Below are 41,079 nucleotides of genomic sequence, written 5' to 3' on the forward strand. Positions count from 1 at the left end.
CCGTTCGCCACTCGCCACCAAAAGAGCAAGCTCTTTCGTGCTGCCGTTCGACTTGCATGTGTAAAGCATGCCGCCAGCGTTCAATCTGAGCCAGGATCAAACTCTTATGTTCAATCTCTAACTTTTTAACTTCTGGTCTGCTTCAAAGAAACTAACAAAGCGTAGATAATCTACATCTTGTCTGTTTTTGTCGCAGTGTGAGGCCCAAGGCACTCACACTTATCGGTAATCTGTTTGTTAAAGAGCAAGACCGAAATTATAAACCACCAAAATTTTATCTGTCAAGACTAAAAGCAACCAATCCGTTTACTCAAAATCCCAACCGTGGTACAATCTACAGTCAGTTTTATTCACCGCCTCAACAGCGAAGAACCGAACTATACACAACCCAAACAAAACCCGTCAACCCCTAAAACAAAAAATCCCCCAGAAAAAATTGCACCCGTCTGTTTTACAACAGAATTTTTTATAACCAAAAATAGACAAAACAGTACATATCCAACAGCAAACGCTACAAAAGCATTCAATCTTCTTAATTTCACAAACTCCCGAAATAATCAAATAATCGCGCGACACCAACTAGTAAACTTTATTCGCATGATACAAGCTTGCCTACGCCGCTTTACTGCATTGCGTTTATTTTTTTATTTTTTAATGTGCATCTCGATAGAACGCATCTAAACAAACTTAACAGATGAATTGTTTTCAGACGGCCCAACTCGTATAAGCCTTTGCTACAATAGCAGAATGATATGTTTCTTAAGTAAGGCCTGTGTAATGAGCAAACCCGTTTCCCCGATGATGCAGCAATATCTCGGTATAAAAGCCGACCATCAAGACAAATTGGTTTTTTACCGTATGGGTGACTTCTACGAACTTTTTTTTGATGATGCGGTAGAAGCAGCCAAACTTTTAGATATTACGCTGACCACCCGCGGGCAAATAGACGGCGAGCCAATCAAGATGGCGGGCGTTCCTTACCATGCAGCAGAACAATACCTTGCCCGCTTGGTGAAGCTTGGCAAAAGCGTTGCCATTTGCGAGCAAGTAGGCGAAGTAGGTGCGACCAAAGGGCCGGTAGAACGCAAAGTAGTACGTATTGTTACCCCCGGCACACTTACCGACAGTGCTTTATTAGAAGACAAAGAAACCAACCGTATCGTGGCGGTTTGCGCCGACAAAAAACAAATCGGCCTAGCTTGGGCTTCCTTACAAAGCGGAGAATTCAAGGCTAAATTGACTACCGCCGATAAACTACCCGACGAACTGGCTCGTTTATCGGCGGCAGAAATTCTATTGGCCGATCAAAAATCCTCCCCCTCTATTGTTGCCGACAACATTACCCGCCTCCACGCCTGGCAGTTTGCTGCCGACAGTGGTGCCGAATTGTTACAACGCTATTTCGGCAGCCAAGATTTACGCGGCTTCGGCCTGAGTCTAACCGAACATCCCGCAGCCATCGGCGCGGCAGGTGCCCTGCTGAACTATATCCAGCTCACCCAAAGCCATTTGCCCCAACATCTGGACACTTTATCACTGGAAACCGATAGCGAATATATCGGTATGGATGCCGCAACCCGCCGCAATCTGGAAATCACCCAAACACTCAGCGGGCATAAAGCACCGACTTTATTTTCGGCCTTAGACAACTGCGCCACCCATATGGGCAGCCGACTGCTGGCTTTATGGCTACACCATCCGCTGCGAAACCGCGCTCATATCCGAGCCCGCCAAGAAGCGGTTGCCGAATTACAAAATCATTATGAAAACCTGCAAGGCCGTCTGAAAAATCTGGCCGATATCGAACGGATCGCCGCCCGTATTGCTGTCGGCAATGCCCGGCCACGCGATTTAGCAGCCCTGCGCGACAGCCTGTTTATTCTGGCCAACGATATTTCACTGCCGAAAAACTCCTCAAACCTGCTTCATACGCTGCAAGAGGTTTTTCCCGCTGCTTTGCCTGTGGCCGAACACCTCAAAGCCGCGATTTTGCCGGAGCCTTCGGTATGGCTGCGCGACGGCGGGGCTATTAACCACGGCTATCATGCCGAACTAGACGAATTGCGGCATATCCAAAACCATGGAGACGAATTTTTACTGGCACTCGAAGCCCGGGAACGCGAGCGCACAGGACTTTCCACTTTAAAAGTCGAATTTAACCGTGTACACGGCTTTTATATCGAGCTATCGAAAGTGCAAGCGGAACAAGCACCCGCCGACTACCAACGCCGCCAGACCCTGAAAAACGCCGAACGCTTCATCACGCCCGAGCTGAAAACTTTCGAAGACAAAGTTCTGGCCGCCCAAGACAACGCGCTGGCGCTGGAAAAACAACTGTTCGAAAGCTTATTGAAAGAACTGCAAGGCCATCTGCAAATCCTGCAAACCGCCGCCAAAGCCGCCGCTACCCTAGATGTGTTGGCTACTTTCGCACACCATGCCGCCACCCGCGGCTACACCGCCCCCAAATTTGCAGATTACCCCGTTATCGAAATCGAAGAAGGGCGGCATCCCGTTGTCGAGCAACAGGTACACCATTTCACCGCCAACCATACCGCACTCGACCACCGCCACCGCCTGATGCTGCTTACCGGCCCCAATATGGGCGGTAAATCTACCTATATGCGGCAAGTAGCACTAATTACCCTGTTGGCGCACACAGGCAGTTTTGTTCCCGCACGCTCGGCAAAACTCGGCCCTATCGACCAAATTTTCACCCGCATCGGCGCTAGTGACGACTTAGCGGGCAACCGCTCCACCTTTATGGTTGAAATGAGCGAAACCGCTTACATCCTCCATCATGCCACCGAGCAATCTTTAGTGTTGATGGACGAAGTGGGCCGCGGCACCTCCACCTTCGACGGCTTGGCACTGGCTCATGCGATTGCCGAGCATCTCGTGCAGAAAAACAAATCATTCAGCCTATTTGCCACCCATTATTTCGAGCTGACGCGCCTGCCTGAAGCCTACCCTGCCGCCATCAATATGCATTTGGCCGCACTTGAAGAAGGGCAAGACATCGTTTTCCTACACCATATCGAACCCGGCCCGGCCAGCAAAAGCTACGGTATTGCCGTTGCCAAACTCGCCGGCCTACCCGCACGCGCCTTAAAAGCCGCCCAAAAGCACTTGGACGAACTGGAAAGCCAAGCCGCCGCCCATCAAAAACAAATGGATATTTTCAACGCATGGCCGTCTGAAGACACTGAAGAAATTCCACCAACAGCGGCAACACCCATACCGGCAGAAAATGAAGCCCTACTTGCCGCGCTGGCAGAAATACAACCCGACGATTTATCACCGCGCGAAGCCTTAGCCGCCCTCTACCGCCTGAAAAGCCTTTCTGCCAACCACAGCGATTAAACTGTAACCCGCAAAAGCCGCCTTTGATCAGGCGGCTTTTTATTTGCCGATACTATATAGTTTCCCAACTTAAGGCCGTCTGAAGCCTGGTGGCAAAACAACCTAATCCGATATATTTAAACCCATATACCGCATAATCCGCTTAATATCTTTCGTTCATAACAATACTCAAACCAAAACCGCGCGGTTTACCCTAAAGCTTTTTCAGACGGCCTACCACAATGAAAATAATCGGTGCATCACAACCATACTATGCCGTCTGAAAAACCGGATACACACTGTTCTAAAATTTACCCAAATACACAAACTCAAACCGATAAAAATCCCCTATAATTTCAGGTTTCACAACCCATTCATGTTTATAGCACGGCAAAGCATTGCGCCAAACGAGCGAGACGCAACTGCCTGCTGTAAACCGTTTGAACACATACTGCTACGAAAGAAATATTTGTGGATAAACTGAAAATTACCGCCAACGGCCCCTTAAACGGCGAAATCACCGTTTCCGGTGCGAAAAACGCCGCCCTACCTCTGATGTGTGCCGGATTGCTGACTGCCGGCACCCTGCGCCTGAAAAACGTACCCATGCTGCGTGACGTCAAAACCACCCAACAACTGCTGCAAGGCATGGGCGCGCGCGTGCTGACCGACAATGTGCAAGAATTCGAGATCAACGGCGGCACCGTCAACAACACCGTTGCCCCTTACGAATTGGTGAAAACCATGCGCGCTTCTATTTTGGTATTGGGCCCCACACTGGCGCGTTTCGGCGAAGCCCAAGTGAGCCTGCCTGGCGGCTGCGCCATCGGTTCGCGCCCGGTTGACCAGCACCTGAAAGGCTTGGAAGCCATGGGCGCCGAAATCGTTATCGAACACGGCTACGTTAAAGCCAAAGGCCGTCTGAAAGGCGCGCGCGTGGTGATGGATATGGTTACCGTGGGCGGTACCGAAAATCTGCTGATGGCCGCCACCTTGGCCGAAGGCACCACCGTCTTGGAAAACTGCGCCATCGAGCCTGAAGTTATCGATCTGGCCGAGTGCTTGGTAAAAATGGGCGCGAAAATCACCGGTATCGGCACATCGATTATGACCATCGAAGGCGTGAAAGAACTGCACGGCTGCGAACACAGCGTCGTACCCGACCGCATCGAGGCCGGCACTTTCCTATGCGCCGTTGCCATGACCGGCGGCAAAGTGGTTTTGCGCAATGCCGCCCCCAAAACCATGGAAGTGGTGTTAGACAAACTGGTAGAAGCTGGCGCCGTCATCGAAGCAGGCGACGATTGGATCTCTATCGATATGCAAAGCCGCCCCAAAGCCGTCGATATCCGCACCATGCCCCACCCCGGTTTCCCCACCGATATGCAGGCACAGTTTATGGCGATGAACGCCGTAGCCGAAGGCAGCAGCAAAGTGGTGGAAACCATTTTTGAAAACCGCTTTATGCACGTACCCGAATTAAACCGCATGGGTGCCGATATCGCCGCCGAAGGCAATACTGCCATCGTGAAAGGCGTACAACGCCTCTCCGGTGCCACCGTCATGGCCACCGATCTACGTGCCTCCGCCAGTCTGGTAATCGCCGGGTTGGTAGCTGATGGTGAAACTATTGTCGAACGCATCTACCACCTTGACCGCGGTTACGAACATATTGAAGAGAAGCTAAGTAAAGTTGGGGCGAAAATTGAGAGGGTTTCTTGATTTGGTTTTGAGTGATTGATATTTGTAATATTAAAGATGCCGTCTGAAAGTTGAGTTTTCAGACGGCATTTAAAGTTGCATGTACATGGTATACGATTACGCTTTACTTAAAGCATAACTACCCGTATCTACATGAGCTACACAACTTTCAGAAATAGCACAGCAAGATTCACACATTAGGTTAGGATGAAATCCCAACGAATCCGCAAAGTATTAGGAAATTTTGGGATTAACGATCCAACCTATGTTTGTTCATTTAATTTCATCATCATGTTGTAATGGGCAAGTTGCTGTGTTTCTTCAAAAATTTTCTTAAATACATCTAAAAACTTCTGAATAGTGTCATCATCCATAGAGAAATATTGCCCATCATCAAGGATATGAGAACCTGCATTTGCCCAGTATAGTAACATTTCACATAATCGCTGTTCTTGAACGTTGGAAAATTTTTGTGGTAACTCATCTAATGCGATACCACCCCACATATGAAAATAATTTTCTAAAATTCTCCGCAGAGTATTCGGTAAATTGTGATTAGATAAATCCTGTTTCCTGACTTCTGACCATAGAAGTTCATACGATGTATTTATAGGATTTTCACTATATGCTTCTATATTTGAAATCATATTACTCTTACGAACAATCCAAAATTTCTTTTTCCATGGCTGGTAAGCTCGCTGCCTTTTATGAGCAGGAATATTCTTCTTAAACGTAATTTCTTTATAAAAATAAACGTTATGGGTTAAAACAAAAAACTGCTTAATATATCCACTTCCATTTTCTGCTTGAATTAGTAAATCCCTAATTAGGGTACTAACAATAAATAAAATATCACTATCTAAGCTAGAAATAGGGTCATCAAGTACTACTATTCGATCAGCTGTAATACCATTACCATCTGTATCGCCTTTTAGAAGATGATAAAAATACAGAAAAGTAATAAAAGTTTTTTCACCTTCACTTAAATTTTTTGCTATTTCCCCATTACTACGAATTAACTGGTACCCTTTTTGATTATCAGAAATTTTTAGGCTAAACCCATTAAAACCAAAATTTCTAAGCATTGAATTAATTTCATCAACTGTTGGTTGAATGCTGATTAGCTGGGTCGCTAGATCTTTAATCTCCTTTTCTTTTTTACTCTTTTCATTTTCTTTTTCACTAATTTTTTTACTTAAGTTAAGAATTCCAACATCTAATCCTGAATTTTTTTTATGGTAATCCTCAATAACTATTTTAACTTCTTGTATGATAAAAAGCCAAATTTGGCTATTTAATTGTTTCTTTTCACTTTCTGAGTTTGTAACGATTTTATTATAACTTTTAATTTTTTGGTTAGATTCAGCAATGAATGCATTAATACGATCAACTATATCAGCAATGTGGTTAAGCTCTATAATTCTACCTGGTTCATTAATTTTTTCATTAATAAGTAAAACATTTTTTGATAATTTTTCTGACAATCTTGCTTGTTCTAACTTTAACTTTTCTATTTCTAAAAAACTTGATTCAGACTGAATTAATCTTTCTAATGTATTATTTAGATTTTTAATTTCAATTTCATACCTCACCTTTAAATCATTTATAACCTGAGTATCCCTTAAAAAATTCTCATCAAAATAAATTTCAAATTGATTTTTTAAATTTTCTTGAATTTTCTGCTGACAAAATGGACAAAAACCATTACTTAATTCTAAAAAATCAATTCCTTTTCGAATCCAATCACTATTGTCTAATTTGTTAATTAATTCAGAAATATTAACATCACTACTACCAATTATTTTCTTTTTCAGAATATAGTTGTTAGCGCAATCAATTAAAATTTGAGCATTAATAGGATAGAGTTCATCTTCTTTCTTTAAATCAGATTGAAATAAAGTAAAATATTGCTTTTTCAAATAATCTAGTTTAGGTACGTCATTATTACTTTTATGCTGTTCATACTCATGTAATACTTTATTTTTTAATTTTTCTTTACTATTCATCAATCCAGTAAAAATTTCTTTAAAGCAATCTCCATATTTAGTCTTTAACTTCCATATAGTATTTTTAAATTCTTCCTCTAATTCATTTTTTTCACTTTCTTTTTTAACTTTTGATTTTTTATCACTATCTATATTTCCTTGAATTTCCTGGCATTTTTGCTTAGCTTCACTTATCTTCTTTTCTGCATCTACTTGGTTTTCTCCAAGAGTAAAAATTCCTTTTAATTCAGCAGATTGATTAAAGTTAAAATTTCTATCTATAAAATCTTGGTTATATACCATGGTTTGCAAAGGGTTTCCATTTTTCCAAACTAATGAGCAGTTTGGAAATTGTGTAACATCTGAAATAACTTTACTAATAGTAGTTTTTCCACTTCCATTTGCACCATAGAAAAAATTGACTTGAGCTAGATCTTCAATAGTAGTTAATTGATAAGTCGCAGTATTTTTTAAAGTGATAGATTGCAGCATTGTTTCATCCCCTGAAGCAACAGTTGTAAATTCAATTTTTCTAACTCTTAGAAGATTTTATTTTAAATGTCCCCACTCCTTCAACAACCGCTTCACCGACACTGGATACGGTGTTTTTAACTCCTGCGCAAACAGCGACACCCGCAATTCTTCAATCTGCCATTTGAACATCATCAGGCCGTCTGAAACGGGTTGGCCTTGTTTGATCAACATATCCGTTTTTTCCTGCCACATCTGTTCCAATTCCTGAATTTCGGCTTCGCGCGCTTGGTCACGGGCGGGGTTGGCACCGTATTTTTCCATACGCAAGGTCATGGCTTTAAGGTAGACGGGCAGGCGCGGCCATTGGCTCCAGGGTGTGCGTTGGGCGAAACCGGCAGACAGCAGGGTTTGTATGCGTTGGAGCAGCAGCGGGGTGAGCGGGTGTTTGCCCAATTTACCGTTCAGTTCGGCGTAGGCGGCGGCGGTTTCTTGCAGGTAGCGGCTCACAGCTTCTTTGACGGCGGGCAGTCGGCTGCGCGCGCGTTTGATTTGTTCTTTAAAGGCTTTTTCGCTGCGCGGCGGTTCGTCTTCGCCGATAAAGGCGCGGTCGCAGATGGCGGCGGTGAGGTCGTCGCGCAAGGTGTCGGCGGGAATGTGCTTGAGCAGCATGGCGGCTTGGGTGAAGCCGGTAATGCCTTTGTTGAGGTCTTTCATGTGCTCTTTGAGCTGAAGCTGCATCAGGGCAATCACGCCGTGGCGGTGTGCTTGGGCGGCAGCTTCGGCGGTGTCGAACAGGCGTAGGGCGATGTTGCCGTTTTTCTCTTTCTGTAAGCCGAGATAGCCGGTGAGCTGCTGCTTGCCGCGGGCGAATTTGATGGTTTCGGGTAGGGTGCCGATGTCCCATTGCGTTACGTTGTCGCGCTCGAATTCTTGGGTATTGTCGCGGAAGGTAACGGCGGCGGCTTGTCCCAGCTCTTGTTGCAGTTTGGCCAGGTTGCGCCCACCAGCCAACTCTTGCCCGCCGTCGTCAATCACGCGCAGGTTGAAGTAGCAATGCTCTGGTAGCGGGAAATCGCGCCATTGGTCTTGGTCGATGTGTTCGAGCAGGCGCATGTCGCCGGCGGTTTTGACGATAAAGTGTGCCAGTTGGGGAATAATCGGCTCTTGGCGGTTGGGGTTGCTTTCCAGGAATCGGGTAATGAAATCGGGCACGGGCACGCAAATACGGCGGATTTGTTTGGGCAGGGCTTTAATCAGCAATTGCAATTTTTCACGCAACATACCGGGCACCAGCCATTCGAGGGCGGGTGCATGGATGCGGTTGAGTACGGTCAGCGGCAGGCTGAGGGTCACGCCGTCGAGCGGGTGGTTCGGCTCAAAGCGGTAGCTGAGTTTGAATTTGCCGTCTGCCGTTTGCCAATAGTGCGGGAATTGCTCTTCGGTAATATGGGCGGCGGCATGCTGCATCAGATCTTCGCGGGTGAGGAACAGCAGGCGCGGGTGATCGCGTTCGGCGGTTTGCAACCAGCTTTGGAAAGTGCGGATGTCGGCCAGAGGATAGATTTTCAGACGGCCTTTATTGGCCGCTGCTGCCGCTTCATCAGCTTTGCTATCCAAACGATGATTTGCAACATTTTCAGACGGCCCGGTATTAGTTGTGCCGTAAAACTGCCCGCTTTCATCTTTGTACACGCTTTCAGGCAGCCTTTGGTGATAAAAATCAAACAAGGCTTCTTCATCCACCAATACGTCTTGTTTGCGTGATTTATTTTCCAAATCAATGATTTCGGCAATCAGTTTCTGATTGTGGCGGAAAAACGCGTTTTTCAAATCGCATTCTTGTGCCACCAATGCGCCGCGGATAAAGATTTCACGCGCCTCGTCGGGAGCGACTTTGCCGTAGGCAATGGGGCGGCGCGGCAGTACGGTCAGGCCGTAGAGGGTAACACGCTCGCTGGCAACGACTTCGCCGCGCTTCTGTTCCCAATGCGGTTCAAAATAATGGTAGCGCACCAAATGCGGCGCTTCCTGCTCGATCCATTCGGGCTGGATGGCGGCAACATCGCGGGCGTAGAGGCGGGTGGTTTCGGTCAGCTCCGCCGCCATCACCCATTTGGGCTTGGACTTGAACAGGGCTGAGGCGGGAAACAGATGGAAACGGCTGCCGCGCGCGCCGGTGTAGTCGTGGCCGTCGGGCGACTTCATGCCGACGTTGGCGATCAGGCCCGTCAGCAAGGCGCGGTGGATTTGTTCGTAGCTTGCTTCTTTGGCGGAGCGGATTTGGGCGCGGTGCTGTTTTTTATCTAATTGTTTTTGTTTCAGTTTGGCTGATAAATCTTGATCGCCTTGATTTTCAGACGGCCTTAATTGCTCTTGCACGGGAGGCTGCCTGAACGCCTGTTCTTTAGACACCAGCCCCATTTCCACGGCGATATCGACCAACTGTTTGTGCAGCTCGCGCCATTCGCGCATGCGCAGATGCGAGAGGAAATATTGACGACACCATTGCACCAATTGCTTATTCGACAAACCTTTATCACGCTCGCGCTGGAAGCTGTCCCAAATGTTCAGGTAGGTCAGAAAATCGGACTGCTTGTCGGTAAAGCGTTCATGCGCTTTTTGGGCTGCTTCGCGTGCCTCAAGTGGTCGTTCGCGCGGATCTTGAATCGACAGGACGGACGCAATCACCAGTATTTCCGCCATACAATCGTGTTTTTTCGCCGCCAACAGAATACGGGCGATTTTCGGATCAATGGGCAGCCGCGCCATTTGCTCGCCGAGCTTGGTGAGGCGGTAGCGGGGGTAGGCTGAACGGGATTGTGGGTAGGCTGAAAGAGGTTTGTCTTTTGTTGGATTTTGTCGGGCATCAATGCCTGATCGACATGTTTGATTTTTAGTATTTTGCATAGCGTTTAGGCCAAGTATTTACACCCTACGTGGTCTCAATTTATATTCTTTGCAGGTTATATGCTACCTTATTGTGTATAACATATTCCACTTTACTGTCTCGGATATTCAAGCTGATCGCATTACCTGTAATCAAGCGGTCTAAATATAAAGATTCTTAGTGTACATACTATCTGTGGTTTGGGATATGGGAAAGCAACCAATTGTTTTCAGAATTTTTTTCAGAGACTAGAGCACGAAAGCAAAAAGCAGTCCGTAACTTAACTTTGTAAGGAGCAGACTGCTTTTTTTAACTTGGTTCGGGCTGTATTTTAGGATAGCCAAACTATTTTCTCTCTAATCTTTCCAATAAATCCTGAGGGGCAACATATTCCAAAGCATTTCCTGATTTGAACGGCACTAGAAATCTATGTTCCCCCAGCTTGCTTAAATCACTGCGTGCAGTATTCAAAGAGACACCATATTGATTTGCAATTTCTTGTGCGGTAAAGATTTTTCCGCTTTCTTCCATCGCTTTTTGCAGGATACCAATTTGCCGCTGGTTCAACTTTCCTATCTTTTCGGTATATTTGGCAATTGCTGCTTTGAATTCCTGCTGGTGTTTCTGTTTGTCGGAAATGTAGTTCTCCAAATCTGAGATAGCCCGTTTGATAATGTCACATTGGTAATAGATGAAATAGGTTAAATCCAAATCATCGGTTTCTGCATACAGATAGGACTTGGCGTATTGGGCAGGAGCATTTTTCAGCAAGCGGCTGATGGATATATATTCAAACAACCAGTAGCCTTTTTTGAGCATAAACCAATAAAACAAAGCCCGCGCTGTCCGTCCGTTACCGTCGCCGAATGGGTGGATGTAGCCGATAAGGAAATGCAGGATAATGGCTTGAACAACCGGATGGATAAATGGATTTTCTGCGCCGTCATAAGTATTGTTGGCAAACGTGCATACTGCTTCCATCAGTGTATGGACCTGCTCGTGCGGCGGCGGTTGGTACAGGCTGTTACCGTCGGCATCGGCAATAAAGATTTCGTTGTCCCTCCTGAATTGCCCAGGTTCTACATGATTTTCAATAGCGTTGCTGGTGGCAATACGGTGCAAATCTAAAATTATTTCAACACTCAACGGCGTATTTTTCAAGTTCACCGCTTTTTTCATCAAGTGATAGTTGTTTACTATCATGATTTCGTCTTTGGTTTTAGGTTTACGCTGCGATTTAAGCATGTCCTTGGCTACTTTGCGCGTGGTAGCCGCACCTTCTAATTGGGCAGATGTAATCGCTTCTTCCATAATCAGAGACTTAAGTAGGAACCTGTTTTGCTCGCTTCTGCTGAAACCGCTTAGATTGGACGTGCTGATATTGCTACCACAGCTTTTATCAATCAGATGAAGTTGAGCCTGTAAGGAGTCGGGAATACAGAACCAAAACTGGTGCTCAAACGGAAAACCAATTGGTTTTTGGATTTTTCTGCGACTTTCCTTTACAGCATGCCACTTCATCCGTGTATCCTCCGTGTGAATCCTGCGAAATTTGTCCCAGTGCAGGTATCTTCCTTTTTCATCGGTAACGGAAAATTCGGAATAATCTTTGATTTCAGCAAGAAAATCGGAAATGTCTATATTAGGATTATTTGCTGCTGGCTTCAGCAGCTCGAAAGTTTGTGCCATTTTTTCAGTAAAATGCTGCACATATTCCTGTTGCAACAGAGCAAATTCCGGGGGGCTGGAAATTTTCATATATATACCAAAGTTACGCAATTTTTCATAATTGAACCATTTTAGTTGATTTTTAGAGAAGTGCAAGGTATTCAAATCAAGTTTGAAAGAAGTTGAAGTATCACCTTCACAGATTAGCTGTAAAGATCGCCTGAAAAATAAAAAAGCAATCTGAAACTCCACACGAAAGGTACGGGCTACTTTTATTTGGTTTCAATTAAGGTTACATTTTCAAACTATTATTATCTGCGACCGTTTATGAAACTACTACTTTCAGACGGCCTCCTCTACTGCCCCCAATTCCAACAACACCTGAAACCCGTCATTGATATAACGCTGGTCGGGTGCTTCGAGAAACGGAAACGCAGATACGTCACCCAAATTCAGCGAAGCCATACGCAAAATTACCGCTGCCAGATTGCTACGGACAATTTCGGGATCGGTAAAAGCTGGGCGGTTATTGAAATCTTCTTCGCTGTATAAACGGATGCACACACCGGCCGACACACGGCCGCAACGGCCTGAACGTTGGCGGGCGGCGGCTTGGGAGATTTTTTCTACATGCAGTTGCTCCACTTTCGCCCGTGCCGAATAGCGTTTCACCCGCGCTAGACCGGTATCGATCACATATTTGATACCCGGCACAGTGAGCGAGGTTTCGGCTACGTTGGTCGCCAGTACGATGCGCCGTTTACTCCCCGAAGGATGAAAAATTTTATGCTGCTCGGCGTTCGATAAGCGTGCAAACAGCGGCAGGATTTCATCGTCGCGGCGCAGTGGCGATTTACGCAGGGCTTCGGCGGCTTCGCGGATTTCGCGCTCGCCCGGCAAAAATACCAAAATATCGCCATGCCCCAGCCGCGCCAATTCGTCGGCGGCATCAACGATGGCATCGGTCAGCTCGATTTCCGCTTCGTCTTCGTCTTGTGCGTGCAGCGGGCGGTAGAGAATATCCACGGGGAAGGTGCGCCCGCTCACTTCCAGCACGGGCGCGTTGTTGAAATGTTTGGAAAAGCGTTCGGCATCAATGGTGGCGGAGGTGATGATGACTTTCAAATCGGGGCGGCGCGGCAGCAGTTGTTTCAGGTAGCCCAGCAAGAAATCGATGTTTAGGCTGCGTTCGTGCGCTTCGTCGATGATGATGGTGTCGTAAGCGGTGAGGTAGCGGTCGGTTTGGGTTTCGGCCAACAAAATACCGTCCGTCATCAGCTTTACATAAGCGTCGCGCGAGGTGTTGTCGTTAAAACGTACTTTATAGCCCACGGTTTGGCAGATGGGGTTCCCCAATTCTTCGGCAATCCGCTCCGCCACCGAACGCGCTGCCAAACGGCGCGGTTGGGTATGGCCGATCAGCCCCGCGGTGCCTCGGCCTATTTCCAAACAGATTTTTGGCAGCTGGGTGGTTTTGCCTGAGCCGGTTTCACCGCAAATAATGGTGACTTGGTTGGCTTCAATCGCTGCACGTATTTCATCTCGTTTTTCATGTACGGGCAAGGTGCCGTCGTATTGCGGCTGCGGTAATTTTTCCAACCGCTGCAAATAGGATTGGTGTGATTTTTGGTATTTTTGCTGTACTTTTTCCAAGCCGCCGAAGCGTTGGGGATGTTTGAAGGCCGATTGGAGAAAATGGCGGTCTTTAGCCAAAACACGGGTAAGATCTTGAGACATATGTGAAAAAATTATCGCTGTAAAACGTTTGTTGGATACCGGATTATATAGCAAATACAATTGTTTTTTGATGTAAAGCGGTATAAGCAAAAGGGGCACAATTCAATAAAATTTATTTGTGTTCGAAGATACGCGGTATTTTCAGACGGCCTCAAGCACATTAAATTTCAGAATTTGAAAAATACAGATATAAATATAGCTGGTAGAGAATCAATTTCTCTATAATGCCGTCTGATGAGAATATCGGGATATATTCCCTACATTACTAGTGATCATGCCGCCTGAACATGATATTCAAGCGGCATTTTTTCAACATAATGACAGTTTTCAGACGGCCCAATCCCTTTGCCAAAAATTTCTGCTGCCGCCCCATTTCATATCTAACGTAGCAGTTCATCAGTGATACGCTGCAAAAAAGCGACCCGTTCGGGTAAAACTTCGCCGCGCTCGGCAGCATTTTTCAGTGCGCAGTCAGGTTCGGCACGGTGGGTACAGTTATGAAAACGGCATTTTCCGGCCAAATGGCGTAAGTCGGGGAAATAGGAAATTAGATCCGTGGCTTCGAGGTGATGTAGGCCAAATTCTTGTAAGCCGGGAGAATCGATTAAGCAGGTTTCGCTGTCGATATCATAAAGCTGGGCATGTGTAGTGGTATGTCGCCCTGAATCGAGTGCAGCGGAAATTTCCCCAACGCGCGCGCGCTCGTTACCCAATAATGCATTGGTAAGCGTGGATTTACCCATGCCGCTTTGACCAAGAAAAATATTGGTATGCCCCGACAGAATAGGCTTGAGTATATCGGCATTGTTTAAAGCGCTGACTTCCACTACTTGGTAGCCCAAAGTTTCATAGAATTCAAGCTTGCGGCGCCATTGGGCCGTTTCGGGCAAATCGGCTTTATTCAATACGATAACCGGGCGGATATCGGCCGCTTCGGCGGCCAGCAAAGCACGTTGCAACAGCATTTCACTAGGGCTGGGAACTGCGGCCAATACAATCAGCAGCTGGGTTACATTGGCGGCAATAAGCTTGGTTTTCCAGCTGTCTTGGCGGTAGAGCAGGCTTTGACGCGGTAGGTAGTCTTCGATGACAACCTGTTCGGCATTTACCACAGTAATATGCACTTTATCACCGCAGGCGAAGTCAACACGCTTTTTTCGGGTAGTGGCATCAAATGTTTGGCCGGAAGCCGTGCGCACAATGTAGCGGCGGCCGTAGCTGGCGATAATTTGGGCAGTTTCAGTCATAAAATCCATCAATCGGAAAAACAGGCAGCATATCGGATATGCCGGGTAGAAATAGGGATTTTACAAGAAAGAATAATGTTATAGGTGAAAAGCTGTAATGAAGTCTTTTAAACAACCTATACAACAAAATATTTGAAATTTGCTCAGAAAAATAAGTAGCCGGCGTAATCTGTAAAAAATGATGCCGTCTGAAATTAATGTTTTCAGACGGCATCATTTTTTACATTAGGATATCAATCAAATTGCCTGAATCCATCTATGGAAATTTTTACTTTACTATTCAGTTAATTAGAAACCTATAGATTTTTTAGCTATGCCGGATTAACTCTACGCATCTTAATCGGTACATGTTTTTTTATCCGATAGACAAAATAGCAAAGCTAAAATAACACTTCATTATTTTGTATCGCCCAATGATTTAAACCTCGATATCTTCCCAGCCGAAAGCCTGCTGCAATTTACGCCAATTCTCATCCACCGGGGCATCAACCGCTACGGTTTGGTTATTGAGCGGGCTTTGCCAAACAAGCGAGCGGGCATGCAGCATCAAACGGTTAACACCTGTGTATGCGTTTACGGCACGGTTTTGGGCATTGTCGCCATATGTGGTATCGCCTACTATAGGATGGAAAATGTGCTTGAGATGGCGGCGCAACTGATGTTTTCGCCCGGTATGTGGTGTTAAAACCAACCAAGAATAGCGGGCAGTCGAATAACGTGGCGAAGCAGAAAAAGGCTGCTCTGTATCAGCCAGCACACGCCAATCTGTTACTGCAGGTTGCGCCGGTTTACCGGTATCTGCCAAAGCATCAGCTATTTTATCCAATGGCTCTTTCAAAGCATAATCGATTCGACCATTGCCAACCATTTTACCGCGGACCACCGCCCAATAAGTTTTTTGCACGGTTTTGTTTTCAAATTGCGTAGCCAGCAAATTTGCCGAAGTGCTATCAAGGGCAAACAGTAAAACGCCCGATGTAGGGCGATCAAGCCTATGTACGGGGTAAACATGCCTACCGATTTGGTCACGCAAGGTTTGCATGACAAAGCGGGTTTCATGACGGTCGAGCCAACTACGGTGCACCAGCATACCTGCCGGTTTATTAACCGCAATGCAACTTTCATCTTGATAAAGTATATCGAGCATAGCTCTTCTCCAATTAGCCCGCCCACCGTAAATAAGGCCGTCTGAAAACAGCAGATAAAAAAATGCCCTTGTATACAAGGGCCTTAAGATTCATATACTTCCCGAAACTAGAGAAGGTTTTATGAAAAGTTGCTGCGGTTATTATAAGTGCAGCCTATCGGAAAGCCAACATTTCTCCGGCAACCGCGCCGTTACTGTAGGCTTTGCGCTACAATTACACCGTTTTTTATTGAAAATGCGATACTTTATGATGAATGCCGAATCAGTTTATAAAATATTCTTGCTTTTCTTTGTTTTCTCAACTGCTTTACAGCTGTATCTTTCCGTCCGCCAAAGCCGTGCCGTATTACGCCATCGTTCAGAAGTGCCGCACGATTTCATTGAAACAGTTACCCTTGCAGAGCATCAAGTAGCCGCTGATTACACTTTGGCCAAACAACGCTTGGCACGTTATCGTATTCTTTATGACTCAATTCTATTGATGATATTCACCCTCGGCGGTGGCCTCAATACTTTAGCGGCCATCTCTGCAAAACTTTCAGACGGCCCCATCACACAAGGTGTATGGCTGATTACCTTGTTTGTTTTGATCAGCACAATATTAAGCTTACCCTTTGATGCTTATGCAACTTTCAAACTAGAAGGCCGCTTCGGCTTTAACCGTAGCACACCCGCCACATTTTTTATCGACCGCATCAAAGGGCTATTACTCGGTGCAATCATCGGCATACCCCTGCTATATGCTGCTATTTATCTGATGGGGGTGACCGGTAATTCATGGTGGTTATGGGTATGGCTGCTATGGTTGGGTTTTTCACTGTTTTTATTATGGGCATATCCAAAGTGGATTGCACCTTTATTCAATAAATTCGAACCTCTACCCGAAGGCCCTTTAAAAGCACAAATAGAAAGCCTTTTAGACCGTACCGGCTTTCAAAGTAACGGTATTTTCGTTATGGATGGTAGCCGGCGTTCAGGTCACGGCAATGCTTATTTCACCGGATTGGGAACAAACAAACGTATTGTATTTTTTGATACCTTACTCAAAGATATGCAACCCGAAGAGATTGAAGCCGTATTGGCACATGAGTTAGGCCATTTCAAGCACCACCACATTATCCGGCAAATGATTGTCAACTTTGTATTAGCTTTAGGTGTATTGTTTATACTCGGCCAACTAATGCCCCATGTGGCTTTTTATCAAGGATTAGGCGTATCCTACCCCAGCCATGCAATGGGTCTTTTACTCTTTATGCTCATATTGCCGGTGTTCACTTTTCCATTTTCACCACTTTCAAGCCTTATATCACGAAAAAACGAATTTCAAGCCGACCGTTTTGCCGCCGAAGCTTCATCTGCACATCATCTGATTCAAGCCCTCACCAAACTGTATCGAAGCAATGCTTCCAGTTTGGTATCTGATAAATGGTATGAACGCTTTTATGCCTCTCATCCGAGTGCGAGCGAGCGTATTTCCGCTTTAAAAAGAGTATCTGAATAATTTCAAATATTAAAAAAAGCGCTACGGATATTCCGTGCGCTTTTTACTTTGGCCAAGAGCAAAAACTACCCTCAAAATAGAAAAAGGTCTATAAACCTTACCTATCATAAATTTAATTTGAATTTGTATCTATAAATTATAACTTTTTATGAAACAGGTACTTAAATCAAATTTAAAGCATTCAATAAAAATAACAAAGGCCAAGCAATTTTCAGCTTAGCCTTTTAAGCTGGTGGGTCGTGAAGGATTCGAACCTTCGACCAACGGATTAAAAGTCCGCTGCTCTACCAGCTGAGCTAACGACCCTAAGGAAATTAATTTTATTGCATATAATATAATCTTGTCAAGAAATTTATAAAAACTTTCCTTATTTTTATAATTGAAAACGCCAGATAATTTTTCACTGATAAGACAACTATATGCTATGATTTTAAAGCGAACAGATTTTTCTTAAGCAAGCCTTGATTCAATCACTGCTGTTAAAAAAACTGCCGCTGACTTATGACTATATTTTAAGGATAACCCAAATGAAAAAATTTTTGACTGCCGCATTTATGGTTGCTGCTTTGGCGGCCTGCTCGCACGAAGCCAAACAAGAAACCAAAGAAGCTGCGCAAGCAGTTGCTTCTGACGTTAAAGAAGCCCAAGAAAATGCTGCTTCTGCTGTTGGTGCCGCTACTGAAGCCGCAAAAGAAGCCGGAGTTCAAGCTGCCGATGCAACCAAAGATGCAGCAGCTGATGCAGTAGCTGCCGCGAAAGAAGCTGCTGAAAAAGCTAAAGAAGTAACTAAATAAATTTAGTTTTTAGCAAAAAAGCGCCGCCCAAATATAGGCGGCTTTTAATTTTTATTCTTACTCTCGGAATAGCTGAAACCCTTCTTTAAAAATTTCTTAAACTGTATCAACACTACTTAAAACTTCTAACCACTCACAATAATAAAAAATTATCGATTCATTTCGCTTTCAATTGCACGAATATTAGCTTCTCGGTCAAGTATTTGCTGTTTCAGTTGCTGTACACGGGCTGTTGCACCTTTACGTTTTGCTACATTTAACTGAGCCTGAGCCCTAATTAAAGCTGCTTTTTCGTTGCGAACTTCACTTTGTAAAATTTGTTTTCGGCTTAATTGAGGTTTTGGAGATGGAGCTGCAATAATTGGTGCAGACTGCCTTACTGGACGGCCATTTCGTGTAGTAGCCTGAGTTTTTTGGCCGCGTAGTTTTACATTAACTTTCGGATTTGCCGCTTCTGCTGTGTTGGTTATCGTGGTATCACGTGTAGAAGGAATAATTTTAATATCATTATAGCTACCGAATTGCTCGGACTCCCAAATTTTACCAATGGGATCTGCTACGGGCTCTGATGCTGCATTTGCTTGAACCCCTAAGTGATCACTTATGCCATCCATTTGAGAAACAGTACAACTATTATTTAACTTTTCGGTACTAAAAACAGCTTTTTCATCCAAACGGCAAATATAAGTTGCTGAAAAAACCGGGGTACATAATCCCAATAAAATACTAGTTGTAATCCATCTGTGAAAATAAAATTTCATATAATTTTAAACGAATATAATTTGCTCAGATTATAACGGTGACTGATGTTAATTTGGGTTTGAATGGTTAAACGGTGTTCTAGAACAGAAAAAATGACAATATATACAGCATTTGTATTATTCAATTCCCAACCCGCTGAGCAAATTTGCCATTGCTTCGGGCCAATCACTATCCCAAGGAGCATATATAAAATATGTTTGTCCAAGATATTCAAATTTAAGCCGCCAAGCATGCAAAAATAACCGCTTGGAGGACGCTCCTCCATATAATGTATCACCTAAAATAGGGCTACCCAAGCTTTTCATAGCTACCCTGAGCTGATGGGTTTTACCTGTTTTAGGATACAATACAAATAAACGCAAACCAGGGGAAACGGATCTACTACAAAAATGAGTAACTGCAGGATTATAATGACTGCGTATTAATTTCCACGTACTGCGGCGGGATTTTTCCATATCCCCCTTTACCCAGCCCTGCTTTTTAATAGGTTTTCCAGTACTAAGCGCTAAGTATGTTTTTTGTATATGCCTAAGCGCAAATTGTTCTGCCAATAACGAAGCAGCCTTTTTATTAAGTGCCAACAATAATACGCCACTGGTTGTTTTGTCCAAACGGTGTACCAACCAAATACGAGGGACCCCTATCTGCGCTGCCAATCTTGTGGTCAACCCAACCTCAGTATCTTCACTTTGATGAACAGCAATACCAATTGGTTTATTAATCGCAATAAAATCAGTATGCCTATATAAAACTTCAAACTCCATTTCAGACAACCATAATACTATAGACCAAGCGACCAAGCATTATCACTCGGCATACACAATTCTTCGCTACTACAATCTAGATGATTAAAAATATAAGAAACAATTTCATCTTCATTATCTAAAATTTTCAACAGTTTCAAATCCTGCGGTGAAATCAAGCCTCTACCCAATAGTTGCTCTTCAATCCAGGCCATCATTCCTTGCCAAAATGATTTACCTACTAAAATAATCGGGCGATTAGGAATTTTACCGGTTTGAACCAAAGTAAGACTTTCAAACAATTCATCCAATGTTCCAAAACCGCCGGGCATTACCACATAGGCTATGGCATGTTTCACAAACATGACTTTACGTGGGAAAAAATGTTGAAATTTAATTGATAGGTCTTGATACGGGTTACCATGCTGTTCGTGTGGTAATACAATGTTCAAGCCGACAGCTGCACTTTTTCCGGCAAATGCACCTTTGTTTGCAGCCTCCATGATACCCGGCCCACCGCCTGAAATTACCGAAAAACCAGCATCCGAAAGCTTTCTTGCTAAAGTCTCCGTAAATAAATAATCAGGATGTTCGGGTTTGATACGGGCACTACCGTAAATACTTACTGCCGGTTGAATTGCTCGAAGCTCTTCACCTGCTTCGACAAATTCGGAAATAATCTTTAAAACATGATAAGACTCCCGCGCTTGTACCTCACGGCGAATTTCTTCCGGCAATTTTGGATTAGGTAGTTTTTGATTCAAACTCATGCAGATTATCTCCGTTATACAACAATTTTAATTACTGCTTATTGTAACGGAGAACCTCTCTAGCGAAATAAAATTTTTACAACTGATATAAATTTCTAAATATTTGATTCAATGAGATTGAAAGTAATAATGCCGTCTGAAACTTTAGAATAGTATCAAGAAAAGCTCATTTTTCTATCCGTATAATGGAAATATATTATTTCGCCTTTTTTAATTATGCTTATTGGTATTTCCATCAGATATAGTTTTAATATCTATCATTCTTGTATGTTCCCAAGCTTCAATACAGGCTTGATAATAAGCGAGAGGCACTCTAACAGTAAGCCGGCAATCCAATTGCAAGTCTTGCATGATAATATTGGCCTGATACTGTTTACCAATACGGATTGCTTCATTCAAATATGCGTAATCACATCTTAGCCATACTGTTTTTTCAATATTTTTTTCAATAATTGCACCTACTGACAAAGCCTCTGCAGTAGCGGTTTTATAAGCATGTATTAACCCGGGTACGCCTAACAATGTGCCACCAAAATAGCGAACCACAACCACTAAAATATCTGTTAGACCCGCCGAATCAATTTGGCCCAAAATAGGGCGGCCTGCACTGCCGGAAGGTTCACCATCATCATTGGCTCGAAACTGCATGCCATCAGTTCCAATACGCCAAGCAAAACACCAATGACGGGCTTTATGGTGCTCTTGTTTCAATAGCTCAATATAAGCTTTTACTTCATCAGCACTCTGAATCGGATAAGCAAATGCAATAAAACGGCTACCCTTATCTTTAAATTCAGCTTTTACCGGAGCAGCTAAAGTACGGTAAGTTGTTACTTCCATCTCTGTATCCTAAATAATTTATCCACTGTTTCCACTTAATAAATATGGATTAAATTTCAAATTAAAAACTAATTTAAAATCTAAAAATTATGGCATAACCAAATGCTAACAATATGATTATTATTTATTTTAGATCAATCATACTCATATATTTACTAGGGTGAATACCTTAGATTATAGTTATGCCTTAGGCTTAATAATAATTATCTACAAACTTATCCACAGAATTATTGCAATATTTTTATTATTTTTAAGATAAACTAACCAGTGTTTCACGTGAAACAAATCATAATTTACCTAATTTATGGTCTATACTGATGTGTAATTAGGTTTTTATATTTGTTTTTAGCAATACTAAGCAATATCTAATAATAATCCGCCTTACCGATTATTTATAACCGATAAGGCGGATAAGACTTAAATATTGAATAAACTAATGTTCGGAAAAATTATACCAAAGCAGGTAATTTATAAATATATCCGAATTATGATTGCTGTTTTAAAGCCGTTGTTAATTGAGGTACTGCTTCAAAAAGATCTGCTACTAATCCATAATCGGCCACATTAAAAATTGGTGCATCCGGATCTTTATTGATAGCAACAATAACTTTACTATCCTGCATACCGGCAATATGTTGGATAGCACCTGAAATACCAACAGCAATATATAACTCCGGCGCAACTACTTTACCGGTTTGGCCAACTTGATAATCATTTGGTGCATATTCCGCATCAACAGCAGCACGTGAAGCACCTATAGCAGCACCTAAAACATCAGCTAAAGGTTCTAATATGGCCTTGAATTGCTCGGCACTTCCTAATGCACGCCCCCCGGAAACAATTACCTTTGCTTGGGTAAGCTCAGGGCGATCAAACTTTGTCAATTCGCGCTTAACAAAACGGCTCAGATTTTGTGCGGGCGTAACTTCAACTACTTCTACAACAGCTGAACCGCCATTAGCAACCACCGCTTCAAATGCGGTAGCACGGATAGTCAAAACTTGCTTAGATTGATTACTTCTTACCGTTTTAAATACATTACCTGCATAAATCGGGCGAATAAATGTCTGACTATCAATAATCTCGGTTAAATCAGAAATCTGCTGTACATCTAATAAAGCAGCTACGCGGGGCATTAAGTTTTTACCAAATGCGCTGGCAGCTGTTGCAATATGGCTGTAATTTTCAGCCAAACGCACAACCAAAGGTGCCAATTCCTCAGCCAAACCTTCAGCATAATGCACCGCATCAGCCAATAATACTTTATTTACCCCTTGAATATTTTTTGCTTGATCAGCTACTGCCGCAATATGGTTACCTGCAACTAATATATCAACCAAACCTAATTTGGTAGCAGCACCAACAGCATGCAAAGTAGAAGGATTTAATTGTCGGCCATCATGTTCGGCAATAATCAATACACTCATTTCGCTCTCCATTAAATTACTTTGGCCTGATTTTTTAGTTTTTCCACCAATTCTGCCACATTGGCAACTTTAATACCTGCTTGTCGGGCTTTAGGCTCCGCATACGCCACTGCTTCACAACGCAAAGCCGTATCTACGCCCAATTCGGCAGGTGTAGCTTTTTCTAACGGCTTTTTCTTAGCCTGCATCAGATTAGGTAATTTAACAAAGCGCGGTTCGTTCAAGCGTAAATCAGTGCTAATTACGGCTGGCAATTTTAAAGCTAATGTTTCTTCACCGCCATCAATCTCTCGGGTAACCAACACTTCTTGAGTATCTAACTCTACTTTGCTGGCAAAAGTGGCCTGTGGTAAATTCATCAAGGCAGCCAACATTTGAGCCGTCTGATTAGCATCGTCGTCAATTGCCTGTTTCCCTAACAACAACAAATGGGGCTGCTCTTTTTCTGCAACCGCCTTCAACAGCTTGGCAACAGTCAGGGGCTCAAGAAAAGCATCGGTTTCCACATGTACGGCACGATCCGCGCCCATAGCTAAAGCCGTACGCAAAGTATCTTCACATTTTTTCTCACCGAGAGAAACAGCTACAATCTCACTGATTTTGCCGGCTTCTTTCAAGCGTACAGCTTCTTCTACGGCGATTTCATCAAACGGATTCATAGACATTTTTACATTACCGATATCCACATCCGAACCATCTGTTTTTACACGTACTTTAACGTTGTAATCGACAACACGTTTTACTGCTACCAATGCTTTCATGCATTCTCCTCGCGCCGTTAAAATCCGGCTGTCTGCAAAATACGCTTTACTTGTTTAGCAAAGCTGTGATTTCTATTTACTGCCCGTTTCAAATCAACATCCGATTGTTTTCAGACGGCTTTAGATATTCTTTCGTGCAGCTGCTATCCATTAAATTTTAATGTTTTACGGCAAACCGTAACATGTTAGATTTCAGTGCGCATTCATACAGAATCTAAACTATTTCTGCATCATGCTTGGCTTTTACACAATTTTTTAAGACTTGCAATACCATATCAGGATTCGGAATTTGTCCAACACCCCCTAAATTACATGCCCAAGGCGATGGTTGAACTCCTGTTTTGTGTGGGTCAGTATCAGTATAAATTCCGACCACGGGTTTATTTAAAGCATCTGCCAAATGTAATAAACCTGTATCTACACCGATAACGCCTTCTGCTTTATCCAAGAGCCACGCGGCTTGTAACAAATTCAGCTTCGGGCAGACAACTGCAAACGGCAATTCCACAGCCATAGCCTCCGCACGTGCTTTTTCAGCGCTATTCCCCCAGGGTAGATAAATTACACATCCGCTTTCATCATGCAATGCCTTTAATAAAGTCAACCAGTGCGGTTGCGGCCATAATTTGCTATCTCTGCTGGTAGCATGCAGCGCTACATAATATTGAGAGGGCAAATCGTTCAAACATCCTGCCTGCGGCACCTGTAAGCCGAAAGATAACTGTTGTGGCAAGTTGTAGCCAAACACTTTGGCAAACAATACACGGTTACGCCAAACGGCATTTTCACCTTTTCGAACGGAGAAGCCTTGATTATACAACAAAGCCGCCCAACGTTCGCGGGCACTATTAAAATCCAAACCCTTTATCGGCGCATTGGCCATACGGGCAAATAAAGCGCTTTTCAACAAGCCTTGGCTATCAAGTACAAAATCGTAGTGCTCCTGCCGCAGAATTTCACAAAGCTCTTTAATTTCTCGAAAAGTTTGCTTTTCACCAAGGTGTTTTCGCCAATACCGCCAACGCATTTCATGCACTTTAGCTACAAAAGGATGCAAACGTGCAATATCCGCAAAACCTGCCTCACTTAACCAATGCAACTCGGCTTCAGGATGAAAACGGCGTAAATCCTCTACTGCAGGTAAAGTATGAATCAAATCACCCATACTCGACAAACGTACCAGTAGAATTTTCATTTGAAATTTGCCCTTCACCATACCGTTTTCAGACGGCCTATGTTTGATTAGTGTTTCACGTGAAACATTTATAAATTACTGATTTAAAATATTATTTTCAATTTCTGCAGTATTTTGGAAAATTTTGGCACCGGCATTTTTCATCTCTTCCCACGCTTGTGCCACCGTATCGGCAGCAATCCCGCGACAAGCGGCTGCATTCACCCATACTTGCCATTTTCCACCTTTTAATAGTTGTAAAACTGTTGTTTTAACACAATAATCCGTAGCCAAACCACCCACAATAACTACATCGGTTTGTTTACTGTGCAGCCACTCTAAAAGGCCTGTACTCAATCTTTCCTCAATATCATGAAAACATGCACCGTAAGGGTGTAGAGCCGGATCGACTCCTTTCCATATGCAATAATCATAACCATTGATATCAGGCAAACCGTCGAGCAGCTCAAAACCCCGAGTGCCTACAATCGCATGCGATACCCAAGTGATATCCGCATTGGGCAAACCTGTAGGCTGCAACATTTCAGCCTGGCTATCTACCAACCAAAGAGCATACGGGCTATGCGCATCTTTGCTCATCACACGAAAGTCAGCTAATCCCGCTTGGGCATTAAGCTCTGCAACGATTCCATCTCCACCGGTTACCGGCAACTCGGTCGGACATAAAGGTGTAAAGGTTTTTTGTGCATCAACATCAATAGATACAATCACCACGGCAAGCTGCTCCAGATTTTGCACATAAGGTCTGCATTATAACAAAATGCCGTCTGAAACCGATGCGCAATGCTACAATTAACCGTTTTTTATAAAAAGTATCCTTATGCAGCATATTATCCACAGTATAGCCATCGCCCGTTCTCCTTACCGCCAAAAATTCGGTGTGGCCCGCCAGCCGGGTTTAGTACCCGCCGCAGAAATCCGCATTGAATTAAATCCTGAGTTTACTGCCGACAGCATCCGCGGATTAGATGAATTTGATTATGTGTGGATAAGTTTTATTTTCCACGGAGTAATAGAGGAAGGTTGGTCGCAGCTGGTTCGCCCTCCACGCTTGGGCGGGAAACAAAAAATGGGGGTTTTTGCTACCCGTAGCCCCCATCGTCCGAACCATCTGGGTTTATCGTTATTAAAATTAGAACGTATTGATACACAAAACGGTATAAGCCTCATTTGCAGTGGCGGTGATTTGCTGGACGGCACCCCGATAGTCGACATCAAACCATATATTCCTTTTGTCGAAGCCAAGCCTAATGCCACAAGCGGGTTTGTAACAGGAAAACCGGAGGAACTATCAGTAAGTTGGCAAGCTGATTGTGGTGCCGAAATACTATCCGAACATGAGAAAATCCTTATCAGCCAATCGATTGCCCAAGATCCACGCCCGGCCTACCAAGATATTCCTGAGCGGATTTATGTGATGGCTGTTGCAGGGTATGAAGTAAAATTTCAGATACAGGGGAATCATGCAATAATAATTGCTGTTGTATCTGAAATAAACCAACTTATCTAATTTCAAAAAATTAACTGTTAATCATGGGAAATACGATAATGGATTTAAAAAAGCAATATAGCTGGCTTCTTGATTTCAATGGTTATGACGGTGGTGATATTAGTTCGCCTGACAAACCTTCAGTATGAATATGCGGTATTGAATGGGGAGGTGGAGATAACGTTGAAACACTGAGAAAAATGGTCGCACATCCATACGATGATAACCCCCCATTTTGGTTACAGTGATAAGGAAATCAAGCTCCAATATGGTTTTAACATCAGTATTTGTCAATTACCGGCCGCATTTAATGGCCGGCAAGTGTCAGACTATCAAACTTTCGCTAGAGAGATTCAACCATTTGTTAAAAATGCCAACTCAGGCTATTACAAAATCAATTTGTATCCCATTGCCTTTCAAAGTACCGATGTCTCATTATGGCAGGACGAATTTTCTGAAATTCCAGACTTTCAAAATAAAAACGAATACATTAATTTTTGCCGTAAATACCGTTTTATAGAAATGAATCGTTGGGTAGAAACTTATCGGCCACGCCTAATCATTTGCTTTGGAAAAAGTTACAGTTATGATTTCAATTTAGCTTTTTCAGACGGCTTTTGTAGCTTCAAAGAAGAAATTATTGAAAGCCACGTGCTGCAATGGAAAAGAAACGAAAACGGCACCATAGTAGCCGTATTACCATTTCCAAGTGGTGTAAGTAGTTTAAACAGTCACCTAGTGCTCCAATTATTCGGGGAGAGATTAATAGAGTTATTAATATAATAATATACTTTAATATAATTGATTGAAAATAATAAAAGGCCGTCTGAAATATTTTTTCAGACGGCCTTTCCGTATATCGGTTGTTATTCTGTAAATTCTATGTGAAGCGTAAACCGATATTACTTAATCAAAGCAGCAAAATATTTCAATGTACGTACTAACTGGCAAGTATACGACATTTCATTGTCATACCATGCTACTGTTTTCACCAACTGTTTATCGCCTACACTGACGATTTTGGTTTGCGTAGCATCAAACAACGAACCGTATTCGATTCCGATAATATCGGAAGACACCAACTCTTCTTCGGTATAACCATATGATTCGTTGGCAGCCGCTTTCATGGCTGCGTTTACTTCTTCCACCGTTACCGGTTTTTCCAATACGGTTACCAATTCGGTTAAAGAGCCTGTAGCTACAGGTACGCGCTGGGCCGAACCATCCAATTTGCCTTTCAATTCAGGAATAACCAAGCCGATAGCTTTGGCAGCTCCTGTACTGTTAGGCACAATATTTTGTGCGGCTGCACGGGCACGACGGAAATCTCCTTTGCGGTGGGGCGCATCCAATGTATTTTGATCGCCCGTATAAGCATGAATAGTCGTCATCAAGCCTTCAACGATGCCAAATTGTTTTTGTAAAACGGCAGCCATCGGAGCCAAACAGTTTGTGGTGCAGGAAGCAGCTGAAATTACAGTTTCGCTACCGTCCAAAATATCTTCATTCACACCGTATACCACGGTTTTCACATCACCGCCGGGAGCGGAAATCACTACTTTTTTCGCACCTGCAACCAAATGTTTGCCCGCTTTTTCTTGGCTGGTGAAAAAGCCGGTACATTCCAATACCACGTCAATACCTAATTCACCCCAAGGTAATTCTTCGGGATTAGCATTAGCAAATACTTTGATTTCTTGTCCGTTTACTACAATGGCATTATCTTTTAATTCTGCGGTACCTTGAAAACGGCCTTGTGTAGTGTCGTATTTGAAAAGGTGCAACAGCATATCGGCCGGAGTCAGATCATTTACGGCAACAACTTCAATACCTTCGGTTTTGATAATTTGGCGCAATGCCAAACGGCCGATACGGCCAAAACCGTTGATCGCAACTTTTATACTCATGTTTTACTCCTGAAAATATGGACTGATACAGAAATTTGAGATTTAGTGTTTGATTTTTACCATGAAATAAAATTACTACCTAGGGCTACTTTGTATTTTTTTGTTAAAGCCGCTTTGCAAATTAGATAAGTTTGATTTTTGCTAAATGTGTTTAAACATTTAATCTGATTTTTATATATAAAAAGATAATATTGGATGAATACTTACGTGTCTTGTGTATAAACTGCTTTTTACATGAAAAAACAAAAACCTGTCTTTCATGAAGGTTTTTGGATAAGGCTGTCTGAAAGCGGTGGACAAATGTGGATAATTTTGCACTTTTGATAAATTATGTGGATAAGATAAAGGTTATTCAGTGTTTTTGAGCGTGTTTCCGAATGTGATAAGTAAATACTATTAAAAACAGTATATAGTTGTTCTGTTTTTATCGTATGATAAGGCCGTCTGAAATATTTAAGCGATTAAAAAGGAACAACCATGTTGCAACGAACCCTTGCCAAATCGGTTAGTGTGACCGGAGTTGGCCTGCATTCGGGCGAGCGCGTGGCGCTGACCCTCCATCCCGCTCCTGAAAACAGCGGTATTTCGTTCCGCCGTACTGATTTAAACGGTGTTCAAGGCGAAGTGATTGCTTTAAGCCCTTATCTGATTAACGATACACGCCTATCTTCTACCGTGGTTACCGAACACGGTGTACGCGTAGGTACGATCGAACATATTATGTCGGCATTGGCTGCCTATGGTGTGGACAACGCTCTGATTGAACTGAATGCGCCTGAAATTCCGATTATGGACGGCTCCAGTCTGCCATTTATCTACCTGCTTCAAGATGCGGGCATCATAGATCAAAAAGCACAAAAACGGTTTTTGAAAATTCTCAAACCGGTGGAAGTAAAGGAAACCGGAAAATGGGTACGCTTCACACCTTACGATGGTTTTAAAGTAACTTTGACGATTGAATTCGACCACCCGGTTTTTAACCGCAGTAATCCGACATTTGAAATCGATTTTGCTAATAAATCTTATATAGATGAAATCGCCCGTGCCCGCACATTCGGTTTTATGCAGGAAGTCGAAATGATGCGCTCACATAATCTTGGTTTGGGCGGCAATCTTTCCAATGCGATTGTGATTGACGATACCGATGTACTGAATCCCGAAGGATTACGCTATTCCGATGAATTTGTACGTCATAAAATTTTGGATGCCATCGGTGATTTGTACATTCTCGGCCATCCCATTATCGGTGCTTTCGAAGGTTATAAATCGGGCCATGCCATTAATAATGCGTTGTTGCGGGCGGTATTGGCAGACGAAACTGCTTACGAATGGGTAGAATTTGCCGATGATGAAGATTTACCACCGGCATTTCACGGTTTGCCGAATGCGGCTTAAACGATATTTATGTTATAAGAAAACGCCGTCTGAACATATTTCAGACGGCGTTTATTATTATCAACGGAAATTCTGTAACTTATTCACCCATTACTTTTCCTTCCCGGCGCGGATCGGCACCGCCTTCCAAACCGGTTTTATGGATAACGATACCTTGAACACCGGAATTTAAATCACGCACTTGTACTTTATATCCCAAACCACCCAAGGCATCAGCCAAATTAGCCGCAGAAGTTTTTTCTTCCAATTCGTAAGTGCTGCCACGGTTGAGCATATTGGGTAGATTAATTGCTTGTTGGATATCCATACCCCAATCAAGATGAGCTACCAAGGTTTTGGCAACATAGCCGATAATACGGCTACCGCCGGGAGAACCTACCGCTAAGTAAGGTTCGCCGTTTTTCATCACGATAGTAGGTGACATTGAAGAACGCGGACGTTTGCCCGCCGCTACGCTGTTGGCTACGGTTTTACCCTTGTCATCAGCAGGATTAAAAGCAAAATCAGTTAATTCATTGTTGAGTAAATAACCGTTTGCCATCAATGTCGAACCAAAAGCATTTTCGATCGAAGTCGTCATCGATACCACATTACCTTCTTTATCCACAATCACTAAATGACTGGTCGAAGGCAGCTCGACAGCTTTACCGCGGCTGTATGATTGCGGTTGTGTGAATACGCCTGCAGATACGCTTTCCAAAGCTTTATCTCCAGCAGCGATATTTTGTGCACGCTGTTTCAAATAAGCCGAATCCAGCATAGATTTCACCGGTACGCTGACAAAATCCGGATCCGCCACATAATAATCGCGGTCGGCAAATGCCACACGGGAAGCTTCGCCCAACCAACGCCAGCTTTGAATATCGGCAGCACCCGAAGCCTTCATATCATAATTTTGCAAAATACCGAAAATCTGAGCCAAAGCCAGGCCGCCTGAAGAAGGTGCGCCCATACCGCAAATTTCGTATTCACGATAAGGCTTACATACTGGTTTGCGTTCGATAACACGATACTTTTTAAAATCCGCCAGCGCTAATTTTCCCGGATTATCTGTTGCCGAAGTTACCGTTTTAACAATATTTTTTGCCAAAACACCATTATAAAAAGGCGCGCTGCCTTCTTTGGCCAACAAACGCACACTTTTGGCAAATTCAGGGTTTTTCAACAAAGTACCAGTTTCCAAAGGCTTGCCTTCGGGTAGAAAATAAGCTGCCGTAGCCGGATAACGGCTCAAGTATTGTTGGTTTTGCTTAATCGATTCGCTCATACGGGGTGAAACAGCAAAACCTTCTTCGGCCAATTTTACCGGATAATCAAATAAGTCCGCCCATGCCAGTTTGCCGTAACGCTTATGTACGTCTTCCATTAATTTCGGAATACCGGGCGTACCAACCGAACGACCGCCTACCACCGCATCCATAAACTGCAAAGGTTTACCTTGAGCATCTAAAAACAATTGCGGCGTAGCTGCTTGCGGCGCAGTTTCACGCGCATCAAAAGTGGTCAGTTTTTTGGTACGGTTATCCCAATACACCAAAAAAGCCCCGCCGCCCAAACCGGATGATTGCGGTTCGACCAAACTCAATGTGGTTTGCATGGCAATCATTGCATCAATCGCACTACCGCCACGCTTCAATACATCATAGCCTGCTTGCGTAGCCAAGGGATTGGCTGAAGCCGCCATAAAATCTTTGGCTTTGACCAAAGTCTGGTCGGTTAACCCCGTACTCCGCTCGGGCGCATGATCACCTGTGTCGGCAGTATGCTTTCCAACCGGCGGTTGAGGTGCGGCACAAGCTGCCAGAAATAAAGATACCGATAAAACCGATAATGCAGTTAATTGTTTTTTCACGACTTTTCTCACTTTGTATTAGGGTAGGCATGCAGTCACTTAAAACGGTTAATTTCAAATGTCGCACCTTGGGATTAATCAAAACCACAACTGTATATAGTCTCAAAATTATACACAGTTAAAAATATTATAGTTAAATCTATCCACAATATTCCACAAGTAAAACACACATCTACGGATACTTTTTCCCGTCTTTTTCAGATGGCCCAAGGTAATGAAAAAAATGATAAAAAACAGATTATCCACAGGCATCGGCATCTATCATAATCATCAAAATCCGTTTTTATAAAAAATTATATATTTAAATTGTTAATCCTCCGATCCAAAAAAACAGGCTCAAAAAGCCTTTTAAGCCCTAATTTGCCATCTGGAAATTATGTATTTGATTTTATGCTAGAATGCGGGTTTGCTTTTTCAGGCCCTAATTTCCGTGAATAATCCCTTAAAAATCAGGGAACCAAAAAGCCGATTGATAAGTCTGCCAAATTTATTCTGTTTACCGGATATATTTGGTAAAACGTTGATGTAGGTAGCTGATACATTTTCATCTACATCTTGTAACCACATGCCTTATCATTAAACTAAGATATTGTATTAAAACAAATTATCTGAAGACAACTCGGAAAATATTTCATGAATGCTACTAAAATCATCCGTTTTTCATTACCGGTTTTACTAACCGCCGTTTTGGCTGCCTGTAGCAGTCGGCCGACTACTCCGCCAGTTGTCATACCGCCTAAAGATACCGTTACCATACCCGGCACGCCTTTACCGGCAGGTACACCTTCTCCGATCGGTTATAGCATTAGCCCTCCGGGCAGCGGTACTACTTATCAGGTTGTTTCTCATTCGGCATTACCTCAGTGGCAGGTTCAGCGTTTCGGTCAAAGCCTCCGTGCTTTCCGCTTGGGCTGCGAACGTTTGAAAAATCAAGCCGATTGGCAAACTGTATGTACCCAAGCAACACAAACACCTATTGATGATGTTTCAGCTAAAACATTTTTCGAACAATACTTTACCCCTTGGCAAGTGAGCAGTAACGGCAAGCTTGGCGGTACCGTTACCGGTTATTACGAACCCGTTCTACATGGCGATACGAAGCAAACATCCAAAGCCCGCTTCCCGATTTACGGCATACCTAGTGATTTTGTTTCTGTCGATCTGCCTGCTAATTTGCGCGGTAGTAAAGCAACTGTGCGTATCCAACCGACCGGAGCAAACAGCGGCGTAATCAGTAATAGCGGCAGCTATACGGCGAATCTGGCTGAATTTCCGATTACCGAACGTACCCGCGCATTAAAAGGCCGCTTTACAGGCAACCGTTTTGTTCCCTACTACACCCGAAATCAGATTAACGGCGGCGCATTAAACGGGCGTGCTCCGGTTTTAGGTTATGCAGACGATCCGGTTGAACTGTTTTTTCTGCATATCCAAGGTTCGGGCCGTCTGAAAACTCCCGACGGCCGCTACATCCGTCTCGGTTTTGCCGATAAAAACGAATATCCTTATGTTTCCATAGGCCGCTATATGGCCGATAAAGGATATCTCCCATTGGCGCAAACCACGATGCAAGGAATTAAAGCCTATATGCAGAAAAACCCGCAGCGTTTGGCTGAGGTACTCGGCCAAAATCCGAGTTATGTTTTCTTCCGCGAGCTGCCCGGTAACGATGTCGGCCCGATCGGTGCTTTGGGTGTACCGTTGTTGGGAGAATACAGCGGCGCAGTTGACCGCCACCATATCACTCTCGGCGCGCCTTTATTTGTAGCGACTACCCATCCTATCCGCAATGATGCGCTAAACCGCCTGATTATGGCGCAAGATACCGGCAGTGCGATTAAGGGTGCTGTGCGTGTGGATTATTTTTGGGGATACGGTGATGAAGCAGGTAATGTGGCCGGTAAGCAGAAACACACAGGTTATGTATGGCAATTACTACCCAACGGCGTAATGCCGCAATATCGCCCTTAAGTTTTGGGATATAAAACCGTTATATAAAATAAAGGCTGTTTGAAACGGCCAGGCCGTCTGAAAACTTTCAGACGGCCTTTTCAACGGTTGGTAAGCTTGAATATTCCGAAGTAAAAATATCATGTTCGAAACTTTTATGAATTGGCTATTTTTTTATCGCATATTGCGTACTTTTATAAAAAAGATTGCATAAATATCAATGCATAAGATTTTTTTATGATTGTCTGCCTTGCCCTGATAGGTTAAAGTGTCGGGTAAATTAAAAATTTCACATACTTCACAAAAGGATGCTTCCGATGAAAGGTGATATCGGTGTAATCGGTTTGGCCGTAATGGGACAAAACCTGATTCTCAACATGAACGATAAAGGATTCAAAGTGGTGGCTTATAACCGCACCACTTCCAAAACCGAAGATTTTCTCAACGGCCCAGCAAAAAACACCCAAATTACCGGCGCATATTCGCTGCAAGAATTAGTCGATAAATTGGAAAGCCCGCGCAAAATCATGCTGATGGTTCGTGCAGGCGAAGTGGTTGATGATTTTATCGCACAATTGCTGCCGCTTTTGGATCAAGGCGATATTATTATCGATGGCGGCAATGCCAACTATCCCGATTCCACCCGCCGTACACAATATTTGAAAGAAAAAGGCATCCGTTTCATTGGCGCGGGTGTATCCGGCGGTGAAGAAGGCGCGCGCCACGGCCCCTCTATTATGCCGGGCGGTAACGAAGAAGCTTGGCCTTATGTGAAGCCGATTTTACAAGCCATTTCTGCTAAAACTCCGGCAGGAGAGCCCTGCTGTGACTGGGTAGGCAGTGATGGTGCCGGCCATTTTGTGAAAATGGTGCATAACGGTATCGAATACGGCGATATGCAGCTGATTTGTGAAGCCTACCAATTCATGAAAGACGGTTTGGGCTTGAGCTATGATGAAATGCACCGTATTTTCAGCGAATGGAATAATACCGAACTCGACAGCTACCTGATTCAAATTACTGCTGATATTCTTGGCTTTAAAGATGAAAACGGCGAGCCGCTGGTTGAAAAAATTCTGGATACTGCAGGTCAAAAAGGTACTGGCAAATGGACAGGCATCAATGCCTTGGATATGGGCATTCCGCTCACGCTGATTTCCGAAGCCGTATTTGCCCGCTGCGTTTCTTCGTTTAAAGAACAGCGTGAAAAAGCAGGTGCTTTGTTCGGCAAAACCATTACTCCGGTAGAGGGTGATAAAGCCCAATGGGTAGAAGCCTTGCGCCAAGCATTGTTAGCTTCGAAAATTATTTCGTATGCCCAAGGTTTTATGCTGATTCGTGAAGCCAGCGAAACCAAAAACTGGAATCTGAATTACGGTAATACCGCTTTGCTTTGGCGTGAAGGTTGTATTATCCGCAGCGCATTTTTGGGTAATATCCGCGATGCGTACGAAGCTAATCCGGATTTGGTATTCCTCGGCTCGGACAATTATTTCAAAAATATTCTCGAACAATGCATGGGCGCATGGCGCAAGGTTGTAGCCAAGTCAATTGAAGCAGGTATTCCCATGCCCTGCATGACTTCGGCGATTACCTTTCTCGACGGTTACACATCAGCCCGTCTTCCTGCCAACTTGTTGCAAGCCCAACGCGATTACTTCGGTGCACATACTTACGAACGTACAGACCAACCGCGCGGTACATTTTTCCACACCAATTGGACAGGTAAAGGCGGCAATACAGCGTCTACGACTTACGATGTTTAAGTAGTTGCAACTTTATAAAAAGGCCGTCTGAAAACTTTTCAGACGGCCTTGATTATTTTTCAATATATTGTTTTAAAAAATAAAAATATAAAAATAAAAATGCTGCCAAGTATTTTTTAAACATAGGTATCTGGCACAGTTTGCCTAAGATTTCCGCTCGTTTCATACCTGATAACGATTTACCGACAAATTATGCACAAAATTATCCACAGGTTTGGAGAATTGTTCGTAATCGGGTAAACACCGTAAACATACATTAATATTTAAACAAATATTAATGTATCCGCGCTATCGTCATTATGACTTCGCTTTCGCTTCCTTATATAATAACCACATTCATTTTTTGAAAGCACAAGATGTCCGCAGTCCAACCCACTATTGCAGCCATTGCGACCGCCCCGGGCCGGGGCGGTGTCGGCGTGATCCGATTGTCGGGAAAAAACCTGCTGCCGTTGGCACAAACCATCAGTGGCGGTAAAACACCTAAGCCGAGACAGGCACTTTACACCGATTTTTTGGCTGCCGACGGCAAACCTTTAGATAACGGTTTGCTGCTCTACTTTGCCGCTCCGGCCAGCTTTACCGGTGAAGACGTGATCGAATTGCAAGGCCACGGCGGGCCGGTAGTGATGGATATGCTGCTGCAACGTTGTTTGGAACTGGGTGCCAAAATGGCGGAACCGGGCGAGTTTACCAAGCGTGCTTTTTTAAACGGCAAGCTTGATTTGGCACAGGCCGAAAGCGTTGCCGATTTGATTGACGCCTCCAGCCAATCTGCCGCACGCATGGCTTTGCGTTCGCTGAAAGGCGCGTTTTCGGAGCATATCCATGAATTGGTAGACGGTTTGATTACCTTGCGGATGTTGGTAGAGGCTACATTGGATTTCCCCGAAGAAGACATCGATTTTCTCGAGGCTGCCGATGCAAAAGGCAAATTGGCCGGTTTGCAAGCCCAATTACAAACCGTATTGGCGAGTGCTACCCAAGGCGCGATTTTGCGCGAAGGTATGAATGTGGTTTTGGTGGGCGCACCCAATGTGGGTAAATCCAGCCTGTTGAATGCTTTGGCCGGTGATGAGGTTGCGATCGTAACCGATATTGCCGGTACCACCCGCGATACTGTACGCGAACAAATCACGCTCGACGGTGTCCCTATACATATCATTGATACCGCAGGTTTGCGCGAAACGGATGATGTTGTGGAAAGAATCGGTATCGAGCGCAGCCGTAAGGCCGTTCAAGAAGCCGATATTGCCCTGATTCTGCTTGATCCGCGTGAAGGTATTAATGCGACTACCCGCGCTATTCTCGAGAGCCTGCCTGGTTCACTGAAAAAAATCGAAATCCACAATAAAATCGACTTAAGCGGTGATTCCGCATCTGTTTCAGACGGCATAGATACTCTTAGCGGTGCAGATACCGTCATCAAAATTTCCGCCAAACACAAACAAGGGTTGGATCTGCTCAAACAAGCCTTGTTGAAGCAAGTTGGTTGGCAAGGGGAAAGCGAGAGCCTGTTTTTGGCTCGCAGCCGTCATCTGAATGCCCTGCATACTGCTGCCGCCGAGTTGGAAAACGCCGCATTGTGCGGTAATCACCAGATCGAGTTGTTGGCCGAACATTTGCGGCTGGCACAAGTAGCTTGCAATGAGATTACCGGTGAGTTTACGGCCGATGATTTATTGGGTGTGATTTTTTCCCGTTTCTGCATTGGCAAATAATGTTTGCCTTGCCGTCTGAAAGCCGTGAATGAGTTATAAAACGGTAATGATTTGCCGGCAGTATTGGTTTTGAATGATTTTTGGTAGGCCGAATATAGTACTTGCCTGTTTGGCTTGCTTATTCTCCCGTGCTAACAGCAGATTTTGGTTTCTGCCATTTATATTTGAATGCCCGACAATGAATGCCACCCGTTCAGACGGCCTCAGTGAAACCCAAAAAGGCCTGATTTATGCGCTTTCCTGCTACCTGATTTGGGGAACGTTTCCGCTGTATTGGTATCCCCTTACCCACAGCGTGATCGGAGCCGACCAATTATTGGCACAGCGGGTTGTATGGTCTTCGGTATTTGTCGTCATCGTTGTTGCCGTTTGCGGTTATGGCCGAACCCTTTTGGACGCATTTTCCAACCGCAGGCTGTTATCCACTTTTATTTTTTCATCAGCGGCTTTGGCGGTGAACTGGCTGGTGTTTTTATGGGCAGTTACCCACAACCATGTGTTGGATTCCAGTTTAGGTTATTTTATTTCACCGCTGGTTAGCATTATGCTAGGCCGTTTTTTTCTGAAAGAATGCATCAACCGCACCCAAATCATTGCTATTTTGCTCGCGGTTACCGGTATCTTGTGGCTGGCAATACCCGCTGGCCGGATACCTTGGGTGGCTTTGTTGTTGGCGGCTAGTTTCGGCATCTACGGCTTATTGAGAAAAACCGCTCCGATGGATGCTTTACCCGGGTTGGCTTTGGAAACTCTATTGATGCTGCCGTTTGCTGCCGCATATCTGGTTTGGACAGCGTGGCACGGCGGGCTGATTTTCAGCGAATTGCCGCCCTTACCATTAGCTTTATTGGTGTGTTCGGGTATTGCCACTACCATACCGTTGATATTTTTCGCCGCAGGTGCACGGCGTATTCCTTTAAGCCATTTCGGCATGATCCAATACATTACGCCTACTGCCCAGCTTATGGTCGGTTTGACTGTTTTTCGTGAAACTTTCACTTTTTCCCGTTTTATCGGCTATACATGGGTATGGCTCGGTGTGGCAGTTTATCTTTTCGGCATTTGGCAGCAGTATCGCGCCGGCATACGCACCAAAAATACCATTTAGCCCTGCCGATGCCAAAAGAGCAGAGATTTGAACAGCTTCATGGCGGGCAGATCGCAAAGAGAACTGATTCAATCGGAAGTAGGATTTTCAGAGTTGCTTAAAAATAAGCTACAATAGCCCGATTACCCGGCCAACTAATTTATTGAGAGAAAACACATGTTCAGTTTCTTCAAACGTAAGAAAAAAACAGAGGAGCAGTCTGCCGAGCTGCTTGAAGATTCCCAAACTGAAGTGGAAACCCTTACAGCCGGTTCAGTCGAACCGTTTGATGATGCAGAGCCTGAGTCTGCCGAAGAGGAAGTTGCTCCGCTGACCGAATCCGAACGTGCCGCCGTTGCCGCAGATGCCGAAACCAATCCAATCAGCAGCTTGGTAGCCGATGTCGTAGGCGGTCATAACTCATTGCCGGAGCAATTCGATCCTAATGCCCCGGTTGTCAAAATCCACACTGAAACCGCTATTCAGGAAATTTCCGAACCATTGGAGTTGGCGGCGTCGGAAGCTGCTGATGTTTTGAAACAGGCCGACAGTATTGCTACGGTTGCTGCTGCCGTACCTCATGCCCAGACCATAGAGGAAGAACCTGCCAAACTCAGTTGGGCGGCACGTTTGAAACAAGGTTTGACCAAATCGCGCGACCAAATGGCCAAATCATTGGCCGGTGTATTCGGTGGCGGACAAATCGACGAAGATTTGTATGAGGAACTAGAAACCGTATTGATTACCAGCGACATGGGCATCGAAGCCACCGAATATCTGATGCAAGATGTGCGCAAACGTGTTTCTTTAAAAGGGTTGAAAGACGGCCAAGAACTACGCGGCGCATTAAAAGAAGCTATTTACGATTTGATTAAACCCCTTGAACAACCTTTGGTAATTCCCGATACCAAGCAACCCTTTGTTATTATGCTTGCCGGTATCAACGGGGCAGGTAAAACCACTTCTATCGGCAAACTGGCCAAATATTTCCAAAGCCAAGGCAAAACGGTTTTATTGGCTGCCGGCGATACCTTCCGCGCGGCAGCCCGCGAGCAGTTGCAGGAATGGGGGGCGCGTAACGGCGTTACCGTAATTTCGCAAGCCTCAGGCGATTCGGCCGCTGTGTGCTTTGATGCCGTAGAGGCTGCAAAAGCCCGTGGTATCGATATCGTATTGGCTGATACGGCAGGCCGTTTGCCTACCCAGCTACACTTGATGGAAGAAATCAAAAAAGTGAAGCGTGTGCTGCAAAAATCCATGCCGGATGCGCCGCATGAAATCATTGTCGTTCTGGATGCCAATATCGGCCAAAATGCCGTAAACCAAGTTGTTGCCTTTGATGATGCCTTAGGTCTCACCGGCCTGATCGTTACCAAACTCGACGGTACTGCCAAAGGCGGCGTTCTCTCCGCCCTTGCATCCAGCCGCCCGATTCCGGTGCGCTATATCGGTGTGGGTGAAAGCATTGATGATTTACGTCCTTTTAATGCCCGAGCGTTTGTAGATGCTTTGTTTGACTAAATAGCGATATATTAAAAACAAGGCCGTCTGAAATACATTTTTCAGACGGCCTTGTTTTTTATTTGTGAAAATACCGGTTCGTTTTAAATCAAATTCTGATTATTTATAAGAAATGCGGGGAATGATTTCTGTGATTAAAAGGCCGTCTGAAAAATTATAATTATTTTTGGGTAATAAAAGCTTTGCAGCTAAAAACAAAAATATAAAAACGATGCCCCTTAAAGCCTAAACTTTAAGGGGCAGAGCGTTGCGGCATATCTTATACAGGTATAAGAAGCCTTATTGTAGCAACGTTTCTCATTTCGCAGTGCAACAATATGTTGCTTATCTTAGCAAAAAGATTCATGTTGTCAAGTACTATATTGCATATAAATAATTAGTTAAGATATATTTATTACATATAACAACAACATGGGAGAATTGTCATGTCTATATCTCATTTTCGATTAAAACAGCTAAATTATATTCTTGGCCTTGATTTAGGTATTGCTTCGGTTGGCTGGGCCGTAGTGGAAATCGATACAGAAGAAAATCCTACCCGTTTGATTGATGTGGGCGTACGTACTTTTGAGCGCGCCGAAGTGCCGAAAACAGGCGATTCTTTAGCTGCCGCCCGCCGCCAAGCGCGAAGTGCCCGCCGGTTGATCCGCCGCCGCACCCATCGTTTGTTGCGTGCCCGCCGTTTATTGAAGCGTGAGGGTATTTTGCATGCAGATGATCTTAATGCGGAGGGCTTGGTTAAAGCGCTACCGAATACGCCTTGGCAATTGCGTGTTGATGGTTTGGATCGAAAATTAATGCCGAAGGAATGGGCTGCTGTTTTGCTACATTTGGTAAAACATCGAGGTTATCTTTCCCAACGTAAAAATGAAAGCGAAGGCGCGGATAAAGAATTAGGCAGATTATTGGCAGGTGTACACGAAAACCACCAAGCCTTACAAAGTAGCGAGTACCGTACTCCTGCTGAATTGGCTGTTAAAAAATTCCAAGCCCAAAGCGGGCATATACGTAACCAGCGTGGCGATTATACGCATACGTTTGACCGCAAAGATTTACAGCAAGAATTACACCAATTGTTTGCGGCGCAGCAGAAATACGGCAATCCGTTTGTTTCAGACGGCCTCAAGCAAGGTATTGAAAGCCTGTTAATGCAGCAATGGCCGGCCTTATCCTGAAGCCGCGCGCGATAAATCAGCGCAATTTTTGAGATAAACCGTTTTTAAATTTATTTCACCATGTGCAATAAATTTTCAAATCCTGCCAAACAAAGGCAGGATTTTTTTTATTGGCTTGAACAAAGCACTCCGATTGCTCGGCTGTTTTAAGAAGCTAGGGCATCATGTATCCATCAGTTAAACATACAAGGAAATTAAAAAATGGACACATTAGAAATCAGAGCTGCTACAAAAT

At 44.1% G+C, this 41,079-nt stretch carries 26 protein-coding genes, 1 tRNA gene, 1 rRNA gene and 3 pseudogenes; 13 read left to right on the plus strand and 18 right to left on the minus strand.

From position 1 onward, the window contains the following. Positions 1-112: ribosomal RNA gene (locus tag ACEPPX_RS10315) — 16S ribosomal RNA — on the minus strand; the annotation flags it as partial. A gap of 665 nt (positions 113-777) precedes the next feature. Between ACEPPX_RS10315 and mutS the strand changes: the two genes are divergently transcribed. Both mutS and murA read left to right on the plus strand, forming a co-directional pair. Continuing rightward, complete coding sequence (mutS, locus tag ACEPPX_RS10320) at positions 778-3,363, plus strand: DNA mismatch repair protein MutS (protein WP_416623960.1); 2,586 nt, start codon at positions 778-780, stop codon at positions 3,361-3,363. Between the two features lie 450 nt (positions 3,364-3,813). Next, a complete protein-coding gene (gene murA, locus ACEPPX_RS10325; RefSeq protein WP_416623961.1) occupies positions 3,814-5,064 on the plus strand; it encodes a UDP-N-acetylglucosamine 1-carboxyvinyltransferase in 1,251 nt (416 codons plus the stop codon). 242 nt (positions 5,065-5,306) lie between these two features. Here the strand turns inward: murA and ACEPPX_RS10330 are convergent, their stop codons facing one another. The 6 genes from ACEPPX_RS10330 to truC all read right to left on the minus strand — a co-directional run bounded on the left by ACEPPX_RS10330 (position 5,307) and on the right by truC (position 16,188). After that, positions 5,307-7,520: an AAA family ATPase gene (locus ACEPPX_RS10330; protein ID WP_416623962.1), complete on the minus strand. Its 2,214-nt coding sequence runs from the start codon at positions 7,518-7,520 to the stop codon at positions 5,307-5,309. 57 nt (positions 7,521-7,577) lie between these two features. Then, positions 7,578-10,409, minus strand: a complete 2,832-nt coding sequence (locus ACEPPX_RS10335; RefSeq protein WP_416623963.1) for a DUF3418 domain-containing protein — start codon at positions 10,407-10,409, stop codon at positions 7,578-7,580. A gap of 325 nt (positions 10,410-10,734) precedes the next feature. Continuing rightward, complete coding sequence (locus tag ACEPPX_RS10340) at positions 10,735-12,147, minus strand: Fic family protein (RefSeq protein WP_416623964.1); 1,413 nt, start codon at positions 12,145-12,147, stop codon at positions 10,735-10,737. A 252-nt stretch (positions 12,148-12,399) separates the two neighbouring features. Further along, a complete protein-coding gene (gene hrpA, locus ACEPPX_RS10345; protein ID WP_416623965.1) occupies positions 12,400-13,794 on the minus strand; it encodes an ATP-dependent RNA helicase HrpA in 1,395 nt (464 codons plus the stop codon). 380 nt (positions 13,795-14,174) lie between these two features. Further along, positions 14,175-15,041 (minus strand): ribosome small subunit-dependent GTPase A, encoded by an 867-nt coding sequence (gene rsgA, locus ACEPPX_RS10350; protein WP_047761909.1) that lies wholly within the window; start codon positions 15,039-15,041, stop codon positions 14,175-14,177. Positions 15,042-15,459: 418 nt separating this feature from the next. Further along, positions 15,460-16,188 (minus strand): tRNA pseudouridine(65) synthase TruC, encoded by a 729-nt coding sequence (gene truC, locus ACEPPX_RS10355; RefSeq protein WP_416623966.1) that lies wholly within the window; start codon positions 16,186-16,188, stop codon positions 15,460-15,462. A 250-nt stretch (positions 16,189-16,438) separates the two neighbouring features. Between truC and ACEPPX_RS10360 the strand changes: the two genes are divergently transcribed. Next, on the plus strand, positions 16,439-17,689 hold the full coding sequence (locus ACEPPX_RS10360; RefSeq protein ID WP_416623982.1) for a M48 family metallopeptidase: 1,251 nt from the start codon (positions 16,439-16,441) through the stop codon (positions 17,687-17,689). A 230-nt stretch (positions 17,690-17,919) separates the two neighbouring features. Here ACEPPX_RS10360 and ACEPPX_RS10365 read toward each other — a convergent pair. Beyond that, positions 17,920-17,995: transfer RNA gene (locus ACEPPX_RS10365), tRNA-Lys, on the minus strand. A 221-nt stretch (positions 17,996-18,216) separates the two neighbouring features. Between ACEPPX_RS10365 and ACEPPX_RS10370 the strand changes: the two are divergent. Continuing rightward, a pseudogene (locus tag ACEPPX_RS10370) lies at positions 18,217-18,471 on the plus strand (hypothetical protein); the annotation flags it as partial. Positions 18,472-18,632: 161 nt separating this feature from the next. On the opposite strand, the gene ACEPPX_RS10375 reads toward ACEPPX_RS10370, so the two are convergent. The 8 genes from ACEPPX_RS10375 to ACEPPX_RS10410 form a co-directional block, all read right to left on the minus strand. Next, positions 18,633-19,244 (minus strand): hypothetical protein, encoded by a 612-nt coding sequence (locus ACEPPX_RS10375; RefSeq protein WP_416623967.1) that lies wholly within the window; start codon positions 19,242-19,244, stop codon positions 18,633-18,635. Between the two features lie 117 nt (positions 19,245-19,361). Next, complete coding sequence (locus ACEPPX_RS10380) at positions 19,362-20,009, minus strand: TIGR01621 family pseudouridine synthase (RefSeq protein WP_047761926.1); 648 nt, start codon at positions 20,007-20,009, stop codon at positions 19,362-19,364. A 17-nt stretch (positions 20,010-20,026) separates the two neighbouring features. Further along, positions 20,027-20,758 carry a TIGR00730 family Rossman fold protein gene (locus ACEPPX_RS10385; RefSeq protein WP_416623968.1) on the minus strand — a complete coding sequence of 244 codons (732 nt, stop codon included), beginning with the start codon at positions 20,756-20,758 and terminating at the stop codon, positions 20,027-20,029. A 210-nt stretch (positions 20,759-20,968) separates the two neighbouring features. Next, the gene (locus ACEPPX_RS10390) at positions 20,969-21,598 is read right to left on the minus strand and encodes an IMPACT family protein (protein ID WP_416623969.1); all 630 of its coding nucleotides are present in this window, start codon (positions 21,596-21,598) and stop codon (positions 20,969-20,971) included. 485 nt (positions 21,599-22,083) lie between these two features. Beyond that, positions 22,084-23,025 (minus strand): electron transfer flavoprotein subunit alpha/FixB family protein, encoded by a 942-nt coding sequence (locus ACEPPX_RS10395; protein ID WP_416623970.1) that lies wholly within the window; start codon positions 23,023-23,025, stop codon positions 22,084-22,086. 11 nt (positions 23,026-23,036) lie between these two features. Beyond that, positions 23,037-23,786: an electron transfer flavoprotein subunit beta/FixA family protein gene (locus ACEPPX_RS10400; protein WP_416623971.1), complete on the minus strand. Its 750-nt coding sequence runs from the start codon at positions 23,784-23,786 to the stop codon at positions 23,037-23,039. Positions 23,787-24,000: 214 nt separating this feature from the next. Further along, entirely contained in the window at positions 24,001-24,981 is a 981-nt protein-coding gene (waaC, locus tag ACEPPX_RS10405) for a lipopolysaccharide heptosyltransferase I (protein WP_416623972.1), read from the minus strand. A 75-nt stretch (positions 24,982-25,056) separates the two neighbouring features. Beyond that, positions 25,057-25,692 carry a nicotinamidase gene (locus tag ACEPPX_RS10410; RefSeq protein ID WP_416623983.1) on the minus strand — a complete coding sequence of 212 codons (636 nt, stop codon included), beginning with the start codon at positions 25,690-25,692 and terminating at the stop codon, positions 25,057-25,059. A gap of 109 nt (positions 25,693-25,801) precedes the next feature. On the opposite strand from ACEPPX_RS10410, the gene tsaA reads away from it, so the two are divergent. Next, on the plus strand, positions 25,802-26,491 hold the full coding sequence (gene tsaA, locus ACEPPX_RS10415; protein WP_416623973.1) for a tRNA (N6-threonylcarbamoyladenosine(37)-N6)-methyltransferase TrmO: 690 nt from the start codon (positions 25,802-25,804) through the stop codon (positions 26,489-26,491). A 198-nt stretch (positions 26,492-26,689) separates the two neighbouring features. Next, positions 26,690-27,253, plus strand: coding sequence for a hypothetical protein (locus ACEPPX_RS10420; RefSeq protein WP_416623974.1), 564 nt, complete (start codon positions 26,690-26,692; stop codon positions 27,251-27,253). 119 nt (positions 27,254-27,372) lie between these two features. Here the strand turns inward: ACEPPX_RS10420 and gap are convergent, their stop codons facing one another. After that, positions 27,373-28,377 (minus strand): type I glyceraldehyde-3-phosphate dehydrogenase, encoded by a 1,005-nt coding sequence (gene gap / locus ACEPPX_RS10425; protein ID WP_416623975.1) that lies wholly within the window; start codon positions 28,375-28,377, stop codon positions 27,373-27,375. 477 nt (positions 28,378-28,854) lie between these two features. Between gap and lpxC the strand changes: the two genes are divergently transcribed. After that, on the plus strand, positions 28,855-29,772 hold the full coding sequence (gene lpxC / locus ACEPPX_RS10430) for a UDP-3-O-acyl-N-acetylglucosamine deacetylase (RefSeq protein ID WP_416623976.1): 918 nt from the start codon (positions 28,855-28,857) through the stop codon (positions 29,770-29,772). A gap of 79 nt (positions 29,773-29,851) precedes the next feature. Here the strand turns inward: lpxC and ggt are convergent, their stop codons facing one another. Next, complete coding sequence (gene ggt / locus ACEPPX_RS10435) at positions 29,852-31,624, minus strand: gamma-glutamyltransferase (RefSeq protein ID WP_416623977.1); 1,773 nt, start codon at positions 31,622-31,624, stop codon at positions 29,852-29,854. A 633-nt stretch (positions 31,625-32,257) separates the two neighbouring features. On the opposite strand from ggt, the gene ACEPPX_RS10440 reads away from it, so the two are divergent. The 6 genes and pseudogenes from ACEPPX_RS10440 to cas9 form a co-directional block, all read left to right on the plus strand. Continuing rightward, a complete protein-coding gene (locus ACEPPX_RS10440) occupies positions 32,258-33,595 on the plus strand; it encodes a murein transglycosylase A (RefSeq protein ID WP_416623978.1) in 1,338 nt (445 codons plus the stop codon). A 296-nt stretch (positions 33,596-33,891) separates the two neighbouring features. After that, positions 33,892-35,340: a decarboxylating NADP(+)-dependent phosphogluconate dehydrogenase gene (gene gnd / locus ACEPPX_RS10445; RefSeq protein ID WP_416623979.1), complete on the plus strand. Its 1,449-nt coding sequence runs from the start codon at positions 33,892-33,894 to the stop codon at positions 35,338-35,340. Between the two features lie 356 nt (positions 35,341-35,696). Further along, positions 35,697-37,061 carry a tRNA uridine-5-carboxymethylaminomethyl(34) synthesis GTPase MnmE gene (gene mnmE, locus ACEPPX_RS10450; RefSeq protein WP_416623980.1) on the plus strand — a complete coding sequence of 455 codons (1,365 nt, stop codon included), beginning with the start codon at positions 35,697-35,699 and terminating at the stop codon, positions 37,059-37,061. A 178-nt stretch (positions 37,062-37,239) separates the two neighbouring features. Beyond that, positions 37,240-38,169 (plus strand): EamA family transporter RarD, encoded by a 930-nt coding sequence (rarD, locus tag ACEPPX_RS10455; protein WP_416623981.1) that lies wholly within the window; start codon positions 37,240-37,242, stop codon positions 38,167-38,169. A 483-nt stretch (positions 38,170-38,652) separates the two neighbouring features. After that, a pseudogene (ftsY, locus tag ACEPPX_RS10460) lies at positions 38,653-39,669 on the plus strand (signal recognition particle-docking protein FtsY); the annotation flags it as partial. A gap of 425 nt (positions 39,670-40,094) precedes the next feature. Next, positions 40,095-40,841: pseudogene (gene cas9, locus ACEPPX_RS10465) on the plus strand (type II CRISPR RNA-guided endonuclease Cas9); the annotation flags it as partial. Positions 40,842-41,079 lie beyond the last annotated feature (238 nt).

This window comes from Neisseria sp. S1, from assembly GCF_048060015.1.
Classification (GTDB): Bacteria; Pseudomonadota; Gammaproteobacteria; order Burkholderiales; family Neisseriaceae; genus Neisseria; species Neisseria arctica.

Coding starts and splice junctions, on each gene's coding strand:
- mutS (WP_416623960.1), top strand. CDS start 778: ATGAGCAAACCCGTTTCCCCGATGATGCAGCAATATCTCGGTATAAAA.
- ACEPPX_RS10330 (WP_416623962.1), bottom strand. CDS start 7,520: ATGCTGCAATCTATCACTTTAAAAAATACTGCGACTTATCAATTAACT.
- ACEPPX_RS10335 (WP_416623963.1), bottom strand. CDS start 10,409: ATGCAAAATACTAAAAATCAAACATGTCGATCAGGCATTGATGCCCGA.
- ACEPPX_RS10340 (WP_416623964.1), bottom strand. CDS start 12,147: ATGAAAATTTCCAGCCCCCCGGAATTTGCTCTGTTGCAACAGGAATAT.
- hrpA (WP_416623965.1), bottom strand. CDS start 13,794: ATGTCTCAAGATCTTACCCGTGTTTTGGCTAAAGACCGCCATTTTCTC.
- rsgA (WP_047761909.1), bottom strand. CDS start 15,041: ATGACTGAAACTGCCCAAATTATCGCCAGCTACGGCCGCCGCTACATT.
- truC (WP_416623966.1), bottom strand. CDS start 16,188: ATGCTCGATATACTTTATCAAGATGAAAGTTGCATTGCGGTTAATAAA.
- ACEPPX_RS10360 (WP_416623982.1), top strand. CDS start 16,439: ATGAATGCCGAATCAGTTTATAAAATATTCTTGCTTTTCTTTGTTTTC.
- ACEPPX_RS10375 (WP_416623967.1), bottom strand. CDS start 19,244: ATGAAATTTTATTTTCACAGATGGATTACAACTAGTATTTTATTGGGA.
- ACEPPX_RS10380 (WP_047761926.1), bottom strand. CDS start 20,009: ATGGAGTTTGAAGTTTTATATAGGCATACTGATTTTATTGCGATTAAT.
- ACEPPX_RS10385 (WP_416623968.1), bottom strand. CDS start 20,758: ATGAGTTTGAATCAAAAACTACCTAATCCAAAATTGCCGGAAGAAATT.
- ACEPPX_RS10390 (WP_416623969.1), bottom strand. CDS start 21,598: ATGGAAGTAACAACTTACCGTACTTTAGCTGCTCCGGTAAAAGCTGAA.
- ACEPPX_RS10395 (WP_416623970.1), bottom strand. CDS start 23,025: ATGAGTGTATTGATTATTGCCGAACATGATGGCCGACAATTAAATCCT.
- ACEPPX_RS10400 (WP_416623971.1), bottom strand. CDS start 23,786: ATGAAAGCATTGGTAGCAGTAAAACGTGTTGTCGATTACAACGTTAAA.
- waaC (WP_416623972.1), bottom strand. CDS start 24,981: ATGAAAATTCTACTGGTACGTTTGTCGAGTATGGGTGATTTGATTCAT.
- tsaA (WP_416623973.1), top strand. CDS start 25,802: ATGCAGCATATTATCCACAGTATAGCCATCGCCCGTTCTCCTTACCGC.
- ACEPPX_RS10420 (WP_416623974.1), top strand. CDS start 26,690: ATGATAACCCCCCATTTTGGTTACAGTGATAAGGAAATCAAGCTCCAA.
- gap (WP_416623975.1), bottom strand. CDS start 28,377: ATGAGTATAAAAGTTGCGATCAACGGTTTTGGCCGTATCGGCCGTTTG.
- lpxC (WP_416623976.1), top strand. CDS start 28,855: ATGTTGCAACGAACCCTTGCCAAATCGGTTAGTGTGACCGGAGTTGGC.
- ACEPPX_RS10440 (WP_416623978.1), top strand. CDS start 32,258: ATGAATGCTACTAAAATCATCCGTTTTTCATTACCGGTTTTACTAACC.
- gnd (WP_416623979.1), top strand. CDS start 33,892: ATGAAAGGTGATATCGGTGTAATCGGTTTGGCCGTAATGGGACAAAAC.
- mnmE (WP_416623980.1), top strand. CDS start 35,697: ATGTCCGCAGTCCAACCCACTATTGCAGCCATTGCGACCGCCCCGGGC.
- rarD (WP_416623981.1), top strand. CDS start 37,240: ATGAATGCCACCCGTTCAGACGGCCTCAGTGAAACCCAAAAAGGCCTG.